Source organism: Rhodococcus sp. O3 (assembly GCF_048897285.1).
GTDB lineage: Bacteria > Actinomycetota > Actinomycetes > Mycobacteriales > Mycobacteriaceae > Rhodococcus.
This window is the reverse complement of the sequence record NZ_JBMBTE010000010.1, coordinates 1-57,309: the sequence shown is the minus strand read 5'-3', so window position 1 is coordinate 57,309 and position 57,309 is coordinate 1. Positions and strand designations below refer to the sequence as shown.

Sequence of the window (57,309 nt, the reverse complement as noted above, 5' to 3'; positions counted from 1 at the left end):
CGCGTCGAAAACCGAGGCACACCACACCATCTGACGCACCGGCCCGTGATGGCCCGCTCCGTCGCGGGCCGGTCCATCTCGCGAGGAGCCACTACGTGGATACTGCGCTGTCCCGCCGGACCCTGCTGGGCGGTGCCGCGGCCGCCGCACTGACCCTGACCATCGCCCGCACACCGCCGGCCCGAGCCGAGGTCACCGAGGAACGTCACCGCGCCGTGGTGATCGGCAGCGGCTTCGGTGGCGCGATCACCGCCGCGCACCTGGGCCGCGCGGGTGTGCAGACGCTCGTGCTCGAACGCGGCCTGCGCTGGCCCACCGGTCCGAACGCGCAGACGTTCCCGCACATGTTCGCACCGGACCATCGCGCGTCGTGGCTGTCGCCGCTGCCGGTGATGACCGGCGCCCCGCCGATCCCGTCACTGCCCTACACCGGCCTGATGGAACGGGTGAAGGGCAACGGCATCGACATCCTGTGCGGTGCCGGTGTCGGCGGCAGTTCGCTGCTCTATCACGGCATGACGCTGCAACCCGACGGAGAACAGTTCGCGCGGTCGGTGTCTGCGCGGATCGACTACGACCTGCTCGACCGGGAGTACTTCCCGCGGGTGGCCCGGACGCTGCGCCTGGCCACCATTCCCGACGACCTGCTGCACCACGAGAAGTACCGGTCCTCGCGTCAATTCCTCGAACGCGCCGTCGCCGAGGGTCTCGATGCGTTCCGGGTGCCGATGCCGATCGACTGGGATTTCGCGCGCCGCGAACTGACCGGGGAACTGTCGCCGTCGTACACCAACGGTGACCTCATCTACGGAGTCAACAACGGCGGCAAGTACTCCGTCGACGTCACCTGGCTCGCCGAGGCCGAGGCGACCGGGAACGTCCACGTCGAGATCCTGCACCGCGTCAACGACATCGAACGCGGCGCGGACGGACGGTGGGTCGCGCACACCGACCGTCTCGCGACCGACGGCACCGTCGTCGAGCGCAAGCGGATCGTCGCTGACGCGCTGTTCCTCGGCGCCGGATCGCCCGGCACCACACGGCTTCTCGTCAAGGCGAAGGCGAAGGGGCTGGTACCGGATCTGCCGGACGGTGTCGGCGCGGGGTGGGGCAACAACGGCGATCGTGTCTTCTCGGTGACCACGCCGCTGCTCAGTCCCGGTGCGTTCCAGGGTGGTCCGGCCTGCGTCGGGTTCCGGGACTTCGGCAACCCGGCGGGCGCGTTGACGATCGTGACCGGCCCGGTGCCGTTCCCGGTCGATCTGGGCACTACCTCGGTGATCGGGTTCGGCACGGTGAAGGGCCTCGGCCGCTGGCACTACGACGCCTCGCGCGACGACGCGGTGCTCACCTGGGACCAGGCCTACGACCGCGAACTGACCCGCGCGATCGAGGCGCGGATCCGGCAGGTCGCCGGCCCGGCCGCGATCCTGCTCGACGTGAACTCGATGGACGTCAACACGTTCCACCCTCTCGGCGGTGCCACATTCGATTCGGTGTGCGACGACGCCGGCCGCGTGCACGGGCAGCGCGGCCTCTACGTCGTGGACGGGGCTAAGATTCCCGGCTCGACCGGCGCCTGCAACCCGTCCATGACGATCGCTGCACTCGCCGAGTTCGGCGCCGACGACATCGTCCGCCGCGACCTCGGCACCGTCTTCTGACAGGTGACGGGTGCCTCTCTGCTGTCGAACGGCAGAGAGGCACCCGTCCTGTGCGTCAGCCCTTGGCGGCGGAGATGCCGGCGCGGCGGCCGAAGAAGCTGCCGTCGCCGAGGGAGGTTCCGCTCGCATACCCGCCGGCACACACACCGGACGTGCAACGACCGGCCGCGAACAGGCCGGGGATCGGCTCACCGGAGACGTGCAGCACCTCCGAGTCGACGGTGGTGCGCAGGCCCCCGAGCGTGAACCCGGCCGTGAAGTTGCGCAGGTCCAGCGCGGCGACCGGGGTGCCGATGGGCTTGACCCACTCGCTCTTCTTGCCGAGGACCGGATCCTCCCCGTTCGCGGCATGCCGGTTGTACACCTCGACGGTGGCCTGCAGGGTTCCGGCGGGCAGACCCATCTCCGCTTCGAGTTCCTCGACCGTCTCCGCCGCCCACTTCGGCGGGTACCGGAAATACGCCGTGGAACTCTGTGTGGCGCAACCTTCTTCGTAGGCGGCCTCGTCGATGACGAGGAAAGCCTGATTGCCGTTCTCGAAGAGGGTGAGCTGGCCGATCCGGCCCGGGTAGGTGTCCTCCGGGACGTACCGCTGCCCGCGGGCGTTGACGAGAATGCCGCGTGCCAGGAGCTGGGGGTCGCCGAAGAACGCGACCTCGGTCGCGTCCATGTGCGCGAGGTCGGCGCCGAGGGCCTGTGCCATGCGGATACCGCGGCCGTCGTGCTCCTCGACCGCGGCACCGGGCTTGCCGATCAGCTTCGGCGCGTACGCCTCGACCATCTCCTGGTTGTAGGCGAAACTGCCCGTCGCCAGGACGACGCCGCGGCGCGCCCGCACGTGCAGGTCCTTGCCGTACCGCTTGGCCGAGATACCGACGACGCGCCCGGTGTCGTCGACGATGAGGCGCTGCACGCGCACGTCGTACTCGGATTTGACCCCGAGCTTTTCGGCGGTCTCGGCGAGCGGCTTCATGATCATGTAGCCGCCGCCCTGCTCGCCGGTGCGCTTGTTGCTCATCTGCGGCACGTGTCCGCGGGGCGCAGGCGTGGCGATCTCGTTGAACGGTGCCGCGTTCTCGCCACCGGAGTACATCAGCCCGTCGTCGCCGGGGATCTCCCAGCCCGGTTCACCCCAGAAGCTCTCCTTGAACACGACGCCGTTCTCGACCAGCCAGTTGTAATGGTCGACGCTGCCCTCGCAGTATTCGGTGAGCTTTGCGTCGTCGGTGCCGGGGCCGAGTGCCGCCGCCATGAAGGTCTTCATGTTCTCGGGGGTGTCCTCGAACCCCAGCGCCTTCTGCAGCGGGGTGCCGCCGCCGAGGTACAGGATGCCGCCCGACAGCGAGGCCGCTCCGCCCCAGCCGCCGGTGCGTTCGAGGACCAGGACGTCGGCCCCGGCGCGCGCGGCCTCGATGGACGCGGAGACACCGGCGATCCCGTTGCCGGCGATGACGACGTCGGCCTCGAAGTCCCAGGCGGAGATCTCCTCGGCGCGCAGGGGGTGCAGGGGAGTAGAGGTCATGGTTGTCCGTTTCTGGTCGTGCGGTTCAGTAGTGGGCGATCTTGGTTGCGAGATGTTCGATGTACGCGAGGACCTCGTCCTCTGAGCGGTCGGGCAGACCGAAGACCACTTCGGTGACACCGACCTCGCGCCACACGCGCAGTTCGTCGAGGTCGGGCCGGCCCGCCAGGGCGAGAACCTCGGGGCTGCCTTCGCGTCCCGCCTCGGTCCACATCTTCTGCAGGCGCAGGACGTGCTCGTCGATGTTGCGGTCGCGCGGCGTGGTGATCCAGCCGTCGGCGGAGCGGACGATCCACTCGAAGTTGCGGTCGGTCGGACCGGCGCCGAGGAGGATCGGCGGCCGCGGCTGCCGGACGGGCTTGGGCCACGCCCAGCTCGGGCCGAATTCGACGAATTTGCCGTGGTATTCGGCTTCCTCCTGGGTCCACAGCGCGGCCATCGCCTCGAGGTATTCGCGCAGCGCGGTCCGGCGTTTCTTGGGGTCCACCCCGTGATCGGCGAGTTCCTCTGCGTTCCAACCGAATCCGACACCGAGGGCGACGCGGCCGCCGGAGAGGTGATCGAGGGTCGCGATCGTCTTGGCCAGGGTGATCGGATCGTGCTCGAGCGGCAGCGCGACCGACGTGCCGAGGCGGATGGTCGAGGTGACGGCGGCGGCGAGGCCGAGCGTCACCCACGGGTCGAGGGTGCGCATGTAGCGGTCGTCGGGAAGGGTTGCGTCGCCGGTTCCGGGATGGGCCGATTCCCGGTTGATCGGGATGTGGGTGTGTTCGGGCACGTAGAAGCTGTCGAAGCCGTGGGCTTCGGCGGCTTTCGCGGCGGAGTCGGGGCGGATGCCGCGATCGCTGGTGAACAGGGTGATGCCGTGGCGCACGGTGATCCCTCTCTCTTCCGGTGACTGTCAAGAAATGTAACGCGTTCTACCTTTCTGTGGAAGGACTTTATGGACAGGTGTCTGATTTTGTGTCCGATTGCGGTATTCACGCGGTATTCACACTGGTCGGTGGGCAGGCGGGGCGCACTCCGGGTTCCCTCTCAGTGGGACGCGCGCTGCCCGACGCGGGGCCTCGAGGCAGTGTCGTCGAGTGCGGGGCAGTGTCGTCGAGGGCGGAAGGCTGCGGAGACCGCTCCACTACGCTGGTTCGGTAGACCACACGGAAGGTGACGTGATGCCGAAGGAGCCGACGACGGGCCAAGCGCAGCCGACGAGGGCGGACGGGCCGCCGGGTTCCGGGCTCAGGCCGGCGCAACGTGCGCGGTACGACCGCATCATCGCCTCGGCGAAGGAACTCGCCACCGAGGGTGGGTACGACGCGGTGCAGATGCGCGCTGTCGCCGAACGCTCGGGAGTCGCGCTCGGCACCGTCTACCGCTACTTCCCCTCGAAGAACCATCTGCTCGTGGTGGCCACCCTGCAGATGTTCGAGCAGTTCGCGGAGCAGTTCGACGTCGAGCACACCCCCGGTTCGTCGCCGCGGGAACGGGTCATGTGGGTGCTGCACGGCGCGCTGGCGCAACTCGAGCGTGAACCCCGGCTGTACGACGCGCTGGTGCGGGCTTCGATGTTCGCCGATTCCTCCTCGGCGGCCGAACTGGACCGGCTCGGCAAGGTCATCACCGCCATGTACGCCCGCGCGGCGGGCATCGAGACGATCACCGAGGAGCTCGAGAACGCCGTCCGCATCATCACCGATGTGTGGATGTCGAGTCTGGTGAGCTGGGCGGCGGGACGGCAGACGGCGGAGCAGATGATCGCACACATGGATACTGCGGTCGGGCTGGTGTTCTCCCGGCTGGAGCGGTTGCAGAAAGCGAGCTGACCCGGCCCCACGCAGGGTGGGACCGGGTCGGCGGTGCTGCTGTACGGGGTGAGTGGTGTTGCGCCCCGGTGCTATTCGGCTCCGGTGTTATTCGGTCGCTGCCGGGACGTCGACGATGCCGACCGTCGGCAGGAAGAAGCACGACGTCTCGCCGTTGGTGACCGTGCCGAACACGGCCGCGAGGACCGTGCCGGAACCGGTGTCGACCGGCGCCACGCGGACCCCGCCGAGCGGGACGGCGCTCGCGAAGAACTGTGCGATGGCCTTTTCGACCACGGGGCGTGCCAGATCCGGAATTTCTTTCGGCACCGCCGCGGCCGCGGCCTCGCCGATCGTGCCCATCGGGACGAAGCCGCCCTGGAAGGTGCTGACGTTGAACCACGCGACCTGCATGCCGGTCGTGTCCTCGCCGTCGCGTTCGATCCCGGCCGGGACGAACGCGAACAGCGTCTGACCGGCCTCGACTGCGTTGATCTTCAGATCCTTCAGCAGCGAGACGGGAGCCAGGTCCGGCCACGGCCCGGGGACCGCACCCGCGACCGCCGGTGCGATGCCGAGCGGCAGGCCGCTGTCGTTGTTGCAGAACGGTGCGCCGGTCGGGTACAGGAACGGCTCGATACCGAGTTTGCGCAGGAACTCGATGGCGTCCTGGTAGGCGGAGACGGGGTTCGCATCGGCGACGTCGGTGACGCCGCCGCGCGCACCGGCGATTGCTTCCGCCGCGGCGACCGCGGTGGCGTCCGCACCCGCTGTGCTGTGCAGTGCGTCGAGCACCGCGGGAAGGGGGGTCACGACGGGTGCCGGCTCGGCGGCAGGGGCGACGGGGTCCGCAGACGCAACGGTCGGGAGGGCAAGCGCGACGGCGGCTGTGACGGTGGCGGCCGCACTCGTCAGACGCATCCGGTGACGGGTGGTCCTGCGTGTCATGTACTGCTCCTGTGCGTGTCGGGACGGTGGTCGTCCGCACCCCAAACTCTAAAGTCTCAAGTGATAGTTGAGGGTGCTGGAGACAGCAGACCATACGGGACGCGGGGAGGCGAACCCGCCGCGCGACTGCGTTATCCAAACGAAATGTCGCGTGTGCCCGAATCGGAACGGCATCGATCATCGCGGAGAGGACACTGGACCCAGGGGATTCTTCACCTGGAGTGGGTCATGGGAGCTTTGAAGGGTTTGCTCGGCGTAGTGGTGGGACTCCTGACCGCGGTACTCGGCACGGTCGTAGGAGTGCTCGCGGCAGTGGTGTGGTTGCTCGGGGCAATCCTGTGCGTGACGATCCTCCTGCTGCCACTCGGAATCCCGGTCATCAGGCTCGCCAACCGTCTGTTCGGACTGGCGGGGCAGCTCATGCACCTGCCGTGACCGACGCTCGGTCGTCCTTCCGCCGCGTCAGTCGTCCTTCCACAACGTGCCCAGATCGGGGCCGGGCTCGTCGTCCGCCGTCGCCCCCCGATAGCGCAGGGCGAACACGATCCACCCGATGACCGCGATCATCAGGAAGCTGATCAGCCGGTACACCACGACCGCCGAGAGGGCCTGGGCGCCGGTCATGCCGCTGGCGGTCAGTGCCGGGACGAGCACCGCGTCCATGACCCCGAGGCCGGCGGGCAGCAGCGGGATCGCGCGGCTCGCCGCGGTTCCGGCCGCGTAGGCCACCGCGATACCCGCCAGGCTGGGGGTTCCGCCGATCGCGTACGCCGCGAACGCCAGGCACGCGCCGTCGCACAACCAGTTGAGGATCGACCACGAGAACGCACGCAGCGTGTGCGGGCGATCCAGCTGGACGGCGCCCAGCTGGTCCACGATTCGCTTCCAGGCCCGCACCCACGTGCGTTCCGGCTTCTTGCGCAGCCGGTTGAAGCCGCGCAGCGCGATGATTCCGATCGTTTCGAGCGATCCGGGATTGCTCGCGGCGTACTGCACGAGCACGACGAACGCTGCGAACCCGCCGATCGAGAAGATCAGGGAGAACGGGTTGGTGGTCGCACCGACGAGCAGTGCACCGACGAGACCCAGCAACGCGAGGCCTGCAGCCTGCAATAGGCCGGCCATCACCAGCTGCCAGGTCGCGACCACCGGGCTGGCGCCCCACTTGCGCATCTGCCGATACGTGAAGGTGGTGCCGATGACCGGACCACCGGGAAGGGTGACGCTCATCGAGTTCGCGGCATAGGACACCGACAGAGACTGCCGCTGCGTGACGGTGACAGCGGCGGCGGACAGCAGGGTTCGCTGCACCCGCGCGAAGCTCGACATCTCGAGCAGCGACGCCCCGATCGCGGCCGCGACCCACTGCCAGTGCAGGTCGCCGAGGGACTTGACGCTGGTCGACAGTTCCGGCCAGATCAGCACCACCTCGACCGTCAGGACGACGACGAGCACGACCCCGACGATCCACTTCAGGTACCGCTTGTGAGCCGGTCTCAGGCCGTTGCCGTTGCCGTTCCCGTTCTCGGTGCCGCTGCCGTTCTCGGTGTCGTTGCCGTTCTCGGTCTCGCTGCCGGTGTCGCTGCCGCTGTTCGCGGTGGCACCGTCGCTGCTGTGCCCGGCGCCGTCCCGGCCGCTGCTGTCGTCCCGGTCGCCGCTGTTCCTGTCGTCGCGGTCTCCGTCGTCGTCGTGAGGCTCGCCGGACTCGGTTTCGCTCATGCTCGTCATGCGTCTGCAGGCCAGTGGGCGAGGGTGTCGCGGTAGAGGTCCTCGACGGTCTGGATGTGTTCGTCGAGGTTCTCCGGCGTCCAGTCGCTGACGTCGATCGGTTCGAGGATCGCGACGTCGACGGTTCCGGAGCGCAGCAACGTCGAGTGCTTCCACAGCATTTCACCGGCGTTGCGGATCACCACCGGCACGATCGGTACGCCGGCCTGCATCGCGATGTGGAACGCGCCCTTCTTGAAACGCCCGATCTCGGGAGTCAGCGAACGGGTGCCCTCGGGAGCGATGACGACGGACGTGCCGCCGCGCAGCGTGTCCACGACCGGGCCGAGGGCCGCCTTCGCCTGATCGGTGTTCTGGCGGTCGACGAACGTGGCACCGACGAAACGCAGCAGCGGCCCGAACATGGGGTCGTTCGCCATCTCCTTCTTGGTGACGCCGGTGAAGTCGTGCCGCAGCACCTTCGCGAGGATCACCGGATCGAGCTGGCTCTGGTGGTTGAAGATGAACACCGCCGGACGCTGTACCCACGCGTTGGATTCGCCGTGCACGCGCACGTCGATGCCGGCCAGCGCGAGTGAGACGTCCGCGCCGATCCCGGTCATCGAATCCAGCGCGACCTTCTTGCTTCGGTTGACCAGGCCGAGCCCGATGCCGGTCCACACCGATCCGAACAGGCCGCCGTAGGCCGCGACGGTACGGACCAGTTCCTTGACGCCGGGTGTGCCGCGCGGCCGGAACTGCAGGATCGGCCATTCACGTTCGAGGGCGATCTTCGTGAGCGTGCTGTCCGGGTTCGTGGGAGTCGGATTACCCATCGTGGCAAGGAAATCGACGTCCTCACCGCCGTTCGAATAGGTGTAGCTCGCGGCGCGGTCGATGCCGTGTTCCTCCGCGAATGCGATCGCGGCTGCCGCTTTTCCGCTGCGCCACAGTGACTTTCCGTCGACCTTGCCGGTCAGCACCCCGTCCTTGACCTCGAGTGGCGTGTACAGAATGTGCTCGACACCGAGCGCGTCCGCCGACGCCTGGATCTGGTAGCGGGACGCCGACGAGGCGATCACGACGGTGTGCCCTGCCGCCTGGTGTGCCCGGATCAGCTGCCACGCTTCGGGATAGATGTGCCCTGCGATCGTCGACGCGAACAGCCGCCGTCCGATCTCGTACAGCTCGTCCTCGGTATGTCCGCCCCACGCCTTGAACGCGATCGCCACGAATCGTTCGAAATCGGCTTCGCTGTCGGTTCCGCGCAATCCGTTGAGCATCGTGCCGGCCAGTTCTGCGGCACTGACCTTCCCGGCGAGCAACCGGTCCCGGAAGAAGTGCAGTCCCGAGAAGCCGTGCACGATGGTGCCGTCGAAATCGAAGAGCGCTGCGACCTGCGGTCCCTGCGGCCCGGACCGGACCCGCTCCAGTGCCTGCTCGATGTTCACCGATCCGCCTTCCTGTTCGACACGTCGAGGGACTCCGCGAGCTGTACTCGCTCACCGACCGCGAGAAGGTCCTCGGCGAACGCGCGGCGCCGCTCGCGGATCTCCTCGCCGCCGATCTCGAGCAGACCACGATTGCCCGCCAGTTGCAGCGCGGTCGCGAACAACTCCGACGATACCGATTCCGGTCCGTACAACCGGCCCTGCAGCAGCATCTGGGTACCCACCGCCACGCACTCGTCGAGGAACGCCTTGCGGTCCAGCTTCAGCGTCGGGTCGTGCAGCGCCAACCGCTCGGCGACCACGAGCTGGGCGTCGAAGAACGACCGCAGCGTGCGGTGCACCATGAAGAAGCCGGTCTCGATGAGAGCGGTCAGCGCGTCCTGCGCGGATACGGGCAGCTCTTCGCTCCAATCGGCGACCAGCAGCGCCAGCTCCTCCCGCATCTGGGCTTCGAAGGTGTCGCGATCCGGGAAGAAGAACTCGAATTTGAGGAGATCGCGCAGCTTCTTCGCTTCCTCCCAGGCGGCTGTGACGGGGTTGTCGCCCGGATTCCGGTGCGCATGGAGGATCGCGAGCTCGAGGATCGAGCGGTTGACGAACCAGTGCACGCCGCTGTTGCGGTAGAACGCGGCGACCAGATGCTGTCCGGGCTGGATCGAATAGACCGGTTCCTCGCCGCCGGCATAGGTGGTGACCACTCCCGCGTCGGTGAGCGAGTCGAGCACCCTCGCGAGCCCGCCCTCGACGTCCAGGACGGACAGTTCACCCTGAGGCACGTCACGGGCCTCGATGTACCGGCGGACCGGGGCGATCACCGCCCGCACCTCCTCGAGCGTCAGCGCCCGGTCACGCACCCCCAGCAGCGCGAGCGTCACCAGGCAGTTCACCGTGATCGGGGTGGCACAGTTGATGCCGACCGCGACCTCGAACGCGACCTTCTGCAGCGCCTTCCGGGTCCGGTCCAGATGTTCGGTCTCGTCCCGGACGGGCTCGGACAGCGCGGGGTCGCCGCCGGAGGTCAGGAGTTCACGCATCGACAGAGGTTCCCCGAACCGGACGTACACGTTTCCGGCGCTGCGCCGCTGGCTGCGGGCGTACCGGGCCAGCCAGGTCAGGCCCTCCGGCTTCTTCGTCGCACCGGTCTGCTCGGCGGCGACGGCGGCCACCTCGGCGAGTCCCTCGTAGGTGATCGACACCGGCACCAGCGCCGCGTCCTCGACGCGCCCGGTCCGGATCGCGTTGGCCACGTAGTTGAGGAGCCCGTACCTGGGCGCACGCAGTTTGCCCGTGCGGGTGCGCCCGCCCTCGAAGTACCACTCCAGGTTGAAACGTTTCGTCAGCAGATACGCGAAGTACTCCTCGAGTGCCGCCTTGTAGACGGCGTCGTCACCGAAGCTGCGGCGGATGAACACGGTGCCGGTACGACGCGCGATCGGGCCGATCGGCCAGAACGTCAGATTCGCGCCGCCCATGAGGTGATTCCGCGGGAACTCGTTGTTGGCGAGGATGTCCCCGAGCACGAACGCATCGGCGTACGAGCGGTGCGACGGCAGGAACACCAGCGGCCGCCTCCGGTTGAGATCACGCAACGCCCGCAGTCCCGACTCGTCCGCCCGCACACTCCACGCCGACGAGTGCAGCGGGCGCATCGCCTGCGTGAACAGGTCCGTGACCAGGCGGGACTGCACGGCGACGAGTTCGCCGAGCACGGCACGGGCACGCGCGTCGACTTCCTCCCGAGGGAGGTTGTGCTCGTCGGCGATTTCCGCGAGTTTGCGGCGGAACGACCCGGTATCCATGATCTGCTCGGCTACGAGACGCGGCACCTTGTAGCGGTCGCCGATGACGGCCCGCTCGGCGCGTTCGAGCGCGACCACCGCGCGCCGGGTGATGTACCGCGCGAGCGAGTCCGGTGCCGGGTCGCCGTCGTCCGCGTGCAGCGCCGAGCGCAGGTCGCTCAGCCGTGCCGGCTCGGCCACGACGATCCGGTGCCGGTCGGGGGACCGGCCGACGAGCCACTGCTGGATCAACCGGTTCGGGTTGCGTGGATTGGTCAGCGCCAGAATGTCGGAGAACCGCACCCGGCGGGCACCGTCGCGGGCGGCAGGCAACCACACCACCCTCACCGGCACGACGAGCGGATCGTCGGTGCGCGGCACGAGTTCGGAGGCCAGGATCCGGGAGTCCAGGTCGACAACTGCGGGAGTGGGGTCCGCCGAGTACTCGGCGGGCAGGCCGCCCGAGCGTATCCAGCGGGTGATCAGATCCCGTTCGATCGACGTGGTGGCCGCGGCGACCACCACGGTCGGTCCGCTCGATGCCCCGGCGCCCCTTGTCCCGGCGCCCGATGTCCCAGTTCCCGATGTCCCAGTTCCCGATGTAGCCGCACCCGATGTCCCCGAGCCGCGATGCTCGTTCACGATCATGCCTCCCCGTCTGCGGTACCGCCCCACAGCAAACTACCTCGTGAACAGGGCTCTGCTCGGTACAACGACACGACGGAGCCGCTGCACTGGCGTCGCCGGGCGAACGGGTGCACGCTGAGGCAAGGTTGACCACGACGCGCCCCCACAGCGGAGGTGGCCCGTCGGGAACGGAGGGAAGACGGTGTCCGAGACCGGCCCGTACGCGCAGATCCGGGAGACCCACACGTCGGTGGTGTTCTTCGTCGGTGATCGGGTGCACAAGATGAAGAAGCCTCTCGACCTCGGTTTCCTGGACAACCGCACCCGCGCGGCGCGCGAGAGCGTGTGCCACCGCGAGGTCGATCTGAACCGGCGGCTGGCGCCCGACGTGTATCTGGGGGTCGCCGACGTCCACGGCCCGGACGGGCAGGTCTGCGAGCATCTCGTCGAGATGCGGCGCCTGCCGGACGAGCGTCGGCTGGCCGCGCTCGTCGCTCGCGGGGAGAACATCGACACGGTCGTCGAGCAGGTGGCCCGGCAGGTCGCCGGGCTGCACGCCGCGTCGCCGCGGGATCCGGCCATCGACCGATGCGCGACCCTGGATTTCCTGACGGACCTGTGGCGTCAGAGCCTCGACCATCTCGAGCGGCTTCCGGTCGGAATCGACGCTGCCGGACTGCTCGCGCGGATCCGCACGTCCGCGAACCGTTACCTCGAGGGGCGGGCGCCGCTGTTCGCGGAGCGCATCGCCGACGGCCGTGCCGTGGACGGACACGGGGACATGCTCGCCGACGACATCTTCTGCCTCGACGACGGTCCGCGGATCATCGACTGCCTCGAGTTCGACGACGAACTGCGTTACGGCGACGGTGCACTCGACATCGCATTCCTCGCGATGGACCTCGAACGGCTCGGTGCCCGCGAGGCCGCACACCGGCTGCTGAGCGCGTACGCGGAGTTCTCCGGGGACACGTGCCCAGCCTCGCTGATGCACCACTACATCGCCTATCGGGCGTTGGTGCGGGCCAAGGTCACCGCGCTGCGTCACGATCAGGGAGACGCGGCGTCCCGCGAGGTGTCGCTCGGGCTGCTCGACCAGGTGGCCCACAATCTCGACCGCGGCCGGGTCCGGCTCGTTCTCGTCGGCGGTCTGTCCGCGACCGGCAAGACCACCGTGTCGCGGCTGATCGGGACGCATCTCGACGCGGTGGTGCTGCGCAGCGACGTGATCCGCAAGGAACTCGCGGGTCTCGATCCGGTCACCGACGCGAGCGCCGACGTCGATTCCGGGTTGTACACGCGGGAAAACACCGACGCGACGTACGCCGAAATGCTGCGCCGCGCGCGCATCGCGCTGTCGCTCGGAACGTCCGTGGTGCTCGACGCAACCTGGCTCGTCGAGTCGCGGCGTGTCGAGGCCCGGCGGCTCGCGGACGAGGCGAGCGCCGACGTGATCGAGATCGAATGCTGCGCCGATCCGGCAGTCCTGTTGCGCCGCATCATTTCCCGGCGCGAGCAGGGAGGCGACGCCTCCGATGCGACACCGGCGGTGCTCGACGAGCAGTTGCACCGCCGTGAGGAGTGGCCGTCGGCGCAGGTCATCGACACGACCGACGGCACGCTGCCCGATACCGAACACCTCGAGCGTCTCGTCGGTCCCGGACCCTGGTGACCGGGTGAGGACAGCCTCGCATTGCTACCGCGTTGTGCCGCAACGATCTAGCCTGACGAAGTGTCGACTCGCGAAACCACCGGACGCCCCGTCCACGAACCTCACCGAACCGGTACCGCCGCGAAGCTGAATTGGCTGCGCGCGGGGGTCATGGGTGCCAACGACGGCATCGTCTCCACGGCCGGTCTCGTCGTGGGTGTCGCGGCCGCGACCACCGAGGTGCCGGCGATCCTCACCGCCGGTTTCGCGGGTCTGTCGGCGGGTGCCGTATCGATGGCGCTCGGCGAATACGTCTCGGTCAGTGCGCAACGTGACACCGAGCGGGCCATGCTGCGCATCGAACGACGAGAGCTCGAGCAGATGCCGGAGGCGGAACTCGAGGAGCTGACCGGGCTGCTGCAGGCCAAGGGCCTCGAACCGGACACCGCGCGCGCGGCGGCGGAGGAACTGACCGAACGCAACGCGCTGGCCGCGCACGCGGAGGTCGAATTGGGAATCCACCCGGACGAGCTGGCGAATCCGTGGGCGGCGGCGCTGTCGTCGGCGGTGTCGTTCATCGTCGGCGCGCTCGTGCCGCTACTGGTGGTGGTGCTGCCGCCGGAGCATCTGCGCGTCCCGATCACGTTCGTGGCGGTGCTCGTGGCGCTGGCACTCACCGGGACCATCAGCGCGAGCCTCGGTGGTGCCCGGCGAGTGCGGGCAGTGGTGCGGGTCGTGATCGGCGGGGCGATCGCGATGGCCGTGACGTTCGGGGTCGGCTACCTGTTCGGTACCACGGTGGGCTGACGAAGGTTCGCCGCCCGCCGCGGTACCGAAGTAGGCGATGCGCCGCGATCGTGGCTTTACTTGTTGCGGGCGATCAGGACCGGGCAGGGGGCCTTGTGCACCAGGTTCTGGCTGGTCGAGCCGAGCAGGGCGGCGGCGATCTGCCCGCGGCCGTGACTGCCGACGACGACGAGCTGTGCGTCGTCGAGCTGGCCCAGCAGAACCTTCGCGGCCGGTCCGCGTTCGACGACGCGACGCACCTCGACGTCGGGGAACTCGTCCTGCTTACCTGCGAGCGCTTCCGCGAACACCGCGGTTTCCGCTTCCTGGACCGCGTCCCAGTCCACGAGGGTGGCGGTCGCGCCGGTGCCGAGCGCCGCGTCGCCGATCCACGAGTGCGCCGCGACGAGCGGAACGCCGAGGGCGTCCGCCAGCGTGAAGGCGTACGACACTGCGGCCCTGGACAGTTCGCTGCCGTCGACACCGACGACGATCGGCTTGTCGTTGGGCAGCGGATTCTCGCTGTTGCCGCGCCACACCACGACCGGGCACGGTGCGTTGTTGGCGACGCGCAGCACGGTGGAGCCGAGCAGGAAGTTCTCGATGGCGCCCGCGCCGGTCGCGCCGACCACGACGACGCGGGCGTCGTCGGCTGCCTCGAGCAGCGCGTTGGTGGCGGGGCCGGGGCCGATGTAGCTCTCGACGGTGAGGCCGGGCTGTTCGGCGCGGATCAGGTCGCTGACGTCGGCGAGCAGCTTCTCACCGTCGGCTTTGAGCTGGTCGAACATCTGGGACTGGATGAGCACCGCGGACTCGCTGTAGAAGATGCCCTCGCTGGGGAGCGCGTGGACGAGGCGCAACGGAAGCTCCAGCCGGGCGGCGAGGGCGGCAGCCCATCGGGCGGCGGCAGTGGCGGTGGCGGATCCGTCCAGACCCGCGACGACGGCCTTGGTCACGTGCGTGCTCATCGTTGAGCCTCCATTCTCGTGAGGGACTGCAGGTCGAGACTATCCGCTGGTGCGGCAGGAGAGGGCGGCGTCGTGCTGTGGTCTACGGCACGAGCACCGCCGCCCCTGCGAATCGGCCCTCGGACAGGTCCCTGAGTGCCCGGTCGGCCCCGTCGAGCGGGTACGGCGTCGTCGTGACGTGCAGGCGGTGTTCGCCCGCGAACGCGAGGAATTCGTGTGCGTCACGGCGTGTGTTGGCGGTGACGCTGCGAACCGTTCTCTCCCGGAACAGGTGTCGCTGATAGTTCAGGCTGGGCACGTCCGTGAGGTGGATGCCGGCGAGCGCGAGTGTTCCCCCGGCGTCGAGGGCTTCGAGCGCGGTCGGCACCAGTTCCCCGGCCGGGGCGAACAGGATCGCCGAGTCGAGCGGTTCCGGAGGTGTGTCGTAGGCACCCTGCGCCGAGGACGCGCCGAGTTCGAGTGCCAGCCGCCGGGCGTCGTCGCCGCGGGTCATCACGTGCACCCGAATGCCTTGTGCGAGCGCGACCTGAGCCGTCAGGTGTGCGCTCCCGCCGAAGCCGTAGAGGCCGAGCGTGCCGCCGGGCGGAACCTGCGCGCGCAACAGCGCGCGATAGCCGATGATGCCCGCGCACAGCAGCGGCGCCAGCGTCTGCGGGTCGTATCCGGACGGCACGGGCAATGCGAAATCGGCTGGAACGGTTGCAAATTCGGCGTAGCCACCGTCGGCATCCCAGCCGGTGTAGGTGGAGTCCGGGCACAGGTTCTCGTCGCCGCGCAGGCAGTATCGGCACCGTCCGCACGTGCTGCGCAGCCATGGAATCCCCACCCGGTCACCGATCGCGTGTGTCCCGAGGTCGCCGCCGATCACCTCGGCGACCACCTCGTGTCCGGGCACCACATGCTGCCGGTGCACGGGCAGATCCCCCTCGGCGACGTGCAGATCGGTGCGGCACACGCCGCACGCGAGCACCCGCACGAGCAGTTCGCCGTCGCCCGGTTCGGGTGCTGGTTCGCGCACCGCGCGAAGGGGACCCCCGGCGATGGGTCCCGGTGTCTGTACCCGCCAGGCCCGCATTGTCTGTCCGGTGTTCATGCCGCTCCCGGATGGTTCACTTCCACAACGGTTTCGCCGCGCGCAGTGCTTCCTTCCACGCGTCCTCGAGGTGCACCGCCTGGGCTTCGCCCAGCAGAGCCTCGCGGTGGTACGCGATGCCGAGGCCGAAGCTGGACTCGGCGGCGTGTCCCTGCTCGGACACGATATCGAGCAGGTGTTCGCGCGCGACCACCGAATCCTGGAATTCGCCGAGGAGATCCTGGAACGCGTCGAAGTGATCGAGTGCCTTGCCCGCACGCTTGGGATGCAGAGGACGGATCACCTCGATCGCATAGCGCATCCGTTTGGCGCCCTTGCGGGCCCGGTGCATCCGGGCGTCGCGCTCCTCGGGTGTGTCCGCACGACGGACGGCACGGACCCGCTTCGAGACCTTCTCCGCGAGCTGTTCGAGCGAGCCCGTCAGATCACCGGCCTTGGCCTTACGGACCTTGCGGGACGTCTGCGGTGCGGTCGCCAGTCCCGCGATCAGGGCGTCGAGTGCGAGCAACATCTGCAGGTAACGATCGGAATCGAGGGCCGCGACCGCCTCGATTCCCGCGATTTCCGACTGCCTCGAGAAGTACTCGTCGATGCGGGCCTTGGCGGGTTCCCGGTGCGATTCCACCGGGATCTCGGCGACCCGGTCGAGCAGCCGCTCCCACTGCACCTCGAGGTCGCGGGACGGGCTGAGGCGGCGGCCGAGCCACCGCAGTTCGTCGACCACCGACTCGTCGAGGCCGAGATCGCCGGCGTAGGTCTGCAGGGCGCTGCGCGCGCGGCGTGCGGCCTTGCGCATGCTGTGCACCGAGTCGGGGGCCTCGCGCCGCACCGCGATGTCGGTGAGCTCGAGTTCGCGCAGTTCGGTGGCCAGATAGTCGCGCAGGTACCCGGCCGGGCCACCCACCTTCGGTTCGTCGGGAATCAGATCACCGAGAACCCGGTGCAGTTTGGACGGGCTCGGCGAGCGCTCGATGCCTTCCGCGGTGAGCCGGTCGTCGACGGCGTCGAGCAGGCTCGCGCCGCCCTGCCCGGTGCCGTTGCGGCCGAGTTCGACCTCGATCTCGCGCCACTGCACCTGCGCGTCGTCGGCTCCGCGGACCGCGACGACGTCGTCGACGACGATCTCGGCGAGCACCGTCTCGCCCGGTCCTTTCGCGCGGATGCGCCGGCGGGAGGTGGTGAGCAGGGCGGCGAGTTCGACGGCTTGATCGCGTCGCACACCGCGCAGCAGGCCGAGCAGTTCGGCCGGTGGTGTGCCGGTGTCGTCGCCGAGCGGGAAACGCAGTTCGGTTCGGGTGTCGAGGCCGGATGGCAGTTTCAGATGCCAGCCGGCGTCGTCGCCGCCCTCGCGCCGGCGCAGGGTGATCCCGGCGCGGAGCAGCCGCAGATCCCGCGTGTCGTAGTACTGCGCGGCCAGTTCGATGCGTTCGTCGGCGAGAGCTTCGACGCCCGGCAATCCGGACAGGTCGGGAAGAGTCAGATCCGTGTCGGCGGTGTACTTGCGTTCGGTTTCCTCCACCGCCTCGATCCCAGACGGGTTCGTGGTCGCCACCCGGTCCTCCTATTCCCTGCGGGCTCGGCTGCCGGGATCGGCAGCTCTGCCGCCCACATTGCCACCGTATGTGGGGAATGTCCCGAACAGAACGGCTATTTCGTGTCGCACGCCCGTTGGGTAGAGACTTTGGACCCTGTTTTGCGATGAGATGGCATGGTGATCATGGAAGGACGCAGGTGCTCTGGAGGCTTGGATGAGAATTCTGGTGTCGGCGGCGAGCAGACACGGTTCGACCGCGGAGATAGCCACAGCACTCGGAGCGGCCCTGCGCGACCGCGGTGCGCTGGTCGATGTCGTCGAACCACACGACGTGCGCGACATCTCGGGTTACGACGCGGTGGTGATCGGTAGCGCCGTCTACCGCGGGCGCTGGCTGCGCCCGGCCAAGGACTTCGTCGACGCGCACGCCAAAGAGCTCCGTCGGCGGCCGGTGTTCCTCTTCTCGTCCGGACCGATCGCGGATCAGGACCGGCCGGTCAACAGCCCGTACGACGTGTTCACCGTCCGCCACCGTACGGGTGCACGCGAACATCGCATGTTCGCCGGGAAACTCGACCCCGAGGGGCTGAGCGTCGGCGAACGGATGCACGTGCGGATGTCCGGCGGCAGGGTCGGCGACTTCCGTGACTGGGACGCCGTCGGCGGATGGGCGGGAACGATCGTCGACGCTGTGGCCGACGAAAAGGCGGTGTCCGAGGACGAGCCGCGACCCGACGTCGAGACGTCACCCGGCGCGGCGGCCGGGAGCGACGACGCCGGATCCGAGGCGGCAGGTTCGTCCACCGTCGACCCCGACACCGTCGGCACCGAGGGCGGACGGAGCGCCGAGCCGGGGCGATGACGGGCAGGTCAACCCGCGGGGTTCCGGTAGTGCTCGGCGAGTTCGGCCGCGCGATCCCACGGTGACCAGTCGATCGGACGTCCCTCCAGCTGCGCTTCGAGGACCTCGAAGCCGGCGTGCCATCCGGCTCCGTGCGCGTAGGCGTCTTCCTCGTCGTCGGTGGTGTGGGTCAGCGTCAGGTAGCAACCGCCGCTGCCGTCCGGGACCAGTTCCCAGTGCAGGACGTCCGCGTCCCACATGAATTCGAGGACCCGGGCCGGGCGGACCGCGATCACAGTTCCCTGGGAGGTGTGGTCGGCGGGAACCGCGAATCGGCGGATCTGCTCATCGGTCGCGGAGAACTGCAGTTGGGCGCCGGGCTCGAGAACCAGATTCACCCGGGCCGGGAACCACGTGGCGAGTAGATCCGGGTCGGTGATCGCACGCCAGACCTGTTCCGGCGGTTGGGGGAACGCGCGTTCGAAACGCAGGGCCACCCGGCCGTCGTAGGTACGGGAAACGGTGCCGATATCCATGGGATCCTCCAAGACATGAGCCCGTGTCATCAGCGGGGTCCTGGTGTGCTGTCCCTCTATGCTGCCAGGTTTCGTCGGCTCGCGAAGTATCTCCGGCTACCCGAAAATGGATCGTCGAATTCGATCTTGCGCGCCAACAACTGCAACGGTTGTGAAAAGTCTTGTGGCGCAACGTTTTGTACTGTCGGATAGAGCGGATCGCCGAGGATCGGAATTCCGAGCGAATTCATGTGCACGCGCAGCTGGTGGGTCTTTCCGGTCCGCGGCAGCAGCCGATAGCGGGCGATCGCGCCCTCGGAGTCGAGCATCTCGACGCGGCTGATCGCGTTGATCTCGCCGGGTACCTCCCGCGCCTGCAGTACCCCGGGCCGCTTCTCGATCCGGCTGCGGACCTCCCGCGGGAACGTGAGGCCGTCCGTGACGGGAGCGAGCGCCTCGTATTCCTTGTGCACGCGCTGCTCCGCGAACAACGACTGGTAGGGCCGCCGCGCCCCGGCGTGGACGGTGAACACCAGTACGCCGGCGGTGAGGCGGTCCAGCCGGTGAGCGGGACTCAGTTCCGGCAGATCCAGTTCTCGCCGCAGCCGCACCAGTGCAGTCTCGGTGATCCACCCACCGCGCGGCATGGTGGCCAGAAAATGCGGTTTGTCCACTACGAGCAGATGCTCGTCGCGGTGCAGCACGTCGACGGTGAATGGCACCGGCACCTCGGGCGGCGGGTCGCGGTACAGGAAGACGAACTCGCGCGGGGCGAACGGAGAGAGGTCGGTGATCTTGGTGCCGTCACCGGTCACCACCTCGCCGAGTGCGACTTTCTCGCGCAGGCGCTCGGCATCGTGCGGAAACCGTGCCAGCAGGTACTCGAGCACCGTCGTCCATTCCCCGGCGTCGGGCAGGCGCAGCCTGGACGGGTTCAGGCCGTCGCGGACGGGGAGCGGGGCGATGGGCACATCGCCACGGTAGTGGCCGCGCCGGACCCCACCCGGCGACCGGTCACCGAGGCCGGCGAAAAACCGGGTCCCAACCGCGACATTTCGGTATCCCGCAGGTCACGGATCGGTCCTAACCGAGAGGAATGGAGACCGTGACGATACGCTGAGACGCCGGTAACGGATATGTAAGAGTGACCGACAGACATCCAGGCGTCTCTACCGGGGCGCCGTGGCCTGCCGCTGTGACGCGAGTGTGGCCGGTGTCCACTACGGGACACGCAGACACACAGGGGAGCTTGGTGTGACAACTTCTTCGATGACCACGAGGCGGCCGAGGGGGGTGCGCGCGCTGGTCCGGATGCTGGTGGCGGCCGTCATCCTGCCGCTTGCCGTTGCGTTCGTCGGCGTCGGGACGGCCTCGGCCGACCCGTACAGCCGCTTCACCGAGGACTGGGTACCCGCGCCCGGCGGCGTCGGACAGATCAAGGTCCGCATCTGGTTCGCGAACAACGGCAGCAACAAGGCCGTCTACCTGCTCGACGGCCTCCGCGCCACCGACGACGTCAGCGGCTGGGAGCACGAGACCAACGCCGCCTGGCTGGCCGACAACGGCATCAATGTCGTCATGCCGGTCGGTGGCCAGTCCAGCTTCTACGCCGACTGGTACAGCCCCAGCAACCTCAACGGGCAGCCCTACACGTACAAGTGGGAGAGCTTCCTCACGCAGAACCTGCCCGACCACCTGTCGCGGTACGGCATCAGCCGCAGCAGCAACGCGGTCGTCGGCCTGTCGATGGGTGGCAACGCGGCCCTGATCCTCGCCGCCTACCACCGCGACCAGTTCACGTTCGCCGGTTCGATGTCCGGCTACCTGAACCTCTCCGCGCCCGGGATGCGCGAGGCGATCCGCCTCGCGATGCTCGACGCCGGCGGCTACAACGCCGACGCGATGTGGGGACCGCCGTGGAACCCGGCGTGGCTGCGCCACGACCCGTTCGTCGCCGCACCGCAGTTGCGCGGCCTGCCGATGTGGATCTCCGCGGCCGGCGGCGTCCCCGGCGAGCACGACCGTCCGAACTCCCTGATCGGGGCGTTCAACACCGGCAATGCGATGGGCCTCGAGGCTCTGGCGCGCGCCCAGAACCGGGCCTTCCAGGTTCGCCTCGCGACCCTGGGTATCGACACGGCGCACTTCTCGTTCCCGGTCCAGGGCACCCACACGTGGGGTTACTGGCAGGACGAGCTGTGGGCGATGCTGCCGATGATGAAGAGCGCGATTGGCGCCTGAGGTCCCGTCGCTGCGTGGCCGCACCTTCGTGGTGACCGGGGCCACCAGCGGCGTCGGGGAAGCCACCGCCCGGGCACTCGGGGCGGCAGGGGCGCAGGTGGTGCTCGCCGGCCGCAACGTGGCGAAAGGGCAGGACATCGCCGGACAGATCGGGCCGAACGCGACGGTGCGACGGCTCGATCTGTCCGACCTCGCGTCGGTACGCGAGTTCGCCGCCGGCATCGGGGAGACCTACGAGAAGATCGATGTGCTCGTCAACAACGCCGGGGTGATGGCGGTGCCCTTGGAGCGGACCGCCGACGGTTTCGAGATGCAGGTGGGCACGAATCACTTCGGGCACTTCGCGCTGACCGGGCTGCTGCTCGGCCGGATCACCGACCGGGTCGTGACGGTCTCGAGTGCCGCCCACCGTCTCGGGCGCGTCGATCTCGACGACCTGAACTGGGAGCGCCGCCGGTACAGCCGTGCCGGTGGCTATGCGCAGTCGAAGCTCGCGAACCTGCTGTTCAGCTTCGAACTGGAGCGACGGCTCGCGGCCGGCGGTTCGCCGGTGCGGGCGATCGCCGCGCATCCGGGCTATGCGGCCACCGAGGTCGGCAGCAACACCGGCACCTGGTTCGACCGCCTCTTCGGTTTCGGCAAGAAGTTCCTGCAGCGCACTCCGGCGCAGGGCGCCGAATCGGTCGTGTACGCCGCGACCCGGCCGGAGTTGCGTGGCGGGTACGTCGGCCCGGACGGGTTCCTCGGGTTGTACGGATCGCCGCACGTCGCGTCGGCGTCGTCTCGGGCCCGCGACCCGGAGACCGCCCGTCGGCTGTGGGAGCTGTCCGAACAGCTGACCGGGGTCCGCTTCGAGCTCTGATCGGCACCATCGCAACGTGCGAAATCGGCGATGCGGTCGTTCCAGGAAACTCCGGAACGACCGCATCGCCGCATTCGTGTGCCCTACCGCTTCACGCCAGGGTTCCTGACGAGCTTCTTGTTGGCGAATTCCGCGAATCCGAACCGGGACAGCTCACGGCCGAATCCGGAACGCTTGACCCCACCGAACGGGAGATCCGGTGAACTCTTGCTGGTGCTGTTGATCCACACCATCCCGGTTTCGAGTTCGCTCGCCGCACGGTCCGCCTTCTCCGGGTCCGACGTGAACACACTCGATGCGAGACCGAACGGCGAATCGTTGGCGGCCTCGATCGCAGCGTCGAGTGAACCGACGCGGTGGACGACCGCGACCGGCCCGAACAGCTCCTCGTAGTACGCGCGCATCCCGGGAGCGACATCGACCAGGACCGTCGGCGGGTAGTACGCACCGTCCCCGTCCGGACGTTCACCGCCGGTCAGCGCCCGAGCACCGTTCGAGACCGCGTCCTGCACGAGTTCGTCGAGATCGTCGACCGCCGACGGGACGACAGCGGGCCGAGTTTCGTCCCTGGATCGGACGGGTCGCCGGGCTGCCAATCGGCCATCGCGGCAAGGAATTTCTGCACGAACTCGTCGTAGACCGGCTCCTCCACGAAGAACCGCTTCGACGCCGTGCACGCCTGCCCGCCGTTGGCGAACCGGCCGACTGCGGCTGCAGCGGCGGCCGCATCGATGTCCGCATCGCGCAGCACGATGAAAGGATCCGAACCCCCGAGCTCGAGCACGCACTTCTTCATGTGCCGACCCGCAACCTCACCCACGGCAGAGCCGGCCTTCTCGGATCCGGTCAGCGAGACACCCTGGACCCGCGGATCGGCGATCGCGTCCGCAACCTGAGCGGACGAGATGAACGCATTGGCGTACACGCCCTCCGGCAGACCGGCCTCGGCGAAGACGCGTTCGATCGCCAGCGCGGACTGCGGGCAGTTACGCGCGTGCTTGAGGACGATCGTGTTGCCCAGCGCGAGGTTCGGCGCCGCGAACCGAGCCACCTGGTAATAGGGATAGTTCCACGGCATCACACCGACCAGCGGCCCGATCGGTTCCGTACGAACCACCGCCGAGCCGGAGCCCGCGATGTCGAGTGGTTCGTCGGCCATGAACTCCTCGGCGTGGTCGGCGTAGTACCGATAGATGGATGCGACCAGGGCGACCTCGCCCTTGGCCTGCGCGATCGGCTTGCCCATCTCCAGCGTGAGAAGGCGGGCCAGCTCGTCGGCCTGCTCCTGGTAGATCTCGGCGACGCGAGCCAGGACGGCGCGCCGCTTCTCGAGAGGCGTGGCGCGCCACTCGCGGTAGGCGGCGGCACTGCGCGCGATGAGATCCTTCAGTTCGGCATCCGAGATCTCCGGGTACTGCGCGAGCTGTTCCCCGGTGGCGGGGTCGATGGTGGTGTAGACACCCATGTTTTCCTCCTGCTGATCGACGATGCGGGAGTACTCCGCGCGGTTCCGAGGAGACCCGTCACTTGCGCCGGTACCAGGCGGCGAGCTTCGCGAGTTCGGCGTCGACGAGGGCCGAGCGACCGGCCAGGAACGGGTACACGTGCTGCTGTCCCTCACCGATGGACAGGGTCACGTCGACACCGGCGGACTCGGCACGCTCCTGGAGACGGGTCGCGTTGTCGAGGAGCGACTCGACGCTGCCGGCCGTGACGAACAGCCGGGGGAACCCCGTGAAGTCGGCGTACAGCGGGTTCGCCAGGGGCGTGGTGGGATCGATCGTGTCGCCGAGAACACCGGCGATCATGCCTGCGAGCAGCTCCGGCGTGATGAGAGCGTCGGTGGCGTCGTTGGTGACGAGGGTTTCGCCCTTGTTCTCCATGTCGAGCCACGGCGAGAAGGCGATGACCGACCCCGGGCCCTGCTTACCCTGCTGCAGGAGCGCGAGCGCGATGGAGATCGCGAGGTTGCCGCCGGCCGAATCACCGATTGTGGTGACGTCCTGCGGCGCGATCCCGTCCGCGACCAGCGCGTCGAAGACCGCGACACCGTCCTCGATCTGTGCGGGATGCCCGAACTCGGGGGCCCGGCGGTAGTCGAGGACGAAGCTGACGACACCGAGAGCCTTGGCGACGTGACCTGCGAGTTTGCGGTGGCTGGACGCCGACCCGACAGCGAAGCCGCCGCCGTGCGTGTAGAGCAGGACCTTGGATGCGTCCGCGCCCTGCGGCAGGCACCAGATGCCGGGAACGCCACCGACGGTGTCCTCGCGGTAGGTCACGCCCTCGGGTTCGACGGTCGGCTGGTGTCACTCGTCGAAGAGGGAACGCAGCAGACGCACCGACAGCTCCGGGTTGGCCGCCATGATCTCCGACCAATCGGCGTAGAGGTCGCGCAGCACGTCCCGGTCCTCGACGCTGCCCGCTGCGATTCCGGTCTGTTCGGAAACATTGCTGGTCATGGAATTTCCTTCTGTGAGTATCGGAGTTTTCCCGGTGCAGGGACGAACGACGTCACCTACCGGTGTGGTCTTCGGTCGCGGCGACCTCGGGTGTGATGGCCGACACGACTCCGTGCTTCCCACGCTAGAGAGGCGTCCCGCACCACAGCTGTTCCGATTTGAAACAGTCGGCCTGCGGGCCCGATCGATACTGTGCGAGTACTCGATAAACGAGATGTTCGGTATCGGATGCACGTCTACGCGGTGGTGCATCGTCGAGCAATCTGCCGATCGCCACATCGAACGGAGCCCATCCCCATGCACGTCTTCGCCGTCATGCCCGACGACCCCACGATTCACGACCTCGAGGTGCCCACTCCGGATCCCGAGGGCAAGCAGGTGCTGCTGAAGGTCCTCCGGGCCGGCGTCTGCCACACCGACACCCACCTGCGAGCCGGTGGGTACGACCTCGGCAGCCGCGGAAAGATGAGCCTGAAGGAACGCGGCATCGAATACCCCATGGTGCTCGGCCACGAAGTGGTCGGAGTCGTCGAGAAGGTGGGCGACGAAGTCGGGTCGGTGCAAGTGGGCGATGTGCGCCTGATCTACCCGTGGATCGGCTGCGGCACCTGCCGTCAGTGCCGTGAAGGTCACGACAATCGTTGTGCCGCAGGGAAAAACCTGGGTGTCGCCCGGCACGGCGGATACGCCGAGAGCATCCTCGTGCCCGACGAGAAGTACCTCGTGGACATCGACGGTCTCGATCCGAGCTGGGCCGCCACCATGGCGTGCTCCGGCCTGACCGCCTACAGTGCCGTGGACAAGATCCTTCCCCTCGATCCCGACGAACCCGTGGTGATCTTCGGAGCCGGAGGACTCGGCCTGACGGCCATCGCGATCCTGCGGTCGCGCGGACACCGCAACATCTGCGCCGTCGACGTCGCCGACCGGAATCTCGAGTCCGCCCGCGCCATGGGGGCCACCAACACGTTCAATCCGGGAACGGGCGATGCCGCGGCGCTTCGCGAGGCCGTCGGTGCGCCGGCCGGGGCGGTCGTGGACTTCGTCAACAACGGTGCCACGGCCACCTCGGCATTCGAGATCCTGGTCAAGGGCGGAATCATGGTTCAGGTCGGGCTCTTCGGCGGCGAGGTCACCGTCCCGACCGCGCTGCTGGCACTCCGCATGATCCGCATCGAGGGAAGTTTCGTAGGAACTCTCTCGCAGATGAAGGAACTCGTGCGATTGGCGCAACGCGGGGAGGTTCCCACCATCCCCGTCGTCGAACGGCCGCTGTCGGCAACCGAGGTGTCCGGTGCCCTGGACGATCTCACCGCGGGGGCAGTCACTGGACGCATCGTCCTGAGGGCCTGACAATGGAGTGATGCCAGTGGAAGGGTCGCGGCGCCAGGACGAGGTGAGGAACGCCCTCGAGCGCATGCTCGAGGAGGGCCTCCTCCGGGCCTCCGTGCCGGAATCCCTTGTTGCGGCGGAGATCGAGCAGAGCTGGCGTCGCTCCATCTCGAACCGGGTCGACCCCGGAGCCGAACCGCTCGTCCTCGGAGAGATCGACCCGGACAGCGCCATCCTGCGCGCGGCAGGTCGCGTCCTGGACCAGTGGCAGAACAACCTCACCCAGTCGCGATTGGCGCTGCTGCTCGCCGACGAGAACGGCCGCATCATGTCCCGCCGGATCGTCGACGCCGAGGATGCGCAAATCCTGGATCAGGCCAACGCAATCGAGGGTTTCGACTTCTCCGAGCAGGCCCTGGGCACGAACGGCCTCGGCACTCCCATCGAAGCTCGCGACGTCGTATTCGTCCGTGGCAGCGAACATTTCAACGACAATCTGGCGAGTCTGGCGTGCGCCGGAGCTCCCATCAAGCACCCCGTCACCGGGCGGATGGTCGGATCGCTCGCCTTCGCGTCCCACATCGACGTCTCGAGCCCGCTGATGGTGGCGATGGCCCGGCAGGCCGGACAGCAGATCGCCGAAGCGCTCGAGAGCATGGCCGATTCCCGCGACCTGGAGTTGGCACGTGTGTACCGCCGCTTCCGTGCGGGTCGGCGATCGGTGTTGGTGATGAGTTCGGACACCGTGATGACGGATCTGCCGTCTCTCGCACACCTGGATGCGGAAGCGCACGCCGTGTTGTGGGAGAAACTGCGAGCCCATCGTTGGGGCGACGACGCCCTGCGCCTGGAACTCCCCACGCTCGGAACCGAGGCGCTGGTGCGGCGTCTGGGCCGCGACGAACACGACGCAATCTTCGCTCTCGAGTTCGTGACTCCCGGTGCGGCCGAACCGATGCCCACCGATCTCGGTGCACGCCCGAGGGGTGGGAGCATCCCGGTCATCGGCGGCACGTCCGACGGACTGATCGCCACCCGCCGGCCCACGGAGTCCGCATACGAACGGGTGCGTCGTCAGCTCACCGCCGTGGCGGGCCCGGATGGATTCATCCACCTCGTCGGCGCCCCCGGGGTCGGCAAGCGCTTCCAGGCCACGACGTGGCTTCGCGAACGAACCGGCCGGGACCCTGCGGTGTTCACCCGGCCCGACCTCTCCGAGAACAGCAGCTTCTGGGACGCCGCCGGCGAAGTCCTGCGCGAGGGCAGGGGTGTCGTCGTCGATGCCGACGATGTCGGACACGAAAGTCGCACGCGCCTCGCGGACTTCGCTCGGGACCGGGGCTCCGAAGCTGCGAACGGTGCCTTGGTGATTCTCACCGAGCGCGGTGGCTCCCAGGACGACTCGACACCCATGTCCGTGCGTGTCCCCTCGCTCGCGGAGTTGCGCGACGAGTTGCCGTCCGTCATCCGCGAGGTCGCTGCCGCCCGCTTCCCCGGTACACCGCCGCGATTCTCGCCCGTCGCGCTCCGTTGCCTGCTGGCCTGGCGCTGGCCGGGAAACGTCGCAGAGCTGGTCCGGTTGCTGGCGTCCCTGCCACCGGCACAGGAAGGCGGGTTCGTCCAGGCGAAGGACCTCCCACCCTCCATGTGCGATACCACCCGTTCCACGATGAGCCGCTACGAGCAGGCCGAACGTGAGGCGATCATCGGCGCACTGCGCGACGCCGAAGGCAACAAGTCGCGCGCTGCGGAGATCCTCGGCATAGGCCGGACCACGCTGTATCGCAAGATGCGGACCTTGAAGATCGACGACGAACAGCTGAGCACGTTCGGCCCCTGACGCCCGGGCATCTCCGGCAGGTGTCCGCCCCGGGCATTGCCGTAGAGCCCGAGAACCTCCGAGCGGATGTGGCTCTTTCGACAATCCACACCCCGCTCGGAGGTTCTCTTCACCTCGAGCCGGTACACCGCAACCACGCCCCGGCCGGGTAGACCTAGGTGGCCGCCGACAGCGCCGGCTCGGCGGAACTCGGGTTCGGGGATTCGTCGGTGCGGTCGGGACCGTCCGTCCCGGCCCGGACCTTCGGAATCAGCACCGTCAGGACGACTCCCAGCAGTGCGAAGCCTGCGAGGACATAGAACACCGCGTCCACCCCGAGCCCGGCGGCCAGGAACAGGCCACCCAGCAGCGGGCCGCTGACGCCGCCGAGCCTGCCGAAGCCCGCAGCCCACGCGACGGCAGCACCGCGCATCCGGGTGGGGAAGTAGTTCGCCACCAATCCGTACACCAGAATCGACGTTCCGGTGGTGCCGAAGCCGACGACGGCGACGAAGAACAGCAGGACGGGAAGCGGCAGGTTCAGGGTCATCAGGGCGACGAAGGTCGCGCCGATGAAGAAGCCCGTGGCCACAACAGGTTTCGGCCCGAATCGGTCGGCGCACCGCGAGCCGGCGACCGCGCCCAGGATTGCACCTCCACTGAGCACGAGGAGGAAGGCCAGCGATCCCTTGGTGTTGAACCCCGACTTCTCCATCAACACCGGCAACCACGTGTTGAGGTAGTAGTTGAGGAACTGTCCGAGGGCGCTGATCGATCCCACCACGATCGTCGAGAACAGGAATCCGCGCCCGACCAGGCCGGCGAAACCCACCCGCTCGGTCTTCGCCGGCGGCGCGAGGCTGTCGGGCATCGGCACACCGGTTCGCGCGGAGACCGCGCGGGCCTCGTCGATCCGGCCGCGGGCGACCAGCCACTGCACCGACTCGGGCATCTTCACGATCGCCAGGGGCAGCAGCGTGACGATCGGCAGTGCTCCGACCATGAACAGCCCTCGCCAGCCGATGGATTCCAGCAGAAGGATCGCGAGAAGGGCGCCCAGCAGGCTCCCCAGCGGCACGCCGGAGTAGGTGATCGCACTGTAGAGGTTCTTCTTGCCCGGCGGGGCGATCTCGGTCACCAGGGTCGCGGTCGTCGCGATGAGTGCCCCGATGCCGAGGCCGGTGACGAAGCGCATCGCACCGAAGGTGGTGGTCGTCGTCATCAGTGCGGTGACGAACATGCCGATGGAGAACCATGCGTAGGAGATGAGCATGACCTTGCGACGTCCCAGCACGTCGCCGACGGCGCCGGCGAGCAAGGCGCCGAACATCATTCCCAGCAGCGCGTAGCTGCCGAGCGTGCCCGCGAGCGCGGGCGTGACCTCACCGATGTGACTCGGGTCGTCGAGGAAGGTGGACACCACCGCGCCGTAGGCGACGAGGTCGTAGCCGTCGAAGATCAATCCGACGGTGGCGAGGGACACGACCCACGCGACGGTTCGTCTGCGTCGAGTGTCCGGATCGATTGTTGTCGAAGTCATTCGGTTCTCCGATGGGGGAGCAGGTTTCGTCATGTGGTCGGCGCGGCGGCCGGTTCGGTGTGCCGGTGGCGCCCGTTCGGGTCGGACGGCCGGTCGCCTCGATCCCGACCGGAGGGCGCGGAATTCCCCAGAAGCTCTGCGGGGAAGTCGATCTCGCGCTTGAGGATCTTGCCGGTGCTTCCCTTGGGAAGCCTGTCGACCAGCCAGACGTGGCGCGGATACTTGTAGGCGGCCACGCGGGTCCTGACGTACTCGCGGAGTTCGTCGGGTGTCGCGGCGGCACCGGCACGCAAGGTGATCGCGGCGGCGACCTCCTCACCGTGCGTCGCGTGAGGCATACCGATGACCGCGGCCTCGCGCACTGCAGGATGCTCGTAGAGCACTTCTTCGATCTCGCGCGGGTAGATGTTGTACCCGCCCCGAATGATGATGTCCTTCTTGCGGTCGACGACGAAGTAGAAGCCGTCGTCGTCGCGGACGGCCATGTCACCGGTATGGAACCAGCCGTCGACGATCGCCGCCGCGGTCGCGTCCGGGCGGTTCCAGTAGCCCTTCATCACGTTGTGCCCCCGAATGACGATCTCGCCGACCTCACCGGACGGGACCTCGGCGCCGTTCCTGTCCACCACCTTCATGTCGACACCGTCGATGGGCAGTCCGATCGAGCCGGGCTTCGTGTGGCCGAGCCGGTTGAAGGTGGCGGTCGGCGACGTCTCGGTCAGACCGTAACCCTCGAGAATCGGGGCGCCGAAGGTCTCCTCGAAGCCGTTCAGAACCTCGACCGGCAATGCGGCACCACCGGAGACGCACATGCGCAGACTCGACGTGTCGACCTGCCCGAGATCGGTGTGGAGCAGGGCGACATACATCGTGGGAACGCCCTCGAACACGGTCACCCCGTGTCGCTCGATGAGCTGCAGAACCTTCGCAGCGTCGAACCGCTGTACCAGCGACACACTCGCGCCCGCCAGGGTGGAGGCGTTCAGTGCGTTGCTCTGCCCGAACGCATGGAAGAACGGCAGGCACCCCGCCACCACGTCGCCGGGCCCGAAATCGAACATGTCGACGAACGTGACGGCGTTGCGACGCAGATTCGCGTGGGTGAGCTGGGCACCCTTCGGGGTGCCGGTCGTGCCCGAGGTGTAGAGGATGACTGCCGTATCGTCCTCCTCACGCGGAGCGACGTCCTCGGCGGCCGGCCACTCCGCGACGGCCGCGACGGTCTCCTCGTCGACGACGACGGTCTCGGTTCCGGTCGCTGCGGCAGCGGACTCCGCCTCGGCCGTCACCGTGCTCCACACCAACGCGAGCACGGCACCGGAATCGCGGAAATGGTGCTCGAGTTCGCGGGCCTTGAGCAGCGGGTTCATCGGCACGACCGTCGCGCCGGCACGAAGAACGCCGTAGTAGAGAACCGGGAATGCCAGAACGTTCGGCAGTGCGATCGCGACACGGTCGCCCGGCAGGACTCCTCGGGCCCGGAGGCGCGCTGCGGCGCGCGCGGTCAGGGCGTCGAGTTCTGCATAGGTGACGACGACGTCGTCGACACGAAGGGCGGGCCGATCCGGATATCGGCGCGCGGACTCGGTGAGGATATGAGCGAGGTTCGTCATGACAGGCTTTCGGGTGCGGGACTTTCGGGTGCTGGGTAGGCCATCGCCAGCAGCGGCGGCGGCCGGAACGGGGTCCACCTGCCGACGGGCTGGGCGAGACGGTCCGCGACGGCCCACAACGCTGCCGGGTGACGGATGATCCCGATGTGGCTGGCCAGGACGGCGATGTTCTCCGCACGCTCGGACGGCTCGTCGAGGCAGGCACGCCAGGCGACGACGCCGTCGAGCGGGCTGTAGATCGACGTCGCAGGGACCGGGAGCGGACCCTTGCCCCGTTCGAGCGGAACGTCCAACGGCTCGATGTGCTCGTGGGCGTAGGAATGGAACAGCCGGTTGGCGCGGCTCTGCTCGTGCCGGGCCAGACGGATCGGGCTGCCCAGCGTGATGACCTGCCGGACGGCGTCCGGAGTGCGACGAGCCAGCTGGCGGGCGTAGATACCCCCGAGACTCCACCCGATGACCGTGACCGGCTGCTGGAACCGGTTGGTCAGGTAGTCCAGCCGTGCCCGCATACCGTGCACCGCCTTGCCGGTGGGGCCGATGTTGCGGCCGAGCCTCCACCCGTAGGTCCGGTATCCGAGTCCCCGGAGCACGAAATGCATCGTCGCCGCGGACATGTCGGTTCCGTGCAGGCGGGGCAGGATGAGCACGGGATGGTTGTCTCCACGCGGAAGTGTGGCGAACAGGGGTGCCGCGCACGCGAGGAGCGCCCCGTCGAGGGCCGCTCGCGGGTACTCGGTGTAGTGGAGCAGATCACCCGGTGCCGACATACCTCGTTGCGAGGTGCTGGTCATGTGATGGTCTCGCTTCGTCGGAGGAGGAATTCGATGATGGCGGGGATGGTCTTCTTCGCCGCGGTCCGGCCCACGAGCACCCCCACGTGCCCGCCCTCGAGCCGCAACTCGTGTTTGTCGGACGAGCCGACCAGATCGATGAGCGGGGCGGCGGACGCCTCCGGCACGATGTGGTCGCGGTCGCCCAGCACCGTCAGGAACGGCACCGTGATGTCGGAGAGGTGGACCCGGTCTCCGCCGAGGACGATCGTGTCGTCGACGAGCGCGTTGGTCCGGGTCATCTCCGCCAATTGCCGTGCGACCCCACCGGGGAGCGGAACGTGATCGGTGGCCCAACCGATCATCGCCTGATAGGCCGTGACGTAGTCGTCGTTCCACAGCTTGTCGAACAAGTCGACGTACCGGGTGATCTGCGTGGTCGGCTTCAGAATCTGGAACGCCTGGTGGACCACCCGCGGCGGCACGTTGCCGTCGACATCGAGCAGTTTCTCGACATCCTGCTCGACCGTGCCGAGCACGCTGGTCAACGGTCCCAGTTGCTGCAGGTCGATCGGCGCGGACACGACGGTCAGGCTGCGCAGCGGCGCGTCGCGATGATGGGCGGCATAGAGCAGGGACAGGACGCTGCCGAAGCAGTAACCGAGCATGTTGACCTGATCGGTTCCAGAGATGCGGCGCACCTCTTCGACCGCGGCGGGAATGTAGTCGTCGACATAGTCCTCCAACCGGTTCGCCGCGTCGCGCTCGTCGGGAACCCCCCAATCCAGCAGGTACACATCGAATCCGGCGTCCACGAGCTGCTCGATGAAGCTGTTGCCCTTCTGCAGATCCAGGATGTAACTACGCGAGAACAGGCCGAAGACGATCAGGAGCGGGGGCGAGACCCGCACGTCGTCGTTGCGGTACCGCCACAGTTCGGTGCGACCGTGGCGCCACACCACATCCTTGGGCGTCGTCCCCACCTCGGGTCGTGAGATTCCCGCCGCCATACGAATTCCGTTGCGTGCCCGGAGCACGGAACGTTCGAGCTCCCGGCCCACACGGCCGACGATGCCCGGTGCTTCGACGTCGATCGTCATCGTCCATCACTCCCTGTTCGAGCGGTGTCGCGCTGCTCGAGCTGCAGCGACAGCCGCCGCACGTCCCGGTCCAACGCCCCGAGCTGTGCGTGCATCCGATGCAGGTCGCTGCCGGCCGGCAGATTGACCAGGTGCCACACCGTCGCGGCGAGACCGTTCAGGCCATCGCCCACGGCACGCCGGATACCGAAAACGGTGGCGGTGACTGCCGCGAACCGATCGCTGCGCACCAACGCTTCGGCCGGCGGCGCGACGATTCGTTCGGCGAAGTCGTACGGCGCTCTCCAGCTTGGCAATCCGATCATCGATATCCCTCGTTGCGCATGAAAACCCCCTCCGGTCCGATCCCTGTCGAACCCCGGCGATGTGTGCATCCGACCGCTGGGGTGCCGCCGATCGGCGGCACCCCTCCCTCCGTGCGGTCGGCAGGTCAGACCGTCACCGGGACAGCGGACTTCAGCTCGAAGCCGCGGTACCCGTCGGCGACGACCCCGGAGAGAACGCCGCGGTAGTTGCCCAGCCCGCCCAGGTAGAACAGAACGCTCGGCTTCTTGCCCGGAATGTTCGCGCCGAAGATCCACGAGTTGCCTCGGGTGAACAGCGTGGCGTTCGCGATCTCCGTGCAGGTCTCGGTCCACTCCTCCTCGGCCTCCGGCGAGGGCTCGACGGCGCGGATGCCGTTGCGCTCGGCGTACTCGACGGTGTCGCTGATCCACTCGACCTGCGTCTCGATGGTCGGCGGCAGGTTCGTGAACGGGCCGTTGGGTCCGAGGACCATGAACCAGTTGGGGAAGTTCGCGGTCGTGACACCCAGGTAGCTCGTCGGCTGACCGTTCCAGTGGTCGTTGATGTGCAGGCCGTCCCGGCCACGGATCTCGATGCGGCGGTAGTTGCCGTCCACCGCGTCGAATCCGGTGGCGAAGACGAGCACGTCGAGTTCGTGCAGCACGCCGTCCTCGGTCACGACGCCCTTCGCGGTGACCTCGCGGATCGGGTTCTCCTTGATCGCGACGGCCTCGACGTTCGGCCGGTTGTACACCTCGTAGTAGCCGCTGTCGCACAGCGGACGCTTGGCGAACAGACCGGTCGGCATCAGCTTGCGGGCGGTCTCCGGATCCTCGATGATCTCCGCGACCTTGCTGCGGATGAACGATGCGGCGGCTTCGTTGGCGGCCTCGTCGGTGGCGATGTCGCCGAAGGTCCCGAACATGAAGCGGAAGCCGCCGCCGTGGTCCCAGGCCTCCTGGAAGATGCGGTTGCGCTCCTCCTCCGACACCGACATGGCCGGCAGGGTGGACTCCTCGAAGCCGAAGGCCACCGCGGACTTCTTGGCGCGGTCCCAGATGCCGTCGTAGTCGGCCTTGATCGCGTCGATCTGTTCCTTCGTGACCGGTCGGTTGCCGACCGGCACGGAGTACTGCGGGGTCCGGACGAACACGGTGAGGTGCTCGACCTCGGGGGCCAGGGCGGTGATGACCTGCTGGCCGGTGGATCCGGTGCCGATGACACCGACGCGACGGCCGGCGAGGCTCTTGCCCTCGGGCCAGGCCGCGGTGTGGATGGTCTCGCCCTCGAAGGTGTCCAGACCGGGCAGGTCGGGGAAGTTGATCGCGGAGAGCAGACCGACGGCGTTCACGACGTACTTGGCGCGGTAGACCTCACCCTTGTCGGTGGTGACCTCCCACAGGCTTTCGTCGTCCAGGTAGATCGCGGAGGTGACCTCGGTGCCGAACCGGAAGTGGCGGCGCAGGTCGAACCGCTCGACGACGCTCTCCAGGTACTCGAGGATCTCCGGCTGGGTGATGTAGGTGGTCTTCCAGGTGCCGTCCTGCAGCAGGTCGCGGTCGAACGAGAAGCGGTAGAGGTGGCTCTCGGTGTCGGAGAGGGCACCGGGGTAACGGTTCCAGTACCAGGTGCCACCGGGGCCTTCCGCCTTGTCGAAACCGACGGTGGTCAGCCCGAGTTCGTTGTGCAGCTTGTGCACGGCGTAGATGCCGCCGAATCCGGCGCCGATGACAACGGCGTCGACGAAGCTGGGTGCGATCTGTGCAGTCATGGAAATTGCCTTCGTTCGGTGCGATGAGATTGGTGTCGAATCCGACCCGAAGCGGAAAACCCCTGCGTTCCGCTTCCTGTGGCGTCTCCCGCCGTGTCGATCCCGTGTGACAGTCGACACGAGGTCTGTATTCGAAATTAGGCCTGTATTCCGGCACACAGCTGTTCCGATGTGAAACACATCCGGAACACCCTGTCGCGCCGACAGGTCTGCGCAGCACCGGACACGCGGAGAGGGGCCGGACGAGGAGCCAACCTCGTCCGACCCCTCTGCGCGGGGACATGTTCCCGGCGGGAAGCGACCCGCCCGGTGCTGTCGGTGTTATTCGTTCTCGGTCAACGATTTTCGGAACCGCTGGTCAGCAGTTCACGTGCTCGGAGAATGTTCGCCTCGACTTCGTCGCCGAGATCCACGGCGGGAAGCGAGCCGATTTCGCCGCGGAGCAACTCGACATCCTTGAGCAGCAGGTCGTACTGGACATCGGCGAGGTTGTCGCCCATCCAGCTCTGGCCGGTGGACACTCCGATCACGTCGAAGAGGTCCCGGGCTGCGACCCCCGACTGCTCGGCGACAGCGAGCATCCGTGCGGCGGCGGCCAGGTTGTAGGTGGCGAGGGTGTTGTTGAGCAGCTTCACGATGGCCGGCTGTCCGTAGGACTGCATGCGGAACACACGGCCGGAGATGTCCTCCAGCAGAGCGTTTTCGGCGTCGGTGGGAGCGGGTCCGGCGAGGAAGACGGTCATCGTGCCGTGGCGTGCACCCTGGGGGCCGCCCGACACGGGGGCCTCGAAGACACGCCAGCCGTCCGGGGCCGAGGGCAGGATCTTCCGGGCGTCCGCGGGCGCGAGCGTGGTGTGGACGAAGACGGTCAACGGCTGGGCGGTGTGGGCCGTCAGGGCCTCGAACACCGACGAGACCTGGTCTGCCAGCCGCACCGCGACATGGACACTGTCGACGGACGGCCAATCGACGTCCGCCAGGTCGCTACCGGCCGGCGACCCGGTCTCCTGCGACCACTCGCGGAGGCGATCCTGGTTGAAGTCGTAGCCGTACACCTTCCGGCCCAGCTCGGCGAGATGTGCGCCGACACTTCCGCCGATGGGCCCGAGTCCGATAACCAAGTGCATGAGGGTTTCCTAGAGATATTGAGTGGGTGGGGCGGCGATCCGCACGGACCCTGATGTGCCGCGGGATGTCGCCTCAGTTGGTGGGCGACTCGACCTCGAGGCCGCGCTCGGCCATGACTTCCTTGAGCAGGGTCAGGGCGTTGAGGACGCGCGGGAATCCGATGTAGGGGATGCACTGGATCAGAGCGCCGACGATCTTCTCCTTGGTCAGGCCCACATTGAAACCCACATTGATGTGCAGCTTCAGCTGCGGCTCGGTGCCCAGGGCGACCAACGTGGAGATGGTGACGAGCGTCTGCTCCTGCCGGCTCAGGCTCGTCCGGGAGTAGATGTCCCCGAACGCGAACGAGACGATGTAGTCGGGCAGCTCGGTGTCGAGATCCTTGTAGGACTCGACGAGCTTGGCGTGATCGAACGTGTTGGAGTGCTCGGTGGAGACGAGCCCCATCATGCGGTCGAGGCCTCGCTGGAAGCGTTCTGTGGTCATGTCTGTGGTCATGAGGTCGTCCTGTCGGCTCGCAGGACACGGTCGGTTCGCGTCCCGATGTGTTGTCGTCCGCCGCGGTGTCACCGATGTGACGGGCACCATGGCTACCGCTCCCACGCTAGAGCGACAGGCCGAAGTGACGGTGTTCCGATGTGGAACAGTCCGCTCTACATGTAGCGGCCGCCGGTGACCTCCGCGACGGTCCCGGTCATGTACGAGGACAGGTTCGACGCGTAGAAGAGGGCGACGGAAGCTATTTCGGACGGTTCGCCGGCCCGCTGCATGGGGATCTCGGACATCTTCTGGTCCCACGCCTTCTGTGGCATCGCTTCGGTCATCGCCGTGCGGATGAGACCGGGCTGAACGGCGTTGACCCGTACCCCGAGATGTGCGACCTCCTTGGCCGCCGCCTTCGTCAGGCCGACGATTCCGGCCTTGGCCGCGGAGTAGTTCGTCTGACCCACGAAACCGACCTTGCCGGAGATCGAGGACAGGTTGATGATCGATCCGCCGCCGTTCTCACGCATGATCCCGGCCGCCAGACGGGTGCCGTTCCAGCATCCGCGCAGGTGAACAGAGATCACGTCGTCGAACTGCTGTTCGGTCATCTTGCGCATCGTCGCGTCGCGGGTGATGCCGGCGTTGTTGACCATGATGTCGAGCGATCCGAACGATTCGACGGCAGCGTCGAGCAGACGGGCCACGTCGTCGGAGGAGACCACGTTGCAGCCGACGCCGAGCGCCTCGGTTCCGAGCGAAGCAGCAGCATCCTTCGCCTTCGCCTCGTCGAGGTCGCCGATCACGACCCGGGCGCCGTTGTCGGCGAACGTACGGGCGATCGCGTATCCGATCCCCTGAGCGCCTCCGGTGATCACCGCGGTGCGTCCTGACAGCATGAGAATCCCTTCGTTGTGACCCGACTCGGTCGGATCCGTGTGTGTCACCGCGTCGAAGCGGAATGGAGCTTGGTCGATTGCACGGCGATTCCCGCTTCGAGGGCGGATTCGACGTCGGCCGAATCCATTCCGGATTCCACGAGCAGTGCACGAGTGTGCTGACCGAGCGCGGGGACGTCGCCCATGCGGGCCTCGACATCGCTGAAGGTCGCCGGGGGAAGCAGCGCCTCGACCTCGGCGTTCTCGGTGCCGACGGTGCGCCAACGGTTTCTGGCGGCAAGTTGCGGATGGGCGACGACCTGCTCGATCTGCTTGACCTGTGCCGCGGGAACACCGGCAGCGGCAAGTTTCGCATCGAGTTCGGCGGTCGACCGGCGAGCGGTTCGTTCGGCCACCGCGGCGTCGCACTCGGCTCGATGTTTCACGCGGTCGATGTTTGTCGCGAAGCGGGGATCGTCGGCGAGTTCGGGCGCTTCGAGGACGTCGTGGACCAATGCGCGCCAACCGTTCTCGCTCTGCACACCGATCAGCACCTGGCCGTCGCGAGTGGGATACGCGTCGTACGGCGCGATCGACGTGTGGCTCAGCCCCATGCGCGGTGGCTGCTCGCCCGTGTACATCTGCGTGTACATCGAGTGGCCCATCCACTCGACCGTGGCCTCGAGCATCGACACGTCGATCACGGATCCCTCACTCGTACGTCCCCGCCGCAACAGGGCTGCAAGAACCGCTTGGGCACAATACATTCCGGACGCGATATCGGCCGTGGGGATACCTGTCTTCACCGGGGTTTCGGGCGTGCCCGTGATCGAGATCAGGCCCGCCTCGGCCTGTACGAGCATGTCGTAGGCCTTGCGTTGCTCCATCGGCCCGCCCGCGCCGAACCCGGAGAGGTTCACCACGATCAATTCGGGGTGATCGGCACGCAGTTGTTCGGCTCCGAACCCGAGTCGCTCGGCCGCGCCGGGCGCGAGGTTCTGCAGGAAGACATCCGCACGATCGACGAGATTCCGTACGGCCGTGCGTCCTTCCGGCCGCTTGAGATCGACGGCGATCGATTCCTTGCCTCGGTTGAGCCACACGAAGTGCGCGCCCGTGCCGTGCACCACGTGGTCGTAACCGCGCGCGAGGTCGCCACCGTCGGGGCGTTCGACCTTGATCACGCGGGCTCCGAGATCGGCAAGGTTACGGGTGGCCAGCGGTGCTGCCACGGCCTGTTCGAGCGCGACGACGGTCACGCCCTCGAGGGGGAGTGTCATTTTGCCTTCTGTTCCTGCTTCACGAGTCCGCCCCCGATGATCAGGCGCTGGATTTCGCTGGTGCCCTCGTACAGGCGCAGCAGGCGCACGTCGCGGTAGATCCGTTCGACGGCGACCTCGCGCATGTACCCGCTGCCGCCGTGGATCTGCACGGCGAGATCGGCCACCTTGCCGACCATTTCGGTGCAGTACAGCTTCGTCACCGAAGGGGCGATACGGCGGTCGGTCTCCTCGACCCATGCCTTTGCGGCGTCACGGACGAGCGCGCGGCCGGCCATCACCCCGGTCTGCTGATCGGCGATCATCGCCTGCACCAGCTGGAAGTTGCCGATCGGGGTGCCGCCCTGAGTTGCCGCAGCCGCGTACGCGACCGATTCGTCGAGGGCGCGCTGTGCCTGCCCGACGGCCAGCGCGGCGATGTGCACGCGGCCGCGGGCGAGCGAGATCATCGCGGCCTTGTAGCCCACGTCCTCGTTGCCGCCGACCAGCGCTGCCGCGGGAACCCGGACCTGGTCGAAGTGCACGTCCGCGGTCCAGGCGCCGGCCTGGCCCATCTTGGCGTCCTTGTTGCCCACCTGCACACCGTCGGCGTCCGCCGGGACGAGGAAGACCGCGATGCCGGTGCCGTTCTCGTCGGCCGGACGCGTGCGCGCGAAGACGACGAACAGATCGGCGATCGGTGCGTTGGTGATGAACCGCTTCTCGCCCGTGATGATCCAGTCGTCGCCGTCGCGCACGGCCTTGGTGCGCAGTCCAGCGGGGTTCGAACCGGCACCCGGCTCCGTCAGGGCGAAGGAGGCGACGACGTCGCCGGAGGCGATACCTTCGAGCCACCGCTTCTTCTGCTCGTCGGTGCCGAAGTTGACCAGGACCTGCCCGGCGATGCCGTTGTTGGTTCCGAACATCGAGCGCAGCGACAGGGTGGTGTATCCCAGTTCCATGGCGAGTTCGACGTCCTGCATCAGGTTCAGGCCCAGGCCGCCCCATTCCTGCGGAACGGCGTAGCCGAACAGGCCCATCTCCTTGACGGCGGCCCGGATGTCGTCGGGGATGGCGTCGGTCTCGGCGATCTCCTGCTCCCGAGGGACCACGCGAGTGCGGACGAATTCTCTGACGTGCCCGAGGATGTCGGCGAAGACGTCGTCGGGGACTTCGGTTTCGAGGAGGGACATGTCACCAACTATGGCGACGGGATTATGATCGGTCCAATACCTAATCGGTAGTTCTGAAATGACATGAAAAGCATCACCCGAGGTAGAAGGGCGGATCAGGTGGAGATCTCACAACTCCAGGCGTTCCTGGCGGTTGCCGAGGAACTGCACTTCGGTCGTGCAGCCGAGAAGCTGCATCGAGCGCAGCCCCCACTGAGCCGCACCATCAAGCAACTCGAACGCGAACTCGACACCGAGTTGTTCTCCCGCAGCACCCGGGCGGTGAAACTCACGGCGAGCGGTGAGGCGCTCGTCGGCCCTGCCCGGGACGTACTCGACGCGCTGCGCCGGGCCGAGGCCGCGGTCCGCGCCGCCGACGACGGAGACGTCGGACTCGTCCGCATCGCGTTCGCCGGGGCGTCGACCCACCAACTCGTCGCTCGCCTCGCCCGGGTGGTGCGTTCGCAGCGGCCCGGCATCCAGCTCGAGCTCTCCAGCCAGAACTTCGCCCAGCCCGCGATGAAGAAGCTCGTGAGCGGCGAGACCGACATCGCGCTGGGCCGCTGGGACATCGTCCCCGCCGAGGTGGCCGTACGCGTGGTGATGCAGGACTCGCTCGTCGTAGCACTACCGGACACCCATCCGCTGGCGGGGGAACAGCGACTGTCGATCGCTCGGTTCGCTGCGGAGGGCTTCGTCTCCCTGCCCCCGCACGAGGGCGCGGTCCTTCCCGATCGGTTGCGCCGGCTCGCGCGCGCCGGAGGTTTCGTCCCCGACGTGGTCCAGGTCGCTCCGGACACCCAGACGGCATTGGCGCTGGTCAGCGCCGAGGTCGGGTGTCACCTGACCCTGGCGTCGGTGGCGGCGAACGTCAACGATCCCCATGTCGTGTTCGTTCCGCTCGACGAGTCCACCCCCGACGTCGACCTGCGGGTGGCATGGCGACGCGACGACCCCAACCCGGCATCGAAGGCCGTCCTCCGGATCGTGCTCGACACCGCCGACAAGGATTTTCGGTGAGCGTGGAGTGGTGAACATGCACTCGAATGCCGTTGCCCGACAGTCAGAGTGGGCGCAGGCCGATGATCGAGCGCGCCGAAACGTAGACGTACCGGTCGCCGGGGCGGACGCTGAGCGTTCCCCCGTCACCGAGCGCGTCCGGATCGTTGTCGACCGCAAGGAACGGGATATCCCACTCGAGGTCCCCGGTCCGGACGTCCATCGCCCACAGTCCGGTGAAATCGGACTGCACGACGAGGTCTTCGGTGTGGCCCAGCACCGTGCCGGACCGTTCGGGCACGTTCTGCCACAGCCTGGTCCCGGTGCGCAGGTCGAGTCCGGTCTCGGTGTGGGCGGTGTGATCGGTCAGCAGCGCGACGTCGCCGAGCACGGCACGCACCGTGCCCAACCGGGTGTTGGCGTTGTACTCGTCCGGTTCCCGTGGCACCGACACGAGTTCCGGGGCGGACCACACCGGGTCACCGGTCGCCCGGTCGTACGCGCCGTCGCCGAGCAGGACCGGGACGGTGTCGTCGGCGGGGCTGTCGAACGCAGGGGAGTGCGCCGCGGCGCTGTCGGTGGCGGCGATGACGGCTCCGGTGCCGTCGAGCAGGTCGGATCCGGTGACACGGAGACCGTCGCACTCGACGTGCACGCGCACGACCAGCGCGCCGAGCGTCGGCTGGACGCGGGAGCAGCCGTCCACCTGCGCGGTCCAAGTCTCGTCGCCGGTGTCGAGGTCGAACCCGGCGATGTCGGTACCGAGCGTGAGCAGTCCCTGTCCGTGGCGCACATCGAGGGCGTCGGGCAGGGCGGTGTCGTCCCAGCCGGTGCCCATGTCGAACGCGCGGGTGAAGTGCGCGTCGGGATCGAGGAGAGTTCCTGCGTGCACCCGCACGTCGTCGTTCTCGACGCTGCCTTCCGCGACGTAGAGACGGTCGTCGGTGGCGGCGATCGCGAAGGTGCCCCACTCGGTGGGGACGCGGGTGATCTCACCCGTCACGAGGTCGTAGCCGACCAGCGCCGGCTCGTCGGACCAGCCCGGAGTGAAGCACACCAGGGTTGCATCCACCGCGGAATCCGCGCATCCGGCCAGGTCGCCCGCGGGGCTGAGCCACCGGATCCGTCCGGAGTCGGCGTCGACACCGACGAGGTGCGCATCGTCCAGGGCCATGCCGCCCGGGACACCGACGAGCGCGACGGCGGTGTCGCCGAGATCGAGGAAACCCGGCATGCCCCAGTCGTATTCGCTGCCGTACACAGGATCCCGGAACTGCGCCGACTCGTGTCCGTGGACGGTGCGCGCCTCGACGGTCCAGCCGAGGCCGGGCGCCGCGTCGACCGTTCCGGTGATCTTGCGGGTGCCGTCACCGTCGGCGTGGGCGATCACCGCGACCGCGCCGGCCGTGGTCGCGGCGGCAGCAATCGCCGCGCACAACAGGTTTCGGATCTCCCGCGGCATCGCCACCGCTACACCTCCAGGCCCGGCGTCGACGCGATCTGCTCGAGGCGCTCCATCGTTAGCGGTTCGTCCGGAATATCCGCGCGGGAGGTGACATCGACCCGGGTGCCCGACGGGCGGGTCACGGTCACCGTCCGGGTCGTACTCGTCACGGGGACCGAACCTGCCGCGAGTCCTTGCGTCGTGAGGATGTACTCCCGCCGCTGGATTACCGTGCCGTCCGGTAGTTCTCGGGTCTCGACGAATCTGCTCCCGGTGGTCGGGGTGGGCGCCTCGTCGTCGGGTGTAGCGGATGGGCGTGGTTGTCCTGCCGCGACCGCGACGGTCAGCGTCGATTCGCTGCCGGGCGTCGTGACGTGCACGGCCTGGCACACACCGCCGTCGCCGGACCCGGCGGGCCGCAGTGCGCCGAGTGGGCGATCCACCGCGAGGTCGGTGACGGGAATTCCCGCCAGCACCTTGTCCAGCCGGGCGGCGGTCGCCTCGTCGATCGGCTCACTGTCCGAGGGTGCGGAGCACGATTCCGGGACGGTCGGTGTGCCCGGCGGAACCGGTGCGCTCACACGCAACTCGGGTACTGAGACCAGAGCGACGAGTTCGTCGACGGTCAGCGGGGGCCGGCCCGAGTGAACGGGGTCCCCGGCTGTGGTGTCGGCGTCGTCGGTGTGCGCGCTGATCTCGGAGCCGTCGGGAGCGTACGCCTGCGCGCTCCGGAACACCGTTCGCACCCTGTTGGTTTCGGACCAGGTCTCGTCGACGTCGACGACGGTGCCGTCGTCGAGCACGCGGCGTTCGTCGAGTCTGCCGGCGACACACGGCGGGACGGGGGCCGTCGATGCGCGGACGGACAGGGACAGCGCCCCGGCATCCTCGTCGCGGCGGATCGTTGCATACGCCGTCGTGAAACCGCCGAACCGGGCGCGGTCCGCGTCGTTCTCGACGGACGGATCGTGGATCGGCCCGAACAGCAGGGACTGCCGGGGCGCCGCGAAGACCATGTCGGCGTCGTCCGGCAACGCGCGGACGACTGCGTCGGTCATCGCGACCGCCTTCGGTCCCGAGAACCACGGATACGCGGGGTTGTCGTACCCGAAGTCGCTGCCGGAGAAGGAGAGGAACCCTGCGTCGTCACCGGGTGGTTCGACGCTCTCGCATCCGGGGATGGTCGTCGGGTAGGTCACCGGTTCGGTGACGTAGGTGTATTCCTCGGCGGCGGCCGGCGCGGCCGTCGTGGTCGTCGGAGGTGTGGTGGTCAGTTCTGGTTCGGGGTCGTGGAGCAGGCCGCTCACGATCACCCCGCACGCGGTGATCGCGACGAACGACAGGCCGTACGTCCACGCCGTGACGGCGCGCGACGTACCGGATCCGGGGTCGCTCATCGTGTTCCGTACCTCCAGCTCGACGGGTCCGGACCACCCTACGTGTCACCCGTCGCGGTGAACGTGCAGAAGTTGTCGCGACGCGCCGAGGCGCCGCGACAACTTCTGCACACTCGTCTTCGTGGCGGACGTCAGACCAGCGCGAGCGCGGCGAACGCGGCCAGGCCGACGAGCGCAGCGCCGGTCACTGCCTGCACGCGACGATCGACGACGCACATCACCGACAGGAAGCCGGGCATCGTGCCGCCGCGGCGGGAGTGGATGATGGCCGCGACGCTCGGCATGCACCGGCCGAGCGAGACGACGGTGAACATCGCCGCGCCCAGCGCGGGGGAGCCGACCGCGAGCACGCCGAGCACCAGCAGGTAGTACGCGCTGGACCGGATGAAGATCATGAAGCCGGGGCCGATGATCGCACCGAACAGCAGCGAGACCTTCCACGGCTCCATGGTCCGGCGCAGATGCCGGGGCAGCTGGCGACGTCGCATCGGCGCCGGCATCGTGAGCACACCGATCTCGTGCAGGCCGTAAGCGAGTGCGAACAGGGCCCATCCAGCGAGCAGCCACAGCGGCGACAGGTGCGCGGCGGTGACCGATCCGATCGCGCCGAGCAGCGCACCGGTGACGGCGCCGGTGCTCACCGAGCCCAGCGCGTGCCAGCCCAGGCGTCGCAGCGGCGTCGAGGAACCCTTGCGGTTGGGCTGCTTCGGCGCCGCGACGACCCCGGCCACCGACATGCCGCAGGTCGACCAGTTCGCGGCCAGCGAGGTGACCAGACCCGCGCCGACCACCGCGGCGGTCATCGCCGTCGACGTCGTCGGGGAGGCGAGGGTCGCGACACCCGCGCCGACGACGGCGGCACCGGCCGCCATGCCCAGGCGTGCTCGGACGGACACCGCGCCGTCGAGGGTCGGGCGGATGTCGGGTAGATCGGTTTCGATCGGTTGATGGGACAGGACTGCGGTCATCGGAACCTCCTGGATCGGTTGCTGTCTTCGAAAAGCTCCGCTGGGGTGTCAGCGGACGGTGACGGTGCCGGTCATGTACGGATGGATCGAGCACGTGTAGGTGTACGTGCCGGCCTGGTCGAACGTGTGCGTGAAGGTGCCGTCGCCGGTGATCCCGCTGTCGAAGGCGCCGGGCGACTCGACGTGGTGGAGGACGCCACCGTCCTCGAACCGCCATTCGACGGTGCCGCCGACCGGCACGACGGCGTCCATCGGGCTGAACTGAACATTGCTGATCTCGATCACCGCGTCGGGCGCTTCCTCTCCGGCGCATCCGGCCGCCGCGGTGGCGAGGACACCGCAGGCGAGGATCCAGCGATGCCGAACGAGTCTGCGCGGCTGCACTATTGCACGATCACTGTGCCGACCATCGACGGGTGCGGTGTGCAGTGGTACGTGAACGTGCCGGCCTCGTCGAAGGTGAATTCGTAGGTGCCCTCGGTGAGCAGTTCGCTCTGCAGCACACCGTCGAGCGGGCCGTCACCGGCGACGTCGTGGGGCAACCCGTTGTCGTCGAACCGCCACTGGACGGTCTGGCCCTTCTCGATGGTGACCGACGCGGGCGCGTACGACATGTTCGTCACGTCGATCACGACGGCGGGTTCGGTCGCCGCATCGGACGATCCGCACGCGGTCAGTCCGGAAGCGGCGATCAGTGCCGCGGCCAGTGGAAGCAGTTTCTTCACGGGGTGTCCTCTCATCGGATATACCGCAGGTTCGCGGTCATACCCACCTCGAAGTGATAGGCATTGTGGCAGTGGAACATCCACTCGCCGGGGTTGTCGGCGTCGAACTCGATCGCGAGTTCGGTGCCGGGTAGGACATTGACGGTGTCACGGCGCAGACCGCCGTATTCGGGAATCGCGAACGTGTGTCCGTGGGTGTGCATCGGATGCCACATCGTCGTGGTGTTCGCCATCGTGATGCGGACCCGTTCCCCTTGGCGCATGACCAGTTTCCCGGCGTCGGGTCCGGCCATGCCCCACACGTACCGGTCGCCGGCCTGGATCAGCTCGACCCGGTAGTCCCGGTCGACGGGCCGCGAATCGAGCCGGACCCCATCCACCGGTCGCAGCGCGCTCTCGGCGAGCAACCTGCCGTCGAGTTCCGGGATAACCGGCCCCACATCGGGATTCGTCAGGGGAGCGGCATCGGTGGAACGCAGAACGGTCGATGCGTGACCGTCCCGACCCTCGACCTTCGCGACCACCGGCCAGGCGCCGGACTTCAACGTGACGAGCACGTCGTAGCGCTGGGCCATCCCGATGATCAGGGTGTCGGTGGTCGTCGGGGTGACGTCGAAGCCGTCCGCCGCGATCACCGTCAGTTCGTGCCCGGCGATCGCGAACCGGTACGGGGTCTCGGCGGCCGCATTGATGATCCGCAGCCGCACCCGGCTGCCCGGTGCCGCCGTCACGACCTCGGGGTCGTTGGGCGGGCGCCCGTTGATCAGGTGCAGCGGATACCCGATGTGCTGGGTCATCCCGCCGAGCGGCGTCGAGGAACCGTGTCCACCGGAGACGGCGGCTTCGGCCACCGACATCTGCTCGGCGCTGTGTTCGACGGCCGTGCCACCGCCGTGCCCGCCGTGGCCGTGACCGCCGGCCATCGCCGGATTGAGTGCCGCCAGCACCGCTTCAGGTGTGGTGCCGAGCCCGTCGATCCAGTCGTCGAGCACGAGCACGACGTCGACGTCCGCACCCGAGCGGTCGTCCGGGTCCTCGACGACGAGGGCCCCGAACAGTCCGCGATCGGCCTGCAGGCCGCTGTGCGAGTGGTACCAGTGCGTTCCCGGGTCGGGAACGACGAAGTCGTACACGAACGCGCCCGCCGGTGCGATCGGATCCTGCGTCACCGGTGCCGCACCGTCCATGTCGTTGCGGATCCGGATACCGTGCCAATGCATGGTCGTGTCCACTCCCAGGTCGTTGCGCACCGACACGAGCATCTTGTCGCGCACACTCGCCCGCAGTTCGGGTGCCACCGCGCGGCCGCCGTACGACCAGGTGTCGACGAGCCGGCCGCCGAGATCGACGGTGGCCACGCCCGCGGCGAGCGCTACCGGAACCTCCTTTCCGTTCCAGCCGCGGGCCTGTTCGGCCGCGGCGATCTCGGGGTCGGTGGGCGAGATGTAGTCGGGCGGGGCGCCTGAGTCGGCCGCATCGGCCGAACTGCAGGACGCCGCACCCAGACCCAGGATCCCGAGGCCCACCGCACCGGCTCCGAGGGAGCCGATGCGGAGGAACCCGCGGCGATCCAGGATCGGTCCTGATCGGGTCATTCCAATACCTGAGGGGTGAGTAGTGTAGCGAAATCGTCCACGTTCCCGGTGATCTCGGCCGAGCTGACCTTGTCGCCGGTCGCGGACGAGACGCCGACGACGGTCTGCTTGGATTCGCCGTCCACCTCGGGCCCGCTGCCCAGCACGTAGAGGGTCTTGCCGTCGACCGAGTACGCCATGCTGGTGATGCCGGTCAGGCCGAGCGCGGCGAAGTCGAGCGTCTTGATCGGCGCGAAGTTCGACGCGTCGCGCAGCTCGATCTTCACGACGTCGCCGCCGCGAGCGGAGTGGGGGTGGACCACGCTGTCCGTGTACTCGATCGCGATGCGGTCGCCGGTGTTGTTGATGGCGTTCTCGGCGAAGCGGCCGCCGTCCTGTCCGGCGTTGCCGATCGGCGTCACCGCGGTTTCGGGCAGGCCGTTCGAGAAGTCGAAGACGTAGACGTCGCCGTTCGCGCTCAGGAGCAGTGCCTTCTTCGTGTCGGCGGCCCAGGTGACCTCGCGGGCGCTGACGAAGTCGTCCGGCAGGACCTTCGACCGCTTCGTCTCGGTCGGCACACCGGCGTCGTCGATCGAGATCTGGATCAGCTCACGGTTCTCCTCGCAGACGCTGTACAGCTCGTGCCCGTCGAGCCACGTGAACGGCCCGCAGCCGATGAGTTGCAGGGAGCCGCTTTCCTTCTTGGCCTCCAGATCCACGACCCGGACGCCGTACAGACCGTCGTCCCAGGTGACGAAGAACTTGCCGTCCGAGGTGACGGCGTTGGATCCCGGCCGCGAGTGGACGCGGGCGTAGTCGGGGAGCAGGACCTCCGAGGGTTCGAGCAGGGTGCCCGAGTACGTGCTGACGGTGAAGTCCGCAGCGCCGCGCGAACCACGCGGACGCCACACCTCCGCCGCGAGAACGGCAGGATCCTCCGGTGTTTCGCCGACGAAGCCGTGGATCACCGGATCCCAGATGCCGGGGCCCACCACGAAACGGCTGCCCGCGACACCGGTGACCGGGTCGAGGGCGTTCACGCCGAGTTCGAGCTTGCCGAAGCCGCCGGCGACGGCGAGCAGGTCGGTCGGCTTGATCGGATCGATCGACCCGACGTGCACGGGTTCCGGGATGGTGTCGCCGATCTCCTGATCGTCGTGACCGAGGGAGATGCCCTCACCGGGCGGGATGACCGGCACGGTGGGATAGGTGACCTCGCCGCTGGACGAGGCATCGTCGTCCGAGCTGCAGCCCGTCAGGACGAGTGCGGCGGCGAGTGGGGCCGCCACTACCGCGGCGGACCGGGAAAGACGCTTGGTGCGTTCGATTTTCATGCGCCGGCACCGACCTTCGGACGTGTGGCCGGACGGGTCTGGCAGTCCTCGCCGATGATCGGGGCCATCGTGCAGGTGTAGGCCTGGGACTCGTCGGACACGCACCAGATGATCTCCTGGTCGTAGCTGCCCGAGACCGGGTTGTACATGATCGCCTGCATGTCGGGTTCGCCGCAGAACGCGTTGGAACACGACGGTGCGCCACAGCAGTCGTAATAGGCGATCAGGTAGGTCTTTCCGGTGTCCGGGTTGGTGCAGCAACCGACCCAGAACTCGGCACCCGGCTTGCTGCCGGGAGCACAGGTGGTCACGCCACCGCCGTTGCAGGCCGCGCACGAGGTGCCGTCCATGTTGCACCAGCGCCAGTACTCGCACTCGGCCGGATCCTTGCCGTCGAACGTGATGAACTGGGGGTCGGGCGCATCCGGAGCGGGCGGCGGTGCCGGGGTTTCCTGGGCCATCGCGGTGCGCGTGACGGGCAGCGAGCTGATCAGCGCGACACCCGAGACGCCCATCGTCCAGCGTCCGATCTTGCTGAGCATCGAGCGGCGCGAAGTGCGTTCGGACAGTTTGCGTCCCGTGCGGCTCATGAAGGAACCGCCCTGACCGGCCATCCACGCGGCCTGTTCACGGACGGTGGCCTCGTCGACCGGATATCGCTGCTCCGTCACCTCATGCGGTTCCGGATTGTTGTGTTGCATGGCAGTTCGCCTCCTTCTATCGGGGGGTGGGTCAGGCGGACTTCGCCTGCGCGTGGAGGTGCTGGAGGGACGGCGTGCCGGATTCGAGTGCGTTGAGCAGACTCTCGACCTGCGCCATGTGGTTGGTCAGGCCCTTGCCGCGGATCTTGCCGTGTTCGTCGAGGATCACGCCGTACGGAGTGGTCCCGACCTGGTAGGCGATGCCCACGTCACGGGCGTCGACATAGCTGAGTTCGGTGCCGATGTTTGCGCCGGCCAGGAACTGCTGGTGCTCCTCGGGTGTTCCGTCGGAGATGATCACGACGTCGAGATCGGATTCGGCGCGGGCCATCGCACGCAGACCGGGCAGCAGGCTCTTACAGGTGCTGCAGCTCGGCGCCGTGAACATCAGCAGCTGCGGCTTGTCGCGGTGACCGCCGACCTTCACCGAGCGTCCGAGGTGATCGACGAGACCGGAGAACGACGGGCCGGCCTGCTCGATCTTCGGTCCGGTGTCCATCATCCGCGCGCCGAGCGGGCCGAGCCGCACCTGGACGCGGCCGATCTCCCGGGCGAGCGCGAGAGTCATGAGGAACAGCAGTGCGACCGCGATTGTCAGCACGACGACGGCCACCAGCAGAAAGTTCGTCATCGATTCAGTCCTGTCTACGAAAGTTGTTTCGGGAAAAAGAGAGTCACGAACCGTAGCGGGAGACGGTGCTCGTCGCCCGCAACCGGATCGAGGCGGCGCTCAGGTAGTCGTCGACCGGACGCCGTCCGACGTGCACGACCGAGCGGATCTGCGCGACGGCGACGACGGCCAGCACGACCAGCAGTCCGCCGGCCACCGCGGCCAGACGTTCGGGCACCGTGACGGAAACGGACCCGGCCAGCGCGAGCACCAGCGCGGCCACCGTGAACGACGCCGCCCGTGCCGCGTGGAACCAGCCGATCTGCGGGACCTCGTGGGCGCCGAACGCGAAGCATCCGCAGTCGAGGTCGCGACGGCCGCGCGCCAGGTTCACGGTCAGTCCCGTGGTGAAGGCCGTGAACAGCAGGGCTGCCGCCACAGCCGGCCACCGTCCGCCGATCCCGAGGATCAGCAGGACACCGACCAGCACCTCGACGTACGGCAGTGTCGCCGCCACCGCACGTTCCGCGGGGGCGGGCAGCAGCCGGTATCCCTTCACCACCGTCAGCAGACCGTCCCGGTCGCGGAGCTTCGGAATGCCCGCGAGCAGAAGCGTCCCACCGAGGATCGATGCGAGCACCACCCAGATCATGGATTTCGTCCTCTCTGTCGTCGGGGGAAATCCTGACGAGCAGATGAGGCGGTCTTGCTGCGCGGAGGAAACAACTGTGCAGTCGCCGAGTGGAAAACCGATGCCGTGGGTGATTTGCACGGTTTGTGCTGGTAGTGCCGTTTCTCGGGCACCCGATGAGCGCGTGCGATCGCCTGCGACCTTCGTTGTGCGGGCGGTCGCCGCCGAGCTGATTTCCACTTGGGGTTACACCTGCGAAACGGTGGACGCGGTACCCGTCACACATGAGGGCGTGCCGCGGCGGCAAGGCCGTCCGGTCGGCAATCACACGTCAGAGGACTGCTGATCGCACAAGGTCCCGATGAAGGGAAGCGACGGATCGCCGCGGTTCACCGCCGAATTGCGGGCACGCGGTGAGAAGGTCGGCAACAGGACGGGGGCGTCACCGCGTCCTGGTCACCGTGAGGCGCACACTGGCGCGATCGTTGCCGTAGAAACCCCACGCGTCGTTGGCGAAGGCATACAGGTATCCGGATCGGCACACCCGATCGGTGGTGTCTCGTGATCCCGGCGACAGCCCCCGAATACGCGCTCGTCCATCGTGCTCTTGCGGATGTGCGGTTGTCACCGGTCTTCAGGTGCGCAAACAGCGTGCCGACACCGTTGCAGTCCTGCCGACCATCGACTGTGCCGGGCAGCACAGTCGGGCGATGCGTGACGAGAATCGCAATTACCGGCACACGGGTAGGAAATGTGTCGGAAACAATCGCTTCATACCGTCCCTACGGATGGCCCGGTCCCGATCGCGGGCCCACGAAGGGAACGGTGGCCGGGGTGAGTAGCGGCAGACGTGGCGGTAGTGGTTCACGGATCGGCGGCGCGCTCGCCGCGGCGATCGCACGGTCGCGCAACAGCGAACCGAAGGCGCCACCGGTGTTCTCCCCGCTGCGGGCGCTGGGCCGCCGGCAGCTGTCCCAGATCGATCTGGTCGGCCAGTCCCTGTCGACCATCGCGCCGGCGACCGGCATGATCTTCATCGCGGCCTGGATCATCTCTGCGGAACCGGGCTTCGCCGGCCTCGCCGCGATCGTCGGGACCACCGCGGTAGTGGTAGCCGTCGCCTCCTGCATCACCCAGTTCACTCGGCGCCTCGCCGCCGCGGGTTCGCTGTACAGCTTCGCATTCCACGGGCTCTCGCGCCGCGCGACACTGACCGTGGGGGCGACGCTCCTGCTCGGCTATCTCGGCATCTCGATCTCGGTGCTCGCGAACTCCGCCGTCAGCCTGCTGGGAATCGGGACGGCCCTCGGTATCGATCTGCCGGGCACGGCACCGCTACTGGTGACCGCCGCGCTGGTCGCCGGGACGGTCGCGGTGATCACCGTGCGCGGGGTGCGATTCGCGACCCGCGCGATCCTCGTCGTCGAGGCGTGTTCGCTCGTGCTGATCGGCATCCTGATGCTCGCCGGACCCGACATCGACGTAACGGCCGGTGGCCCTGCCGCATCCGAGAGCCTGCCGTTCCTGGCCATGACCGTCGTGTTCAGCATGGCCGGATTCGAGAGCGCCGCGTTCTTCGGGGCCGAGGCACGGCGGCCGCTGACGACCGTCTCGCGCGCGGTGCTCGTCACCCCCATGGTGTGCGGTGCGGTTTTCGTCTTCGCCGGCTGGGCCGCGATGTCCGGGCATGCGGATGCGGTCGTCGCCGCCTATTTCGACGGCACGGCATCCGGCGCAAGCCTCGGGATGGTCATCGCGGTGAAGGCCGGTGTCACCTGCTCGTGGCTCGCCTCCACCCTCGGCTGTGCGCAGGCCGGTTCCCGGCTGCTGCTGGCGATGGGCATCGAAGGAACGGTGCCCAGGTCCCTGTCGCGGGTGCATCGTCGTCTGCGCACCCCGTACGTGGCCGTCGCCTCGTTCGTGGTCGCGAGCCTGCTCGGCGCGGGCGCATATCTGTGCATGTTCCTGGCCGATTCGATTGTGTTCGACGGTTTCGTCGAGGTCGCGATCGTCATCGCCTACACGCTGCTCGCGGTGTCGTGCCTGCGATTCCTGCGGCGGATCGGTGAGGACGCGCCGTCGACCACCGCGCTGTCTGTCGGAATCGCCGCTGTCGGTGCGGGACTGCTCGGCTATCTGGTCGTCGACGGCGTGACGCACGGTTCGTGGGCGATGCCGGTCGCAGTGCTGATCGTCGGCGTGTCCGGCACAATCTGGGCGTGGCTGCTGAGACGACTCCGACCCGAGTCCCTCACGACGATGGGGACGTTCGACAGCGTCGAAACCATCGACCTGTTACCGGGTTCGGGTGAACTCGTGCTGGACGACGACGGTCGGCCCCAGGTTGTGTCGGTGCAATCCGGCGCGGGGTTCGAGGCATGACCGCACACGTCGAAGCCGAGGTGGGGTTCGGCGGTCAGCAGCCGAAGGCGGTGCGCAAGGCCCTCGTCATGCTCGAAGCCGTTGCGCACCTCGGTCCGGGAGCGACCGCGAAGGAGATCGCCCGGTTCGCGGGGGTCGCACCCACTACCGCCTACCGCATGCTCAATCTGCTCGTCGCGGACGGATTCCTGGTTCGGGTGCCGGACCTGTCGGGGTTCGCGCTCGGCCGGCGCACCGCCGAGTTGTCCCGCGCGGCGGTCGCGACGGACACGTCGCCGACCCTGCACGAAACGGTCGAAGAACTGCGCTCACACACCCGGTTCGGGTTGCACGTGGCATCGTTCGCGGGAGGGCGGTTGCGGTTCGTCGACCAGGATCCCGATCACGAGATCGTCGGGATCACGCTGCTCGCGAAGAACCTGCACGCGAACGCGCTCGGGAAGGTGATGCTGGCGCACAATCCGGCCTTGAACGAGGGGCTCGAACTGCGCCGTCTCACCGATTTCACCGTGTGCGATCCGGAGGTGCTGCGCGCCGAACTGATGCAGGCGCAGCTCGACGGTCACGCCTTCGAGAACCAGGAGTGCCGGCTGGGCCGGTCGGCGCTGGCGGTGCCGATCCGCAACCACGCGGCAGAGGTCGTCGGGGGTCTGTGCCTGCAGGGTTCCCCGCTGCGCGTCTCGCCGACCGACTACGAGCAGTTGCGATTCCTGCACGAGGGGTCGCGCCGGCTCACCGGATTGTTGTGAAGCCCTTCAGGATTCCTGAGTAGGACTTCGGCGGCGGCGGTGCGAACTCGCCGCGTTTGCCGGTTGTCAGGCCCATCGTGACCAGCGACTGCACCGTGAGGGTCGCGGCCGCAACGCCGTCGACCACGGGGGCGCCGATATCGGCGGAGATCCGCGCGCACAGATCGGCCATACCTGCGCAGCCCAGCACGATCGCGTCGGAGCCGTCGGTCTCGAGAGCCTCGTGGCATGCCTCGGTGATGATCTTGCGGGCGTCGGGGTCGGTCTCGAGGTCGAGCACCGGAATCTCGCACGCGTGGATGCCCCGGCACGTGTCGCGGAATCCGTAGCGCTCGGCCAGGTCCCGGGCCCGGCCCGTGGTGCGGCCGAGGGTGGTGACGACGGAGAAGCCGCGGCCCAGGAAGCTCGCGGTGTGCATCGCGGCCTCGGCGATCCCCACCACCGGTCCGGTCGCGATCTCGCGGGCCGCGTCCAGCCCCGGGTCGCCGAAGCACGCGATCACGTAGCCGTCGGCGCCGTCTTCTTCCCCCTTCGCGATCTCGTCGAGAAGGCCGGGTACGGCCAGTGATTCGTCGTAGTGGCTTTCGATCGACGCGGGCCCCATCTCGGGGCTGACCGCCTCGACGCGTGTGCCCGGACCTGCAACGGCCCGGGCACACGCCTCGATCGTGGCAGTCATCGACCACGTGGTGTTCGGGTTGATGACCTTGATGAACATACGGTCAGACGACTTCCTGTGTGACGGACGAGGATTCGGTGACTTGCACCGCGAGCCGGGTGCGGGTCGCGAGCAGGTGGTAGGTGACGAACCCGAGTCCGCAGCCGATGAACCAGCTGTACTGCGCGGCCGTGTGCATGCCGGGGGCGTTGTTGAACAGCACCGGGATCATCGCGACGACGGCACCGACGACGGTCGCGACCACCGCGGCCGGGTTGTAACCCTTGCGGTACCAGTAGGCGCCCTTCTCGGACATGGTGAACAGGTCGTCGACGATCACCTTCTGCTTGCGGACCAGGTAGTAGTCGGCGATGAGGATGCCGAACAGCGGGCCGATGAACGCGCCGAGCGTCTCGAGCGTGTAGTGGATGACATCGGGGTTGTTGTACAGGTTCCACGGGGTGATCAGCACCGAGCCGACCGCGGCGATCATGCCGCCGGCACGCCAGCTGATCTTCTGCGGGCTCACGTTCGAGAAGTCGAACGCGGGCGAGATGAAGTTCGCGACGATGTTGATGCCGACGGTGGCGATCGCGAAGGTGAGCGCGCCCAGGACGATCGCGAACGTCGAGTCGATGCGGGCGACCGTCTCGACCGGGTCGGTGATCAGCTCGCCGTACACCGGCAGTGTCAGCGACGCGGTGATCACCACGAGGAGCGAGAACACCAGGAAGTTGACGGGAAGCCCGAGGAAGTTGCCTCGCTTGACGGCGGCAAAGGACTTGCCGTACCGGGAGAAGTCACCGAAGTTGAGCATCGGGCCGGAGAAGTACGAGACCACCAGGGCGATGGCGCCGAGCATGACCGGAATCGAGGACCAGCCGGTGTGGGTGACGGAGCCCAGGTTCAGGTCGATCGCACTCCAGCCGGCCTTCGAGATCAGGTAGCCGCACAGCAGGAACATCACCACGTACACAGCGGGACCGCAGAAGTCGATGAACCTGCGGATCGATTCCATGCCGCGCCAGAACACGCACGCCTGCAGCACCCACAGCGTCAGGAAGCTGACCCAGCCCAGCGCGGACAGACCGGCGAAGCCGTAGTCCTCCACCACGGCGTACGGTGCCAGCGACGGAAACAGTTTGACGAGCACCACGTCCAGTGCCGCGGAGGCGAGGAACGTCTGAATGCCGTACCAGGCCACCGCGATCAATCCGCGGATGATTGCCGGGATGTTCGCGCCGAGCACGCCGAAGACGCTGCGGCAGATCACCGGATAGGGCACCCCCGTCACCTGGCTGGGTTTGGCCACCAGATTGCAGAAGAAGTAGACGATCGTGATTCCGACCAGCAGTGAGACGAGCACCTGCCAGCTCGCCAAGCCGAGCGCGAAAAGACTTCCGGCCGTGACGTATCCGCCGACGCTGTGCACGTCGGACATCCAGAACGCGAAGATGTTGTACGAGCCCCACCGCTGATCCTTCAGCGGAGCCAGATCGTCGTTGGTCAACCGCGGATCGTAGGGCGGCGCGGACGACGTGGTGGCGGCGGTGACGGGAGGTGAGATCACTTCGGTCATGGGTGCTCCTGGCATCGACGGAAGACAGCACCGATCGGACTGTTCGCCAGGCGGATCGGTGTGGCCCCGTAGAAACGGTGTGTGCCCGGAACGCCAGCAACGGCGATGACGTCCGATGCCGAAACCGTATCGACGCCGTGTTGCCGCCGTATTACTCGAACTGTATATCTTCCCGGGTCAGCAGACCCGTGTCGACCGGGAGAGTCTCGATCGTCGAATCGAGCCTGCGATTGTGCGTCTCGGCGGCGGCCAGCAGCCCCGGGACGTCGCGCGCGAGGAAGCTGTCGAGCATGCGGCCGTGATCGGCGTGGAGGACGGCGCGATGGGCCGCCGTCACGTGGACCATCGGCTGAACGGGTTCGGTGATGTTCCAAGCAGATTCGAGCATGTGCAGCAGCCGGTGCATGCACGACGGCGCGGTCAGCGCCATGTGGAACACCCGGCTTTCCCGATGGTAGGCGACCGGATCGTTCTCGGCGACGGCCTGTTCGAGCCGCTCGTGGCTGGCGCGTGCGAGCTCATGGTCGGCGTCGGTCGCGTGCACGACCGCGGCGGTGAGCGACGCCGTCTCGAGTGTTTCCCGCACCAGGTACATCTCGCGGAATTCGGCCGCGGTCAGCCGGGCGACGGTGTAGCCGCCGTTCTGCCGGTGGTCGACGAGTCCCTCACCGATCAGCGTCTTGAGCGCTTCGCGAATCGGTATCCGGCTCACCCCGAACAGCTCCGCGATCTCACCGACCGGGATCGCTGTGCCGGGCGGAGCCGCGCCGGACAGGATCACGCGGCGCAACTCGTCGAGGATCGCCTGCTGCGGGCGGCCGGGTCGGTCGACGTCGAACTGGGCGAGTAGGGCCGAGCGGTGGCGTGGCGGCACGCGAACTCCTTTCGGCACATGGATTCCTTTTGGCACGGCAACGATCGTGACGGTATCCCCGTGATGTTTCGGACACGTGTCGTCGGCGGTGCGGTCCGGCGTAGGGTGGCGGCCATGACCGCTTGGACCACACGGGACATTCCGGATCAGCAGGGGCGCACCGTCGTCGTCACCGGCGCCAACAGCGGATTGGGGGAGCAGACCGCCCGTGCCCTCGCGAAGGCCGGCGCGGATGTCGTCCTCGCGTGCCGCGACGTGGCGAAGGGGGAGGCCGTCGCCGCGTCGATCGGTCCGCGCGCGCAGGTGAAGCGTCTCGACCTCGCGGACCTGGCCTCGGTACGCGAATTCGCCGCGGGCATCGAGAAGGTCGACGTCCTCGTCAACAATGCCGGGGTCATGGCGGTGCCTTTGCGCCGGACCGCCGACGGCTTCGAGATGCAGATCGGCACCAACCACCTCGGGCACTTCGCGCTGACCAACCTGCTGCTCGACCGCATCACCGAGCGGGTCGTCACCGTCTCGAGTGCGATGCACAGGATCGGGCGCATCGATCTCGACGACCTGAACTGGGAGCGCCGCCGCTACGAGCGCTGGCTCGCCTACGGGCAGTCGAAGCTGGCGAACCTGCTGTTCGCATACGAGTTGCAGCGCCGGCTGACGGCGCAGGGCTCGACGGTGCTGTCGCTGGCCGCGCATCCCGGATATGCCCGGACGAATCTGCAGTCGCGCACCGAGTCGATCCAGGATTGGATGATGAAGATCGGTGATCCGATCATGGGGCAGTCCGCGGAGATGGGTGCGCTGCCCTCGCTGTACGCGGCGACCTCACCGGACGTCGTACCCGGCGGGTTCTACGGACCCGACAAGCTGTTCGAGATGCGGGGTCACCCGCATCGGGTGACGTCGAACGCCCGCTCACACGACGAGACCGTCGCGCGGCAGTTGTGGGAGCTGTCCGAACGGTTGTGCTCGCTCACGTGAAATCCGAGGTCCCGGGCGCGCATGCGCCGGGCACCGGCAGCGCATCGCGCTCGCACAACCCCGTCTGGCCCACCAGATCCAGCGTGCGCAGGTAGCGTCGC

At 67.9% G+C, this 57,309-nt stretch carries 52 protein-coding genes and 1 pseudogene (1 of these 53 only partly in view); 15 read left to right on the top strand and 38 right to left on the bottom strand.

Annotated elements, in window-relative coordinates; all coding sequences use genetic code 11:
* Both ACN675_RS05460 and ACN675_RS05455 read left to right on the top strand, forming a co-directional pair.
* On the top strand, positions 1-34 hold the 3' portion of the coding sequence (locus ACN675_RS05460) for an acyl-CoA synthetase (RefSeq protein ID WP_420749896.1). It extends 1,559 nt beyond the left edge of the window; 34 of the gene's 1,593 nt are visible here — the last part of the coding sequence; its start codon lies beyond the left edge, outside the window; it ends in the stop codon at positions 32-34.
* A gap of 61 nt (positions 35-95) precedes the next feature.
* Entirely contained in the window at positions 96-1,664 is a 1,569-nt protein-coding gene (locus tag ACN675_RS05455) for a GMC oxidoreductase (protein ID WP_420749895.1), read from the top strand.
* 55 nt (positions 1,665-1,719) lie between these two features.
* On the opposite strand, the gene ACN675_RS05450 is transcribed toward ACN675_RS05455, so the two are convergent.
* Together ACN675_RS05450 and ACN675_RS05445 are read right to left on the bottom strand one after the other, a co-directional pair.
* Positions 1,720-3,186, bottom strand: coding sequence for an FAD-dependent oxidoreductase (locus tag ACN675_RS05450; protein WP_420749894.1), 1,467 nt, complete (start codon positions 3,184-3,186; stop codon positions 1,720-1,722).
* A 25-nt stretch (positions 3,187-3,211) separates the two neighbouring features.
* A complete protein-coding gene (locus ACN675_RS05445) occupies positions 3,212-4,060 on the bottom strand; it encodes an LLM class F420-dependent oxidoreductase (RefSeq protein WP_420749893.1) in 849 nt (282 codons plus the stop codon).
* Between the two features lie 295 nt (positions 4,061-4,355).
* Here ACN675_RS05445 and ACN675_RS05440 point away from each other — a divergent pair, with 295 nt between their 5' ends.
* Positions 4,356-5,006 carry a TetR family transcriptional regulator gene (locus ACN675_RS05440; protein ID WP_420749892.1) on the top strand — a complete coding sequence of 217 codons (651 nt, stop codon included), beginning with the start codon at positions 4,356-4,358 and terminating at the stop codon, positions 5,004-5,006.
* 87 nt (positions 5,007-5,093) lie between these two features.
* On the opposite strand, the gene ACN675_RS05435 is transcribed toward ACN675_RS05440, so the two are convergent.
* Positions 5,094-5,933: a hypothetical protein gene (locus tag ACN675_RS05435; protein ID WP_420749891.1), complete on the bottom strand. Its 840-nt coding sequence runs from the start codon at positions 5,931-5,933 to the stop codon at positions 5,094-5,096.
* 228 nt (positions 5,934-6,161) lie between these two features.
* Here ACN675_RS05435 and ACN675_RS05430 point away from each other — a divergent pair, with 228 nt between their 5' ends.
* Positions 6,162-6,368, top strand: a complete 207-nt coding sequence (locus tag ACN675_RS05430) for a hypothetical protein (protein ID WP_197254543.1) — start codon at positions 6,162-6,164, stop codon at positions 6,366-6,368.
* Positions 6,369-6,395: 27 nt separating this feature from the next.
* Here ACN675_RS05430 and ACN675_RS05425 read toward each other — a convergent pair whose 3' ends face one another.
* The 3 genes from ACN675_RS05425 to ACN675_RS05415 are packed head-to-tail and all read right to left on the bottom strand — an operon-like array spanning position 6,396 to position 11,394.
* The gene (locus tag ACN675_RS05425) at positions 6,396-7,652 is read right to left on the bottom strand and encodes a lysylphosphatidylglycerol synthase transmembrane domain-containing protein (RefSeq protein WP_420749890.1); all 1,257 of its coding nucleotides are present in this window, start codon (positions 7,650-7,652) and stop codon (positions 6,396-6,398) included.
* Between the two features lie 5 nt (positions 7,653-7,657).
* Positions 7,658-9,091: an HAD-IB family hydrolase gene (locus ACN675_RS05420; RefSeq protein ID WP_420749889.1), complete on the bottom strand. Its 1,434-nt coding sequence runs from the start codon at positions 9,089-9,091 to the stop codon at positions 7,658-7,660.
* Positions 9,088-11,394, bottom strand: coding sequence for a glycerol-3-phosphate 1-O-acyltransferase (locus ACN675_RS05415; RefSeq protein WP_420749888.1), 2,307 nt, complete (start codon positions 11,392-11,394; stop codon positions 9,088-9,090). Before ACN675_RS05415 ends, ACN675_RS05420 begins: the two co-directional genes overlap by 4 nt.
* A gap of 304 nt (positions 11,395-11,698) precedes the next feature.
* Between ACN675_RS05415 and ACN675_RS05410 the strand changes: the two genes are divergently transcribed.
* Together ACN675_RS05410 and ACN675_RS05405 are read left to right on the top strand one after the other, a co-directional pair.
* Positions 11,699-13,168 (top strand): AAA family ATPase, encoded by a 1,470-nt coding sequence (locus tag ACN675_RS05410; protein ID WP_420749887.1) that lies wholly within the window; start codon positions 11,699-11,701, stop codon positions 13,166-13,168.
* Positions 13,169-13,228: 60 nt separating this feature from the next.
* On the top strand, positions 13,229-13,954 hold the full coding sequence (locus tag ACN675_RS05405; RefSeq protein ID WP_420749886.1) for a VIT1/CCC1 transporter family protein: 726 nt from the start codon (positions 13,229-13,231) through the stop codon (positions 13,952-13,954).
* A gap of 56 nt (positions 13,955-14,010) precedes the next feature.
* Here ACN675_RS05405 and ACN675_RS05400 read toward each other — a convergent pair whose 3' ends face one another.
* The 3 genes from ACN675_RS05400 to ACN675_RS05390 all read right to left on the bottom strand — a co-directional run bounded on the left by ACN675_RS05400 (position 14,011) and on the right by ACN675_RS05390 (position 17,546).
* A complete protein-coding gene (locus ACN675_RS05400; RefSeq protein ID WP_420749885.1) occupies positions 14,011-14,901 on the bottom strand; it encodes a universal stress protein in 891 nt (296 codons plus the stop codon).
* A gap of 82 nt (positions 14,902-14,983) precedes the next feature.
* A complete protein-coding gene (locus ACN675_RS05395; protein ID WP_420749922.1) occupies positions 14,984-15,976 on the bottom strand; it encodes a zinc-binding alcohol dehydrogenase family protein in 993 nt (330 codons plus the stop codon).
* 34 nt (positions 15,977-16,010) lie between these two features.
* Positions 16,011-17,546, bottom strand: coding sequence for a CHAD domain-containing protein (locus ACN675_RS05390; RefSeq protein WP_420749884.1), 1,536 nt, complete (start codon positions 17,544-17,546; stop codon positions 16,011-16,013).
* Between the two features lie 196 nt (positions 17,547-17,742).
* Between ACN675_RS05390 and ACN675_RS05385 the strand changes: the two genes are divergently transcribed.
* On the top strand, positions 17,743-18,390 hold the full coding sequence (locus ACN675_RS05385) for a flavodoxin domain-containing protein (protein WP_420749883.1): 648 nt from the start codon (positions 17,743-17,745) through the stop codon (positions 18,388-18,390).
* An 8-nt stretch (positions 18,391-18,398) separates the two neighbouring features.
* Here the strand turns inward: ACN675_RS05385 and ACN675_RS05380 are convergent, their stop codons facing one another.
* Together ACN675_RS05380 and ACN675_RS05375 are read right to left on the bottom strand one after the other, a co-directional pair.
* On the bottom strand, positions 18,399-18,905 hold the full coding sequence (locus ACN675_RS05380) for an SRPBCC family protein (protein WP_420749882.1): 507 nt from the start codon (positions 18,903-18,905) through the stop codon (positions 18,399-18,401).
* Positions 18,906-18,961: 56 nt separating this feature from the next.
* Positions 18,962-19,855 carry a pseudouridine synthase gene (locus ACN675_RS05375; RefSeq protein ID WP_420749881.1) on the bottom strand — a complete coding sequence of 298 codons (894 nt, stop codon included), beginning with the start codon at positions 19,853-19,855 and terminating at the stop codon, positions 18,962-18,964.
* 298 nt (positions 19,856-20,153) lie between these two features.
* On the opposite strand from ACN675_RS05375, the gene ACN675_RS05370 reads away from it, so the two are divergent.
* The gene (locus ACN675_RS05370) at positions 20,154-21,125 is read left to right on the top strand and encodes an alpha/beta hydrolase (protein ID WP_420749921.1); all 972 of its coding nucleotides are present in this window, start codon (positions 20,154-20,156) and stop codon (positions 21,123-21,125) included.
* A complete protein-coding gene (locus ACN675_RS05365) occupies positions 21,115-21,987 on the top strand; it encodes an oxidoreductase (protein WP_420749880.1) in 873 nt (290 codons plus the stop codon). Before ACN675_RS05370 ends, ACN675_RS05365 begins: the two co-directional genes overlap by 11 nt.
* An 83-nt stretch (positions 21,988-22,070) precedes the next feature.
* Here the strand turns inward: ACN675_RS05365 and ACN675_RS05360 are convergent.
* The 3 genes and pseudogenes from ACN675_RS05360 to ACN675_RS05350 all read right to left on the bottom strand — a co-directional run bounded on the left by ACN675_RS05360 (position 22,071) and on the right by ACN675_RS05350 (position 24,449).
* A pseudogene (locus ACN675_RS05360) lies at positions 22,071-23,452 on the bottom strand (NAD-dependent succinate-semialdehyde dehydrogenase).
* A 58-nt stretch (positions 23,453-23,510) separates the two neighbouring features.
* Positions 23,511-24,269, bottom strand: coding sequence for an alpha/beta hydrolase (locus ACN675_RS05355; protein WP_420749879.1), 759 nt, complete (start codon positions 24,267-24,269; stop codon positions 23,511-23,513).
* Between the two features lie 27 nt (positions 24,270-24,296).
* Entirely contained in the window at positions 24,297-24,449 is a 153-nt protein-coding gene (locus ACN675_RS05350) for a hypothetical protein (protein WP_420749878.1), read from the bottom strand.
* A 297-nt stretch (positions 24,450-24,746) separates the two neighbouring features.
* Between ACN675_RS05350 and ACN675_RS05345 the strand changes: the two genes are divergently transcribed.
* Positions 24,747-25,802 (top strand): alcohol dehydrogenase, encoded by a 1,056-nt coding sequence (locus ACN675_RS05345; RefSeq protein WP_420749877.1) that lies wholly within the window; start codon positions 24,747-24,749, stop codon positions 25,800-25,802.
* Positions 25,803-25,812: 10 nt separating this feature from the next.
* Positions 25,813-27,621: a helix-turn-helix domain-containing protein gene (locus tag ACN675_RS05340; RefSeq protein ID WP_420749876.1), complete on the top strand. Its 1,809-nt coding sequence runs from the start codon at positions 25,813-25,815 to the stop codon at positions 27,619-27,621.
* Between the two features lie 154 nt (positions 27,622-27,775).
* Here ACN675_RS05340 and ACN675_RS05335 read toward each other — a convergent pair whose 3' ends face one another.
* The 11 genes from ACN675_RS05335 to ACN675_RS05285 form a co-directional block, all read right to left on the bottom strand.
* A complete protein-coding gene (locus ACN675_RS05335) occupies positions 27,776-29,140 on the bottom strand; it encodes an MFS transporter (protein WP_420749875.1) in 1,365 nt (454 codons plus the stop codon).
* A gap of 29 nt (positions 29,141-29,169) precedes the next feature.
* Positions 29,170-30,753, bottom strand: coding sequence for a long-chain-fatty-acid--CoA ligase (locus tag ACN675_RS05330; RefSeq protein WP_420749874.1), 1,584 nt, complete (start codon positions 30,751-30,753; stop codon positions 29,170-29,172).
* The gene (locus ACN675_RS05325) at positions 30,750-31,547 is read right to left on the bottom strand and encodes an esterase/lipase family protein (protein ID WP_420749873.1); all 798 of its coding nucleotides are present in this window, start codon (positions 31,545-31,547) and stop codon (positions 30,750-30,752) included. The genes ACN675_RS05330 and ACN675_RS05325 overlap by 4 nt, the downstream gene beginning before the upstream one ends.
* Entirely contained in the window at positions 31,544-32,626 is a 1,083-nt protein-coding gene (locus ACN675_RS05320; protein ID WP_420749872.1) for an alpha/beta fold hydrolase, read from the bottom strand. The genes ACN675_RS05325 and ACN675_RS05320 overlap by 4 nt, the downstream gene beginning before the upstream one ends.
* Positions 32,623-32,931, bottom strand: coding sequence for a hypothetical protein (locus tag ACN675_RS05315; protein WP_420749871.1), 309 nt, complete (start codon positions 32,929-32,931; stop codon positions 32,623-32,625). Before ACN675_RS05315 ends, ACN675_RS05320 begins: the two co-directional genes overlap by 4 nt.
* Positions 32,932-33,056: 125 nt before the next feature.
* Positions 33,057-34,682: a flavin-containing monooxygenase gene (locus ACN675_RS05310; RefSeq protein WP_420749870.1), complete on the bottom strand. Its 1,626-nt coding sequence runs from the start codon at positions 34,680-34,682 to the stop codon at positions 33,057-33,059.
* 335 nt (positions 34,683-35,017) lie between these two features.
* On the bottom strand, positions 35,018-35,809 hold the full coding sequence (locus ACN675_RS05305; RefSeq protein WP_420749869.1) for an NAD(P)-binding domain-containing protein: 792 nt from the start codon (positions 35,807-35,809) through the stop codon (positions 35,018-35,020).
* Positions 35,810-35,882: 73 nt separating this feature from the next.
* Positions 35,883-36,308, bottom strand: coding sequence for a carboxymuconolactone decarboxylase family protein (locus ACN675_RS05300; RefSeq protein WP_231610343.1), 426 nt, complete (start codon positions 36,306-36,308; stop codon positions 35,883-35,885).
* A 155-nt stretch (positions 36,309-36,463) separates the two neighbouring features.
* The gene (fabG, locus tag ACN675_RS05295) at positions 36,464-37,192 is read right to left on the bottom strand and encodes a 3-oxoacyl-ACP reductase FabG (RefSeq protein ID WP_420749868.1); all 729 of its coding nucleotides are present in this window, start codon (positions 37,190-37,192) and stop codon (positions 36,464-36,466) included.
* Between the two features lie 44 nt (positions 37,193-37,236).
* Positions 37,237-38,451 (bottom strand): CaiB/BaiF CoA transferase family protein, encoded by a 1,215-nt coding sequence (locus ACN675_RS05290; protein WP_420749867.1) that lies wholly within the window; start codon positions 38,449-38,451, stop codon positions 37,237-37,239.
* Complete coding sequence (locus tag ACN675_RS05285) at positions 38,448-39,623, bottom strand: acyl-CoA dehydrogenase family protein (RefSeq protein ID WP_420749866.1); 1,176 nt, start codon at positions 39,621-39,623, stop codon at positions 38,448-38,450. Before ACN675_RS05285 ends, ACN675_RS05290 begins: the two co-directional genes overlap by 4 nt.
* A 99-nt stretch (positions 39,624-39,722) precedes the next feature.
* Between ACN675_RS05285 and ACN675_RS05280 the strand changes: the two genes are divergently transcribed.
* Positions 39,723-40,622, top strand: a complete 900-nt coding sequence (locus tag ACN675_RS05280; protein ID WP_197251628.1) for a LysR family transcriptional regulator — start codon at positions 39,723-39,725, stop codon at positions 40,620-40,622.
* A 43-nt stretch (positions 40,623-40,665) separates the two neighbouring features.
* On the opposite strand, the gene ACN675_RS05275 is transcribed toward ACN675_RS05280, so the two are convergent.
* The 10 genes from ACN675_RS05275 to ACN675_RS05230 all read right to left on the bottom strand — a co-directional run bounded on the left by ACN675_RS05275 (position 40,666) and on the right by ACN675_RS05230 (position 50,006).
* Complete coding sequence (locus ACN675_RS05275; protein WP_420749920.1) at positions 40,666-42,063, bottom strand: PQQ-binding-like beta-propeller repeat protein; 1,398 nt, start codon at positions 42,061-42,063, stop codon at positions 40,666-40,668.
* A gap of 8 nt (positions 42,064-42,071) precedes the next feature.
* Positions 42,072-43,442, bottom strand: a complete 1,371-nt coding sequence (locus ACN675_RS05270; RefSeq protein ID WP_420749865.1) for a hypothetical protein — start codon at positions 43,440-43,442, stop codon at positions 42,072-42,074.
* Between the two features lie 131 nt (positions 43,443-43,573).
* A complete protein-coding gene (locus tag ACN675_RS05265; protein WP_420749864.1) occupies positions 43,574-44,410 on the bottom strand; it encodes a methylamine utilization protein in 837 nt (278 codons plus the stop codon).
* Positions 44,411-44,458: 48 nt separating this feature from the next.
* Positions 44,459-44,794, bottom strand: a complete 336-nt coding sequence (locus ACN675_RS05260) for a cupredoxin domain-containing protein (protein ID WP_420749863.1) — start codon at positions 44,792-44,794, stop codon at positions 44,459-44,461.
* The gene (locus ACN675_RS05255; protein WP_420749862.1) at positions 44,794-45,135 is read right to left on the bottom strand and encodes a cupredoxin domain-containing protein; all 342 of its coding nucleotides are present in this window, start codon (positions 45,133-45,135) and stop codon (positions 44,794-44,796) included. Before ACN675_RS05255 ends, ACN675_RS05260 begins: the two co-directional genes overlap by 1 nt.
* Before the next feature lie 11 nt (positions 45,136-45,146).
* Positions 45,147-46,730: a multicopper oxidase family protein gene (locus ACN675_RS05250; protein ID WP_420749861.1), complete on the bottom strand. Its 1,584-nt coding sequence runs from the start codon at positions 46,728-46,730 to the stop codon at positions 45,147-45,149.
* Positions 46,727-48,043, bottom strand: a complete 1,317-nt coding sequence (locus ACN675_RS05245) for a hypothetical protein (protein ID WP_420749860.1) — start codon at positions 48,041-48,043, stop codon at positions 46,727-46,729. The genes ACN675_RS05250 and ACN675_RS05245 overlap by 4 nt, the downstream gene beginning before the upstream one ends.
* A complete protein-coding gene (locus tag ACN675_RS05240) occupies positions 48,040-48,744 on the bottom strand; it encodes a methylamine dehydrogenase light chain (RefSeq protein ID WP_420749859.1) in 705 nt (234 codons plus the stop codon). Before ACN675_RS05240 ends, ACN675_RS05245 begins: the two co-directional genes overlap by 4 nt.
* A gap of 31 nt (positions 48,745-48,775) precedes the next feature.
* Positions 48,776-49,375, bottom strand: coding sequence for a redoxin domain-containing protein (locus ACN675_RS05235; protein ID WP_420749858.1), 600 nt, complete (start codon positions 49,373-49,375; stop codon positions 48,776-48,778).
* A gap of 43 nt (positions 49,376-49,418) precedes the next feature.
* Entirely contained in the window at positions 49,419-50,006 is a 588-nt protein-coding gene (locus ACN675_RS05230) for a MauE/DoxX family redox-associated membrane protein (protein ID WP_420749857.1), read from the bottom strand.
* Between the two features lie 813 nt (positions 50,007-50,819).
* On the opposite strand from ACN675_RS05230, the gene ACN675_RS05225 reads away from it, so the two are divergent.
* Both ACN675_RS05225 and ACN675_RS05220 read left to right on the top strand, forming a co-directional pair.
* On the top strand, positions 50,820-52,367 hold the full coding sequence (locus tag ACN675_RS05225) for an APC family permease (protein ID WP_420749856.1): 1,548 nt from the start codon (positions 50,820-50,822) through the stop codon (positions 52,365-52,367).
* Complete coding sequence (locus ACN675_RS05220; protein WP_420749855.1) at positions 52,364-53,116, top strand: IclR family transcriptional regulator; 753 nt, start codon at positions 52,364-52,366, stop codon at positions 53,114-53,116. The genes ACN675_RS05225 and ACN675_RS05220 overlap by 4 nt, the downstream gene beginning before the upstream one ends.
* On the opposite strand, the gene ACN675_RS05215 is transcribed toward ACN675_RS05220, so the two are convergent.
* The 3 genes from ACN675_RS05215 to ACN675_RS05205 all read right to left on the bottom strand — a co-directional run bounded on the left by ACN675_RS05215 (position 53,100) and on the right by ACN675_RS05205 (position 56,227).
* Positions 53,100-53,834 (bottom strand): aspartate/glutamate racemase family protein, encoded by a 735-nt coding sequence (locus ACN675_RS05215; RefSeq protein WP_420749854.1) that lies wholly within the window; start codon positions 53,832-53,834, stop codon positions 53,100-53,102. The genes ACN675_RS05220 and ACN675_RS05215 overlap by 17 nt on opposite strands.
* Positions 53,835-53,838: 4 nt before the next feature.
* On the bottom strand, positions 53,839-55,353 hold the full coding sequence (locus tag ACN675_RS05210) for an NCS1 family nucleobase:cation symporter-1 (RefSeq protein WP_420749853.1): 1,515 nt from the start codon (positions 55,351-55,353) through the stop codon (positions 53,839-53,841).
* A gap of 151 nt (positions 55,354-55,504) precedes the next feature.
* Positions 55,505-56,227, bottom strand: a complete 723-nt coding sequence (locus tag ACN675_RS05205; protein ID WP_420749852.1) for a GntR family transcriptional regulator — start codon at positions 56,225-56,227, stop codon at positions 55,505-55,507.
* A 114-nt stretch (positions 56,228-56,341) separates the two neighbouring features.
* Between ACN675_RS05205 and ACN675_RS05200 the strand changes: the two genes are divergently transcribed.
* Positions 56,342-57,208, top strand: coding sequence for an oxidoreductase (locus tag ACN675_RS05200; protein WP_420749851.1), 867 nt, complete (start codon positions 56,342-56,344; stop codon positions 57,206-57,208).
* Positions 57,209-57,309: the final 101 nt, after the last annotated feature.

Excerpts from the sequence above, each read along its gene's own strand:
- ACN675_RS05275 (WP_420749920.1), bottom strand. The coding sequence starts at position 42,063 with ATGCCGCGGGAGATCCGAAACCTGTTGTGCGCGGCGATTGCTGCCGCC.
- ACN675_RS05285 (WP_420749866.1), bottom strand. The coding sequence starts at position 39,623 with ATGTCCCTCCTCGAAACCGAAGTCCCCGACGACGTCTTCGCCGACATC.
- ACN675_RS05400 (WP_420749885.1), bottom strand. The coding sequence starts at position 14,901 with ATGAGCACGCACGTGACCAAGGCCGTCGTCGCGGGTCTGGACGGATCC.
- ACN675_RS05380 (WP_420749882.1), bottom strand. The coding sequence starts at position 18,905 with ATGGATATCGGCACCGTTTCCCGTACCTACGACGGCCGGGTGGCCCTG.
- ACN675_RS05230 (WP_420749857.1), bottom strand. The coding sequence starts at position 50,006 with ATGATCTGGGTGGTGCTCGCATCGATCCTCGGTGGGACGCTTCTGCTC.
- ACN675_RS05450 (WP_420749894.1), bottom strand. The coding sequence starts at position 3,186 with ATGACCTCTACTCCCCTGCACCCCCTGCGCGCCGAGGAGATCTCCGCC.
- ACN675_RS05325 (WP_420749873.1), bottom strand. The coding sequence starts at position 31,547 with ATGACCAGCACCTCGCAACGAGGTATGTCGGCACCGGGTGATCTGCTC.
- ACN675_RS05315 (WP_420749871.1), bottom strand. The coding sequence starts at position 32,931 with ATGATCGGATTGCCAAGCTGGAGAGCGCCGTACGACTTCGCCGAACGA.
- ACN675_RS05395 (WP_420749922.1), bottom strand. The coding sequence starts at position 15,976 with ATGCGGGCCTGGCGGGTACAGACACCGGGACCCATCGCCGGGGGTCCC.
- ACN675_RS05215 (WP_420749854.1), bottom strand. The coding sequence starts at position 53,834 with ATGTTCATCAAGGTCATCAACCCGAACACCACGTGGTCGATGACTGCC.
- ACN675_RS05290 (WP_420749867.1), bottom strand. The coding sequence starts at position 38,451 with ATGACACTCCCCCTCGAGGGCGTGACCGTCGTCGCGCTCGAACAGGCC.
- ACN675_RS05320 (WP_420749872.1), bottom strand. The coding sequence starts at position 32,626 with ATGACGATCGACGTCGAAGCACCGGGCATCGTCGGCCGTGTGGGCCGG.
- ACN675_RS05310 (WP_420749870.1), bottom strand. The coding sequence starts at position 34,682 with ATGACTGCACAGATCGCACCCAGCTTCGTCGACGCCGTTGTCATCGGC.
- ACN675_RS05435 (WP_420749891.1), bottom strand. The coding sequence starts at position 5,933 with ATGACACGCAGGACCACCCGTCACCGGATGCGTCTGACGAGTGCGGCC.
- ACN675_RS05370 (WP_420749921.1), top strand. The coding sequence starts at position 20,154 with ATGACCACGAGGCGGCCGAGGGGGGTGCGCGCGCTGGTCCGGATGCTG.
- ACN675_RS05440 (WP_420749892.1), top strand. The coding sequence starts at position 4,356 with ATGCCGAAGGAGCCGACGACGGGCCAAGCGCAGCCGACGAGGGCGGAC.
- ACN675_RS05250 (WP_420749861.1), bottom strand. The coding sequence starts at position 46,730 with ATGACCCGATCAGGACCGATCCTGGATCGCCGCGGGTTCCTCCGCATC.
- ACN675_RS05350 (WP_420749878.1), bottom strand. The coding sequence starts at position 24,449 with ATGACCAGCAATGTTTCCGAACAGACCGGAATCGCAGCGGGCAGCGTC.
- ACN675_RS05245 (WP_420749860.1), bottom strand. The coding sequence starts at position 48,043 with ATGAAAATCGAACGCACCAAGCGTCTTTCCCGGTCCGCCGCGGTAGTG.
- ACN675_RS05425 (WP_420749890.1), bottom strand. The coding sequence starts at position 7,652 with ATGAGCGAAACCGAGTCCGGCGAGCCTCACGACGACGACGGAGACCGC.
- ACN675_RS05235 (WP_420749858.1), bottom strand. The coding sequence starts at position 49,375 with ATGACGAACTTTCTGCTGGTGGCCGTCGTCGTGCTGACAATCGCGGTC.
- ACN675_RS05430 (WP_197254543.1), top strand. The coding sequence starts at position 6,162 with ATGGGAGCTTTGAAGGGTTTGCTCGGCGTAGTGGTGGGACTCCTGACC.
- ACN675_RS05200 (WP_420749851.1), top strand. The coding sequence starts at position 56,342 with ATGACCGCTTGGACCACACGGGACATTCCGGATCAGCAGGGGCGCACC.
- ACN675_RS05220 (WP_420749855.1), top strand. The coding sequence starts at position 52,364 with ATGACCGCACACGTCGAAGCCGAGGTGGGGTTCGGCGGTCAGCAGCCG.
- ACN675_RS05330 (WP_420749874.1), bottom strand. The coding sequence starts at position 30,753 with ATGACGAACCTCGCTCATATCCTCACCGAGTCCGCGCGCCGATATCCG.
- ACN675_RS05340 (WP_420749876.1), top strand. The coding sequence starts at position 25,813 with ATGCCAGTGGAAGGGTCGCGGCGCCAGGACGAGGTGAGGAACGCCCTC.
- ACN675_RS05300 (WP_231610343.1), bottom strand. The coding sequence starts at position 36,308 with ATGACCACAGACATGACCACAGAACGCTTCCAGCGAGGCCTCGACCGC.
- ACN675_RS05270 (WP_420749865.1), bottom strand. The coding sequence starts at position 43,442 with ATGAGCGACCCCGGATCCGGTACGTCGCGCGCCGTCACGGCGTGGACG.
- ACN675_RS05240 (WP_420749859.1), bottom strand. The coding sequence starts at position 48,744 with ATGCAACACAACAATCCGGAACCGCATGAGGTGACGGAGCAGCGATAT.
- ACN675_RS05385 (WP_420749883.1), top strand. The coding sequence starts at position 17,743 with ATGAGAATTCTGGTGTCGGCGGCGAGCAGACACGGTTCGACCGCGGAG.
- ACN675_RS05265 (WP_420749864.1), bottom strand. The coding sequence starts at position 44,410 with ATGACCGCAGTCCTGTCCCATCAACCGATCGAAACCGATCTACCCGAC.
- ACN675_RS05335 (WP_420749875.1), bottom strand. The coding sequence starts at position 29,140 with ATGACTTCGACAACAATCGATCCGGACACTCGACGCAGACGAACCGTC.
- ACN675_RS05305 (WP_420749869.1), bottom strand. The coding sequence starts at position 35,809 with ATGCACTTGGTTATCGGACTCGGGCCCATCGGCGGAAGTGTCGGCGCA.
- fabG (WP_420749868.1), bottom strand. The coding sequence starts at position 37,192 with ATGCTGTCAGGACGCACCGCGGTGATCACCGGAGGCGCTCAGGGGATC.
- ACN675_RS05345 (WP_420749877.1), top strand. The coding sequence starts at position 24,747 with ATGCACGTCTTCGCCGTCATGCCCGACGACCCCACGATTCACGACCTC.
- ACN675_RS05210 (WP_420749853.1), bottom strand. The coding sequence starts at position 55,353 with ATGACCGAAGTGATCTCACCTCCCGTCACCGCCGCCACCACGTCGTCC.